Source organism: Rhodococcus sp. 3258 (assembly GCF_031456475.1).
In the GTDB taxonomy this organism is placed as follows: domain Bacteria; phylum Actinomycetota; class Actinomycetes; order Mycobacteriales; family Mycobacteriaceae; genus Rhodococcoides; species Rhodococcoides fascians.
Genome location: NZ_JAVDUT010000001.1, coordinates 287077 through 343416, shown reverse-complemented (window position 1 = coordinate 343416; position 56340 = coordinate 287077). Strand labels below are relative to the sequence as shown.

Here is a 56340-nt window from a genome sequence, read left to right as displayed (position 1 = left end):
CCACAGCTAGGCTCGGAACTCATGGAAACCGTGAAGCCCACCGTCGTTCACGTGGTGGACGACGACGAAGATCTCAGGCAATCACTTGCGTTTCTTCTGCAGAGTGTCGGAATAGAGGCGCTCACCTATCCGACCGCTACCGCATTTCTCGAGGAAATGGATGCGGCCGAGCCCGGAGTGGTCATCGTCGACGTCAGAATGCCGGGCATGAGCGGATTCGAGCTACAGGACGAATTGATCCGACGCGATTATCCGGCTCCGATCATTTTCTGTTCGGCGCACGGGGACATTCCGATGTCGGTACGTGCGCTGCGTGCGGGAGCCGTCGATTTTCTCGAGAAACCGTACGAGCCGCAGCGCATGCTCGAGGTCGTTCAAGAGCAACTTCGGCTGGCGTCCGGTGTGTTCTCCGAGCGTGCGGAGCGCGACCGGGTACACCGGCGCCTCGATGCTCTGACGCCGCGCGAGCGAGAGGTGTTGCGGCTGGTGGTCGAGGGTATGGCCAGTCAACAGATCGCACGCCGCTTGGGTACCAGCGTCAAGACCGTCGATGTGCATCGAGCGCGCATCAAGGCCAAGACGGAGGCCGAAAGTCTCGGCACACTGGTCCGTGACGTCCTGGCATGGCGAGTAACGGTCTGAGGGCTGTGCACGTCCTTGTCCGACGGTGTGGCTAAAGGTTTCCCGCCTACCAGTAAGAACAGGTGGGAAATTAATTTGGGTGCAATACCGAATCGGTCCACCGTCGACAATGCTCAGGAGATCGGCATGCCTCACACAGTAACCACGGAGGAAACGCAGAGAACGTTTCGAGAAGTCACGGGACACTATCCCACGGGCGTCGCGGTGGTGACCGGCACGGATCCGACAGGGGAGCTGCTCGCGTTGGTCGTCGGCACCTTCAGTTCGGTCTCGCTCGACCCCCCACTCGTCTCGTTCATGCCGATGAAGACTTCGCGTACTTTTGCGCGAATGCAGGATTGTTCATCCTTGTGCATCAACATCGTCGGCGGCGATCAGGAACGTGAGGTGATGTCCATCGCGCAGCGCTGGGAGAACAAATTCGCCGGAATCGATTGGTACGCATCACCGAACGGAAGTCCGGTGCTCACTGACGCGATCGGCTGGATGGACACTACGATCTGGAAGACCGTGGACGCGGGCGATCACTGGATCGTGCTGTGCGAGGTTCAGGACATGGCCATCACGAACCCGGTGTCGCCGCTGATCTTTTTCCAGGGTGGCTACGGCAGTTTCGTGTGCACGTCTCTGCTCGCTCGAATGGACCACGAAATTCTTCCGGCCATACACGCTGCCCATGCTGCGCGCGCCGAGGTCGACGCTCTCGCCGCCGAGATCGGCTGCGAAGTGTCGGTCCTGACGGCCGTCAGTGCCGACGAAATGGCGACGGTGCTGTCCGCAACGGCACCCGGCGTCGACCGCGATGCCGCTCTGGCTCAACGTATACCGATCGTGCCACCGATCGGTGACTCCTACGTCTTCGCGTTGCCCGAGGCCGATCAGAACCGCTGGATCGACAAGCTGAAGGGTGCGGACAAGGGGACCCAGGTACATCGTGACCGGCTCGATTTCATTCGTGAACACGGTTACGGGATCTCGTTTCTTCCTGCGGCGGGATCGGACGCGTACACCGAAATGCGGCAGGCCACCAAGCAATACGAGTCCGGCCGCCTGACTCCGCGGCAGGAACGCGAGATCAGAGCGCAGATCGGCCGCACCTCGGTCGACTATCGGCCGCAGGTGCTCGACGACACCGGCACGTACAACGTGGGATCGGTCGTGCTGCCGGTCCGCGATCCGTCCGGTCGACACACACTGACACTTCGGCTCGCGCAGGTTCCGCAGAACGTGCCCGGACGTCTGGTCTCGGACTGGATCCGAAGCGCCAGAGCCGTGGTGGCGGTACTCGAATCGGCTCGGGGCTCGAGTACTGCAGGGTAGCGACGATCGATGGCGTCAGGTAGGGGTCTTCCTTGTAGGCAACCACGGTTGCATCGGAGTCGAGCGCCATGGGTACCCGTGCCTCTAGGCTGGTCCGATGTTTCTCCTCTTCGGTTTCGGCAGCAAGCGCAAACACGTCGGCCCTGGCGCAACGCGAAACTGCCCGCGGTGCCACAACACGACCCAGTGGGCGAGAATGAAGCAGTACCAGCAATTCACGCTGTTCTTCGTCCCGGTTGCCCGGTGGAAACGCGTCGAGTTCGAGGAATGCGGAATCTGCGGGGCCGGGGTGTCGATCTGAACGGGCTCGCGCGCCCGTGACGGTGCGGGCGCGCGAACCATCCGGCAGACCGTCGCTCACGCAGGAGCCAGCACCACCACCGAATTGTGTCCTCCCATTCCCAGTGAGGATTTCATCGTCAGACCTGGCTCGGCTGCGGTGAATCCGTCGAGCAACTGCGGGTGTCCGTCGGAGACCTGTGGGGCCGCAGGAACCAGTCCGCGATTGAATCCCATGACGGCAGAGATGGTTTCGACGGCCGACGCCGCGCCTTGGCAATGCCCGGTGAGCGGCTTCACCGAATACACCTGCGCGTGTGAGCCGAGCACCGTCTCCAGCATCTCCGTTTCCGCGGCATCGCACTGAGCGGTGCCTGGCCCGTGCGCATTGAGGTAGCGCACCTGGCGCGCCGTGGCACCGGCGTCCGTCAGGGCGGCTTCGAAGCAGTCCCGTACCTGTGTCAGGGCCGGGTCGATGGACGTCGCGTGGAACGCGTCGTGAGTCATCGAACCGCCCAGTACCCGCGCGTACGCAGCATCGCTACGGTTGGTGAGTACGAAAGCTGTTGCTGCTTCGCCCATTCCGAACCCACGACTACCTTCCTGGAACGGTCGGCAGCCCTCCTGAGGTTCCACGTCGACCACCCCGACGCCGAGCGCGACGAAATGGTCGATGTTCTCCGGCGTCAGAGACAGGTCGGTGGCGACGAAGACGACGTCGTCGACGAAGCCGGTATCGAGCCACATCTTGGCGGTGAGAAGGCCGGCATTGCCCGACGCGCACATGGCCGAGACGTTCATCGCCGGGCCGTGAAAGCCGTGCTCCTGCATGAGCAGTGATACCGGGGTCGACGGCATCAGCGTCAGGTAGTCGCGCACCCGCCGCACACCGCCGTCCTCCAGATAGAAGTTGCGCCACTCGTCCACTTCGCCCAGGACGACCGCATGCACCAGACCGACCCGCCGACCGGGCCGCCAGCCCCGAGCGAGTGCGTCGTCGATGGCCTCGCGTGCGGCGCCGCGCAGTGCGCGGCCGAAGCGGCTGGTGCCGTCGTCGATCTGCCCGCCGTCGGGCACTTTCGCAAGCCACACCGGGTTGCGGCCCGGGTGTGACCGGTTGTGGTGCAAGGTGGCGGCAGCCTTACCGCTGGCCAGACCGGTCCACAATGCGGCCGTACCCCAGCCGTAGCCGGACACTGCGCCGATCCCACTGATGTCGATGCCGTGAGATGTCATGATCGATTCCCGTTCCTTCTCGAGTTGTACGAGCCGTTTTCGGCTGGTTCCTCGATTTAGCCCCGCAAACAAGCACTGGGTCCAGTCGGAAAACGGACATAAGCATCGAACCGTGCAGAAGATTCCGGCTCGGCCCACAGAAGTGGTTGAATCGAGTGTCGACAGACCGCCTACGAACGCGAGGACCGCAGATGGCCCCAGGGGAGCGCGACGTCGTCGGCGACCCCGAAGCCGATCCCGGGTCGCCCGGTCTCGCAGATCGTTATCGGGTTCTGATCGAACACTCGCCCGACGCGATCGTCGTCCACAGGCGAGGCAACCTTGTCTACGTCAACCCTGCGGGGCTCCGGTATCTGCGCGCCGACAGTCTCGGTGCGGTGGTGGGCCGTCCGATCACCGACTTCATCGCGGCCGCGTCGATCGGGCCGATGCTCGAGCGCATCGCCGCCCTGGACGTGCACGGAACCGCCAGTTCGGCCTCCGAGGCAGACGTACTCGCCCTCGATGGATCGACTCTGACCATGGAGGCGGTCTCGGTCCGCACGGTGTGGAACGGAGAACCTGCATTTCAGGTCATCCTTCGCGACCTCACCGAACACAAGGCCGCACAGAAGGCGCTGCACTATCAAGCCGCGTTGGTCGAGCACGTCAGCGACGCCATCGTGGGGGTGTCCTCCGACGGGGTCGTGTCCAGTTGGAATCCTGCCGCGGAGTCGGTCTACGGACGACGCGCAGCAGATGTGCTCGGCCTCTCCGTATCGAATGCAGTGGGGGTGCCCTGCGACCCGGTGGCCATTCTCGCGGCCGGCGGCCGGCTGTGGGACTCGCATCTGCGCGCGGACGGGACGGCGTTGGCGATGGTGGTCTCCGCGGCCCAGATGCCCGACGGGTGGGTGTTGGTCTGCGCCGACCAGAGTGCCGTCCGCCGGGCCGAGGAGCATTACACCGCCGTGGTGGAATCGCTGGAGGCAGGTGTCGTCGTACTCGACCACGCCGGTCGCATCACGTCGGCGAACCTCGCGGCGAAGACGATCCTCGACATCCAGGTGGGATCGGCGACGACGGGACAGTCCGCTGTGCTGCCGTTCCGGGTGTACGGCACCGATCAGCAACCCATTCGGCGACTCGAACACCCCGTGGCCGTCACGGGCAGAACCGGGAAGCCGAGCCAATCGGTGATCGGAGTCGAACGCCGTCGGGACGGACGACATTTCTGGCTGTCTCTGACCGCGACCATGCTCAACTTCGGCGGCCCGTCACCCTCGATAGTGGCAACGTTCGTCGACGTCACCGATGCCTATCGGACGAGCATGAAGCTCGAACACGCGGCAACCCACGACGACCTCACCGGGCTTCCCAACCGCCCGCTGATTCTGGCGCGGCTCGACCAGGAGCTGTCCCGATCGAGTCGGGAGGATGCCATGGCGGTGTTGTTCATCGATCTCGACAACTTCAAGACCATCAACGACCTGCACGGACATACGGTCGGTGATGCCGTACTCGGTATCGTGGCCGCGCGCTTGACGCGGGCTCTGCCGGACGACGCATTCGTCGGACGCATCGGCGGTGACGAATTCGTGGCGGTGGTGCCGTGCAGTGTGGGGTCGGAGGCGGACGACGTCCGGGCGGAACTCGCAACCCCGATCACGACGGCAGACCGAGAACTGACGGTGACCGCCAGTATCGGCTGTGTGACCGTCGGCAGTGGTGATCCTCGCACTGCCTTGGACATTCTCGACGATGCCGACCACGAGATGTATCAGGCCAAGCCGGTGTCGCAATACTCGGCGCAGTCGTAGCGTTCGGTAACGAACAGGCACGACTGTGCACTGTTGTTACTCGTGGGGCTCGTGTGTCGTCCATACTTCAGCGGTGATCAGGACCCTGCGCAAGCACGCCCTCGCAATTCCCATGACGCTCGTCGCCGCCGTCGGTCTGCTGTTGGGCGCAGCAGGGACGGGTAGCGCTGCGCCTGCGGTCACGTACACCATGGTGGCCTTCAGTAATGACAGTGATCGCAACATGGACGTGTACCAGTCCAGCAACGGAACGGACTTCACCACGGTCGAGACCGCCGCGTACACGCCGCCCTCCGGTGTGGTTCGTGACTCCAGCATCTTTCGAGCCGCCGACGGTATGTACTACGTGACATATACGACGGGCGGCGGCGCGGAAATCGGCTTTGCGCGCAGCGCAAATCGGGTGGATTGGGAATTCTTGCAGAACCTTCCGATCCCGTTCTGCTGCCTGCTGCTGCCCGGGACCGGGGCGGGTACCGGCTCGGCGGGGTCCTCGGAACTCCCGTCTCTGTCCCCGTTCACCACCAAGGCGTGGGCACCGGAGTGGTTCGTCGAGGGCGACCGCGTCAGCATCATCGTGTCGTTGTCTGCCGGCGGAGGGTTCGTGCCGTATCTCATGACGGCGACCGATCCCGGCCTGACGACGTGGAGCTCGCCGGTTCCGTTGGTGGGAATCATCAACGACCACATCGACACCACGGTGGTGAAGGCCGGGTCGACCTACCACGCCTTCACCAAAGGTGAGAGCAACAAGGTCATCGAACACTGGATCGCGCCCGCTCTGGGTGGTCCCTACGTTCGGGATCTCACCTTCCGCGATTTCGGCCCGTTGAAGGAAGGGCCCGCCGTCGTCGAGTTGCCCGACGGTACCTGGCGGTTGTACTACGACGACTACACGAACCAGAAGTACTTCTACTCCGACAGCGCCGACCTGAACGGCTGGTCCGCACCTCAGGAGCTTCCGGCGCTGTCCGGAATCGTTCGCCACATCGGCATCATGAGAGAAGCTGCTTAGCAACAGCTTCTGCGGTCAGCCCGCCGACAATGCTCGGAGGCCGGCCGCGATGAATTCTCCAGTTGCTTCGGCGGCGTTGCGTGCTCCGGCACCGGTATCGGAGCCCGACAGTGCGCGGTGGGTGATGCCCTCACCGATCACACCGAGCTTGAAGTTGGCCAACGCCACGTAGAAGCCCCAGTTGTCCACCTCACGGCCCGATCGAACGGCGTACTGCTGCACCAGATCCGCCGCCGATGGGTAGCGGTCGCTCGTCCAGGCTGCGTCGGCACCGAGAACGGCATCGAACACGGGTTGCCGGTACACGCACATCAGCGCCACATCGGTCAACGGATCGCCGAGTGTGGACATCTCCCAGTCCACCACGGCTGCAACAGAACTTACGTCCTCGGCATCGAGAATCGTGTTGTCGACCCGGAAATCGCCGTGCACGATGGACGCCGCCGATCGGGTGGGCACCGCGGCTTCGAGGGCGCGGTGAAGTCGGTCGACGTCGGGTAGTTCCCGTGTCTTCACCGTCTGCCACTGACGCGCCCACGTGGCTACCTGTCGAGCAACGAAACCGTCGGGGCGACCGAACTTTTCGAGACCCACGGCCGCAGGATCGACGGCATGCAGCTCGGCGAGCACTCGCACCAATTCGGCGGCGTTGTCGGCGACCTGCTCGTCGGTCAGATCGCGCAGATCCTCGCGTGTTCGCACGACGCGCCCGGGAACGAAACGGACCACCGTCATCGGAGCACCGAGTACGGCACCTTCTCGGTCGAAGGCCACGGTCTCGGCCACCGGAACCGCGGTGGACGCGAGCGCGTCGGTCACTGCCCACTCCCTGGCCATGTCGTGCGCCGACGGGGTCAGGCCGCTGGTCGGGGGCCGACGAACCACCCACGTCGAGGTGTCGTCGTACACCTTGTACGTCAGATTGGAGCGACCGCCGCTGATCATCTCGACCGTCAGCTCACCGTCGACATCGATGCCCTCGGCACGCAGGAATCGTTCCAGAGCAACGCGGTTCATGCCCGGTAGGTCGCTCATGACTGCTCCTGTGCGGCGCGCTTCGCTGCCCCGACCGCTCGTTTTGCGATAGCCCAGCGATGCACTTCCGACGGGCCGTCGTAGACCCGGAACGGACGTACTTCGCGCGAAAGCCGTGCCAGTGGCAGGTCGTCCGATACCCCGAGCCCGCCGCACATCTGGATGCTGCGATCCACGATGCGAAAGATGGCCTCGGCTGCGAACGTCTTGGCGATGGAGGTTTCGTTGCTCGCGTGGCCGCCGCGATCCAGCTCGAAGCAGGCCTTGATCAACAGGGCACGGGATGCGGCGATGTCGATCTCGTTGTCGGCGACCATCTTCTGGATCATGCCGAGATCGCCGAGCTTGCCGCCGAACCCTTCGCGCTGGGCCACCTGGGCGACGGCGATGTCGTGCGCCCGTCTCGAGGCTCCGAGCCACCGCATCACGTGGGTCATACGGGCGGGCCCCAATCGCACCTGGGCGTAGGCGAAGCCCTCGTCGACGGCTCCGAGAACGTTCTCGTCGGGCACGAAGACGTTCTCGAAGAACACCTCGCAGTGCCCGCCGATCATGGCTTTGTCCAGGGTGCCGATATGACGGCCGACCGTGATGCCCGGTGTGTCGGCCGGGGCGAGGAACATCGTGGCTCCGCCTCGGTCACCCGGCTTTCCGGATGTACGGGCCATGATGATGAAGAACCCTGCGCCGTCGGCTCCGGTGATGAACCACTTGTGTCCGTTGATCTTCCATCCGCCGTCGGTCCGTTCGGCCGCAGTGGTGAGGGCCGAGGGATCGGAGCCGGCACCCGGTGCCGGCTCGGTCATCGCGAATGCAGATCGTTGATCGCCGCGGGCGAGAGGGGCGAGGAATTGATCCTTCTGTGCCGGCGATGCGATGTGCGCCAGCATGTGGACGTTGCCCTCGTCGGGTGCACCGAGATTGAGTGCGATGGGGCCGAACAGGGAGTAGCCCGCTTCCTCGAACACCGGTGCGCGGTCGCTCATCGACAGACCGTGCCCGCCGTATTCGACGGGTGCGTGCGGTGCGAACACGCCCGCTTCCTTGGCTGCGGACTGCATCTCGACCCGGAGGCCGTCGCCGCCTGCGTCGGCGATATTGCCCAGAAACCGATCCTCGATCGGGAGCACGTATTCGCGAGTGAACGTACGTGTTCGGTCGATCAGCTTCTCGACGTCTGCGTCGAAGGTGAGGTCGATGGCCATTCTGCACTCCCTGGTCGATACCGACCGAACACTCGCTCGGTCTCTTGAAGACTGGCATACACGCAGGTTCCGGTCAAGGAACTCATGTCCTCTGTGCAGTGCCTCTGCCGGTCGCGGCACCGACCGTTCGGCGTGCGATATCGAGGTACACCTCGACCAGTTCGGCCGGCGTCAGCGGGCCATCGGGTCGGTACCAGGTGGCCACTCCGATGCACATCGTGGTGACGGCCCGGCCGGCATCCGCGGGGTGCGGGGTGTCGAAGACCCCGGACTCGACTCCGTCGGTGACGATGGCGTCGAGCAGTCGTTGCTCTTCGTCGCGCTTGGCGATGTAGGCGGCGCGGTTGGCCGGCTCGAGACTGCGAATCTCGGTGGAGCACACGAACGCGGCATCGCGGCGATGGATATGGAACAGCAGCAAGGACTCCACGACCGCGTCGAATCGGTCCTTCGGCGACGAACCGGCCCCGTCCATGGCCGATCGAGTCCGGTGCAACAGTTCGTCCATCGACGCATTCATGATGCCGACCAGGAGGGCCTGCTTCGACGGAAAGTGGTGATACAGACCGGGAACCGACAAGCCGGCACCCGCGGCGATCTGCCGCACCGACGTGCCGTGGTAGCCCTGCTCGACGAAGATGCGCAAGGCCGACGCCAGCGCTGGGGACAGTGCCGCGCCCTCGTATGTTCGCCAGTCGCCGATCGAGGTCATGCGATCACCGTAGAGGGCGCAGCGAACTGGGCCGGGCGTTCGCACCGGGTTGACACCAAAGTTGTGATCCGCAACACTATCGAGACAGCAGACCGAACGAGTGTTCGGTCGGTCCGTTAGGGCCGAAAGTCTGCTCGAGCGGAAGGGCCGTTCATGACCCTCGACAGCGCGACCGGGCCTGCAACTGTTCTCGACGCCTGGCGTAGCCGAGTCGCCGACACCCCGGACCGGCCGGCGCTGGCGTACTTCGACGCCGTGCTCACGGTGCGCGAGGTGGACGAGGCGTCCGATGCACTTGCCGCCGCACTGTTCGATCGGGGAGTGTCACAGGGCGATCGCGTCGGCATCTATCTGCAGAACATTCCGCAGTACGCCTTGACGTTCCTCGCGCTGTGGAAGATCGGGGCGGTCGCGTTGATCCTCAACCCGATGTACCGCAACCGTGAACTTCGCACCTTGATCGACGATGCAGAACCTGTCGCGCTCGTCTGCGACGAACACGATCTCGATTCTGTGGGGGCGACGTTGCGCGGCAGTTCGATTCGACTGCTCGTGAGCACCAGCGGACTGGACCTGCAGACACGCGACGACCCACGAGTCTTTGCGTCGACGTCACGCGTGACACCCCGGCCCGACGACGATCTGATGGGTCTGATCGACCGCTACCGTGGTCGATCTTTCCCCGAATTCGATCCCAGGCCGGACGATCTCGCGCTACTGGCCTACACGTCAGGAACCACGGGTCCGCCGAAAGGCGCGCAGATCTCGCACGCGAACGCCTTCGCGACTGCCCTCGATTTCGGGGAACGGGCCGGTCTCGACGACGGCGACGTCGTGTTTGCCGTCGCACCGCTGTTTCACATCACCGGCGCGATGCTCGACGCGGCGGTGGCCCTGATTCGCGACTGCATGCTCGTGTTCGCGCATCGTTTCGACGCGGCAGTCACTCTCGACGCTGTCGTCGAGCATCGTGTCACCTACACCATCGGTTCGATCACGGTGTTCAACGCGATCTCCGCAACCGAGGGTGCGACGAGGGCCCACTTCGAGTCGGTGAAGGCGTTGTATTCCGGAGGCGCACCGATTCCGCCCGCCACCGTCGCCGCGTTCGAGTCCCAATTCGGTTGCTACATCCACAACGCATACGGGATGACCGAAACCACGGCGGGAGTCATTGCCGTGCCACCCGGCGTGCGCGCGCCGGTGGACGCGGCCAGCGGTTCACTGTCCGTCGGGTTGCCTCTTCCGCGCGTGACGTTACGAACGCTCGATCCTTCGGGCCGGCCGACACCCCCGGGAGTTGCAGGGGAACTGGAGATCTCGGGTCCGCAGGTGGTGTCGGGCTACTGGCGCAATCCGGACGCGTCCGAGTCGACGATGCCAGAGGGACGTCTGCGCACAGGCGACGTGGCGATCATCGACGAACACGGCTGGGTGTATCTCGTCGACCGGCTCAAGGACCAGATCAACGTGTCGGGATACAAAGTGTGGCCCCGAGAGGTCGAAGATGCACTCTACGAACATTCAGCGGTGTTCGAGGCCGCTGTGGTGGGCAGGCCGGATGACTATCAAGGGGAATCGGTGGTGGCGTACGTGTCACTCCGGCGCGACGCCACCACGACGCCGGATCAACTGATGGCCTTCGCGCGTGAACGACTGGCCGCGTATAAGCGTCCGAAATCCATCCACATCATCGACGAACTTCCCAAAACCCAGACCGGGAAGATTCGACGTGCAGCACTCAAACCTGTTCCTGTGAAAAATAATTCGATCGAAAGTGGCACTCCATGACTGTCGGATCATCGCACGACACCCGCTCGGCACCGGATATTTCCTCACGGAAGAAATCGCTGTTCGCCAGCACGATAGGCAACGTACTCGAATGGTACGAGTGGAGTGCCTACGCAGTGTTCGCCCCGTTCATCGCGGCGGCCATGTTCAGCCAGGCCGATCCTGTCTCGGCATTGCTGTCCACGCTTGCGGTGTTCGCCGTCGGATTCCTGATGCGGCCCCTCGGCGGCATCGTGTTCGGACGAATCGCGGACAAGAAGGGCCGTAAGTTCGTCCTTGTCACCACGATGCTGATGATGGCAACCGGCAGCTTGCTGATCGGCATCATGCCCACCTACGGTGCGATCGGGGCCTGGGCCTCGGTACTGCTGTTGCTCGCACGCGTCATGCAGGGTTTCGCGCACGGCGGCGAGTCGGCGACGGCGTATTCCTACGTCGGCGAGATCGCACCACCGAACCGACGTGGCATGTGGGGCAGCGTCGCGTTCGTCGCCATCTTCGGTGGATCGGCTCTCGCATACACAGTGGGTGGCGTCATCACCTCCACCCTGTCGGATTCTGCTGTCGGGCAATGGGGTTGGCGCATCCCCTTCCTCCTCGGCGCGCTCCTCGCTCTGTTCGCTCTCTACCTGCGCAAGAACATGGACGAGAGCGAGGTGTTCGACTCGGAGCAGAACAAGGTCGAACAAGAACCGATCGCGCGTAAGACCGTCGTCAAAGCGATCGTGTTGATGATCGGAATGACGTCGGGAATCACGGCGGCGCACTACACCTGGACCTCCTACGTGTCGACGTTCGCCATCACGCAGCGCGGGATGAACCCGGACACCGCCTACTGGATGCTCGTCGTCGCGCAGTTGATAGCGCTGGTGTCGCTACCGTTCTTCGGTCGCCTTTCGGATTCGATCGGTCGGCGGCCGATGCTGGCGGCATTCGCCGTGCTGATGTTCGTGCTGCAGATCCCGCTGACGATGCTGATCTCGACGCAGTGGTGGTCATTGCTGCTGCCGTCGACGGTGGCCCTGCTCGTCATCGCCGTCCCGGCCTCGATTCTGTCGTCGACGTTGTCGGAGAGCTTTCCCACCCGACTCCGCACGCAGGCAATCGGATTCGCCTACTCGTTCTCGGTGGCGGTGTTCGGTGGAACGGCACCGTATCTCAACCAGCTGTTCCTCGGGTTGGATCTGGGCTGGGTCTTCGGCGTGTACATCATGTTCCTCGCTGCCCTGACCGGAGTCGCTTGCTTCTACATGAAGGAGACCAAAGGCATCCGGCTCGAGGACGTCTGACTCGGACCGGCCGACTCGGTCGAATCGAACGACACGCCGGTAGTGTTGCGCGGTGCTCTACGTTGAGGTCATGAGAACCGCAGACGCCACTCGTCGACGCCTCCTGCTGCTGCTGCTGACCGTCATCGGCTTCGTCGTCCCCAATGCCTACGTCGTCGGCTACTTTCGCGAGCACGGGGTGAGCGCGGGCAGCGCAGCGAAGTTCTTCTCCGAATGGGTGGCGTCCACGCCGACGCGAGCCTTGACCGCCGATCTCGGTATCACCAGTATCGCTTTCGGGATCTGGTCCAGAGGGGATGCGAAAGATCACGGCGTCAAACATTGGTGGCTGGTTCCCGTCGGTACCGGCTCGGTGGGAATTTGCTTCGCGCTTCCGCTGTACCTGTTGCTGCGTGAGTATTCGCAGTGATGTCGCCGATCGAGAAAGAGGACCGCTTCGATGACAGATGACGCCCTTGCCGACTTCGAGCGAACCGAGTTCACCGCAGACGGGCGCACGGCGCCTGTCTATCGAATCGGCACCGGGCCGGCGGTCATCGTGATGTCCGAAATGCCGGGCATCACGCCGAGAGTGGCGGATTTCGCGCGCACCGTCGCCGGGATCGGATGCACCGCGATCGTGCCGCACCTGTTCGGCGTCGACGGTAAAGATCCTTCGACCGCGCCCCTGGGCGTGCTCGGGACGGTGGCAACGATCTCTCGCGCCATCGTGCCGGCGTGTATCAGTCGAGAATTCACCATCCTGGCCACCGGCAAGTCGTCGCGAGTCGTGGTGTGGCTGCGTGCTCTGGCGGCCGAGGAACACGAGCGGTGCGGCGGACCGGGCGTCGGTGCCATCGGAATGTGCTTCACGGGCGGGTTCGCCCTGGCCATGGCCGCCGACGATCGATTGATCGCACCGGTGCTGTCGCAACCGTCACTTCCGTTCGCGGCATCGAAGTCACGCAGTCGTTCCATCGACATCAGTGCCGGCGACCTTTCGAAGGTGAAAAGCCGTTGTGCTGCGGGAGATCTCACTGTTCTCGGTATGCGGTTCCAGGGCGACACGATGTGTCCCCCTGCACGGTTCGAGTTTCTGAGGGAACAACTCGGCGACGCATTCGTCTCCGTGGAATTGCCCGACTCCTCGTTCAATCCGGAAGCCTTCGGACCGCCGCACTCCGTCGTGACGGAAGGACTCATCGACGAGCCGGGTCAGCCGACGCGGCAGGCACTGGACCAGGTACTCGATCTGTTCCGCAGTAAGTTGCTCGCAACGCCGTGAAGCCCCGCGGCGCGAACACGATGCGAAGCCGAAGGTCGAATTCACGACCACGGAATCGTGGCCTGCAGAACCGCCTCCTTCAGCGCGGCGGTCCGTAACGCCGTCACCGTCTGATATTCGGGATCGGCCACCATCTCGCTGAACGCCTTACGTGACGGGTACTGGACCAGGAGTACTGCATCCCAGGCCTGCCCGTCCTCCGCGGCAAGTGCGGTCGAACCGTCGCCCGCGTACAGCACCGTCGCGCCGTAGCGCGGGAGGAAAGTCTCGTCCAGTGCTTTCGCATATTCTGCGTAGGAGTCGCGACCACCCTCGGCGAACCGAAGCAGGTTGAGCATCACCACCGGACCGCCGGGATCTTCTTCGAGGTAGCGCTTCAGGTCTCTTCCGCGGGGATCGACAGCCATAGTTCGAGTATGCGTGAGCCGTCGATCCTGTGGAGTGCACAGCGCCGTTGTCGGTCGAGTCGATCCGCTGTCGGCCCCCACGAGACGGTGGCTCCGCGCTCAGCGGTAGAACTGGGGGAGCGGGAAACCAGTAACTCGATAAAGGGAAGTGTGTCGTCAATGTCCGATGTTGAGAACGTGACCGTATTCGGAACCGGAGTGCTCGGTTCACAGATCATGATGCAGGCTGCCTACCACGGAAAAACCGTTGTGGGATACGACATTTCCGACGAACTTCTGGCCAAGCTGCCGGACCGCTGGGAATGGATGCGCGGATACTACAAGCGTGACCTGAAGACTTTCGACGAGGCGCGCTTCGACAAGGCCATCGAATCCATCACGACCACCACCAGCGTCGCGGAGGCTGTTTCGGACGCCGACCTGGTGATCGAAGCAGTTCCGGAGGATCTCGACCTGAAGAAGAAGGTCTGGTCGGATATCGGCGCTTCCGCCCCGCCGAAAACTATCTTCGTGACCAACTCGTCGTCGCTACTGCCCAGCAGTTTCGCCGAGGCCACCGGGCGGCCGGAAAAGTTTCTCGCATTGCACTTCGCCAACCTCGTGTGGCGATACAACACCGGTGAAGTAATGGCAACTGCTGCAACAGATCCTGTCTACTTCGATGTCGTCTTGAGCTTTGCTTCGGAGATCGGTCTCGTTCCCGTTCCGGTCCGAAAGGAAATTCCTGGATACGTGCTGAACAGTCTTCTGATCCCGCTGCTGCAGGCGGGAGCCAACCTCTACGTCGGCGGGGTTGCCAATCCGGCGGACATCGACAACGTGTGGCGCATAGCCACCGGGGCACCCGCCGGTCCGTTCCAGATATACGACACTGTCGGCTTCAACGTCGCAGCACATATCGCGCGCGCACACGGTGGCGAGGATCAGGTCAAATTTGCCGACATACTGCAAAAGGGTATCGACGCGGGAAAGACCGGTCTCGGGGACGGTGAAGGCTTTTACACGTACGACTCCGACGGCAAGCGACTCGATGCTGTCGAGTCGTGGAACATCAACTGAATCACTCGATCCCGCCTGTCGGTGATCCTGGGATCGACGACCCGGGCTCGAGTAATCGGTCATGGGCGCATGTGCGCACGACCACCGGCGACGCCGAATTCAGCCGAGCCGGGTCAACCGAGTTGGCGTAGTTGTATCGCGGTGTCCAGCGCCAACCGATGCCACGCCGAACGCGGATCCCGTCCGGTCAGTTCCTGAGCCCGGCGCAGTCGATAGCGCAAAGTCTGCGGGTGCACCTGCAGTCGGGCGGCTGCAGCCGTTGCTGTGCCGGTGGAGATGAAGGCCGAAAGACCCAGCAGGATATGCTCGTTCGCTGCCTCGGTCAGCGAGCCGAGCACGCTACGCACCACCTCGCTCGTGTCGGCGGTCGGGCGCGCTGTCAACAGTGCCAACAGCTGACCGTCGCCCTGATCGAGCAGTGCCCGGCCGTCGAACGCGTGATCCGGTGCGGTCTCGAGCGCTTCCGAGGCGAGTCGCCACGAACTGCTGATATCGGTAACGGTCGATCTCTCCACGAGGCATCCGCGCAGCCGCAGATCCCGACACGCGAGGTCGACCTCGGCGCGATGGATCGACGGCGGCAGCAGCGCGATCGCGCGTTGTTCGCGCCGAGTGCACAAGTGTGTCCGTTGATCCGCCGTTGTGGTGCGGTCCGGAGGGGCGAGGCCCATCGCAAGCACCAGAGACTCGACGGTGTCGTCGGACATGGGTCGGCCCGGATCGGTGGACTGCACCACGAGCAGGTTCGGGTGCGTCGGCAGCTTCAGGTCGAGTTCGCGAGTACGGTCCGACACCGCCCCGGGTGAGTTGTGTCTGGCAGCCAGCAAGTCGTCGAGCAACGCGGCGTGCGCCTGCGCACGGTTGGATGTGAGCTGTTCGCGCGCAATGACATACGCACCGATGATCTCCTCGGATATGGCGTCGATCGCGTCGAGCACGCCCAGGCCGAGTTCGGCGATGTCCGGCGGGTCGAGTACTTCCAGATACTCCGTTGTCACGTGCCGAACGAACACGCTCGACGCGACTCGATACGCGCGCAGCACATCGGCCAGCGGCCGCCCGTCTGCCGCGCGTGCGGAACCTATGGCTCGGAATCTCTTGTGGTCGCGGTCGTCGATCGTTCGATCGCCGTGCGCCCACAGGGCCATCAGCCGCCTCAGTGACCAATACGCGATGGCCTCGACATCGGCCAATTGTGCACCCTGCAGTGATCGGTAGACCGGGATCGCGTCGCGAATCGCGTGTACTGCGGATGCGACGACGGGGCCCAGATCCGATTCGATCTTCGCGACCACGGCGACCCGCGCCGGGTACATCGATCTACCTCGCACTCTTTATCAGCACCTGATAAATCCTATACTCATTCGACTCGATTTCCTTGAGTTCCGACGCCGACGACAGCACAGTCGAGGGAGACACCCGGGTCGAGCAGAAGAGTGGGGCAATGGACGCAGACGTGATCGTGGTGGGGGCCGGCTTGGCCGGACTGGTGGCAACCGCCGAACTGGCCGACGCGGGAAAGCGCGTGCTGCTCCTCGACCAGGAACCCGAGCAGAACCTGGGTGGTCAGGCCTTCTGGTCCCTCGGAGGACTGTTCATGGTCGACACGCCCGAACAGCGTCGAATGGGCATCAAGGATTCGGCGGATCTGGCGTGGCAGGACTGGCTCGGCACAGCGACGTTCGATCGCGGCATCGACGACCCTGCAGGGGAAGACTACTGGGGTCATCGGTGGGCCAGGGCATACCTCGATTTCGCGGCAGGTGAGAAGCGGTCGTGGCTCCACGCTCAGGGAATGCGATGGGTCCCCATCGTCGGATGGGCCGAGCGCGGCGGTTACCTGGCCGAGGGGCACGGAAATTCGGTTCCGCGATTCCACCTGACGTGGGGCACCGGGCCGGGTGTCGTCGCGCCGTTCGAGCGTCGCGTACGTGAGGCTGCCGACAAAGGGTTGGTGCGCTTCGGTTTTCGGCATCGGGTCGACGGATTCGTCGTCGACGGGGGAGCGGTGGTCGGAGTTCGCGGTGCGATGCTCGAAGCCAGTGCCGCGGAGCGAGGGGCAGGAAGTACCCGCGTCGAAGTGGGTGAGTTCGAGCTCCGCGCCGGAGCCGTGCTGGTGACGGCAGGAGGAATCGGGGCCAATCACGATCTGGTGCGCGAGAATTGGCCGGCGCGGCTCGGGACGCCGCCGAAGTCGTTGATCTCCGGAGTGCCGGAACACGTCGACGGCCGAATGCTCGGCATCACCGAAAAGGCCGGCGGCCGCCTGGTCAACAAGGACCGCATGTGGCACTACACCGAAGGCATCAAAAACTGGAATCCGATCTGGAAGAACCACGGCATCAGAATCATTCCGGGCCCGTCGTCGATGTGGTTCGATGCCCGCGGGCAACGGTTTCCGGTTCCGAACTTCCCCGGATTCGATACGCTGGGAACGCTGAAAGCGATCCAGGACAGCGGTTTCGAGTACTCGTGGTTCGTATTGACCCAGAAGATCATCGAGAAGGAATTCGCGTTGTCCGGGTCGGAACAGAACCCGGACATCACCGGCAAGAACCTCAAGCTCGTTCTCGGGCGGGTATTGCCCGGTGCCAGCGAACCGGTGGAGGCATTCAAGAAGAACGGCGAGGACTTCGTCGTCGCAGATTCTCTCGAAGAATTGGTCCAGGGCATGAACCGAATCACCGGCGAGGACTTGATCGACGGTGTCGACCTCAGGCGTCAGATCGAGTCGCGAGACCGTGAGGTGGACAATCCTTTCACCAAGGACCTGCAGATCTCTGCCATCCACAATTCCCGGCGCTCGCGCGGTGAACGCATCGCGCGGACCGCTGCACCTCACAAGATTCTCGATCCCAAGTCGGGTCCGCTGATCGCGGTGCGGTTGAACATCATCACTCGAAAGACGTTGGGCGGCATTCAAACCGATCTCGACGGTCGCGTTCTCGACTCGATGGGCACTGCCGTCGAGGGGCTGTGGGCTGCCGGTGAGATCGCCGGATTCGGCGGCGGCGGTGTGCACGGCTACCGGTCCTTGGAAGGAACCTTCCTCGGTGGATGCATCTTCGGCGGACGGCAGGCAGGGCGAGCCCTGGCGGCGCAGGCGTGAGAGTGCCGCGTTCGCTCGGTAGACCCCCACTGCCCGATGCGGCCGAGATCGCCACCACAGCATCGGCGAATCCCCGATCCCCGGTGTCGGTCTCGTTTCTCGGGGTGAGCACAGTGCTGTTCGACGACGGCGAGTCGGCGATCCTGACCGACGGTTTCTTCTCGCGTCCGTCCCTGCCGAAAACCCTTCTGCTGCCGCTACGTTCGGACGGCCCGAGAATCGACAGTGCGTTGCGTAGGGCGGGCATCGGGACGCTCGACGCGGTGGTGTGCGCGCATTCTCATTTCGATCATGCCCTCGACTCCGCAGCGGTGGCACTGCGCACCGGCGCTGCCCTGGTCGGTGGTGCTTCGACGGCACAGATCGGGCGGGGCGCGCGGATGCCCGAGGGTCGCATCACCGTCGTCGCCGACGGTTCCGCGGTCGAACTGGGTCATTTCACTGTCACGTTCGTCGAGTCGGTTCACTCGTATCCGGACCGAGCTCACGGGACGATCGACCGGCCACTGCGGCAGCCTGCTCGGGTGCGAGCGTTCCGGTGCGGTGAGGCGTGGTCGATGGCAGTCGAGCACCGTCCGAGCGGCAGGCGGGCTCTCGTCCACAGCAGCGCCGGGTTCCGAGCGGGCATGCTCGACGGCCTTTCCGCCGAGGTGGTGTACCTGTCCATCGGTCAGCTGGGGCGCCGAACACGCGAGTACATCGACGAGTATTGGCGGGAGACGGTGTTGTCGGTGGGGGCTCGGCGCGTCGTGCTGACGCATTGGGACGACTTCTTCGGGCCCCTCGACAGGCCGTTGCGGCCGCTGCCCTACGCCTTCGACGACATGTGCACCTCGCTCGACGTATTGACCGCCTGTGCACGCAGGGATGGGGTCGACCTGCAGTTGCCGACGCTGTGGCGGCGTGCGGACCCCTGGGCAGACATGGTCTGAGGCACCGAACGGGAGCGACCGAAATGCGCGGCGGTCGTCGAGCAAGATAGGGCAGGGTATCCTCTCCTCTTGTTCGTCCTCCCGCTCAGTACGTCGAGAAAGTTCGGTCACCCCGTGAAAAAAGGTACGAGGCGCGTCGCTGCCCTCTCGTCGCTGGTTCTTGCTGCAGGTCTGATCACCGCATGTGGTGAGTCCGAGGAGGTGTCGCAGACCGCGGCCACGGGCGGCGACGGCAAGACCGTCTACCCGCTCGTACTCGACAACTGTGGCCAGTCGGTGACCGTCGACGCTCCGCCGCAGCGAGTGGTGTCTCTCGATCAGGATTCCACCGAGATCCTGCTGTCGCTCGGTCTGCAGGATCGCATGGTCGGGACAGCGTCGTGGACGGATCCGATCCGCGAGAATCTCGCCGAGGCGAACGCATCCGTACCGCGGTTGGCAGACAACGCGCCGACCTACGAGGTGGTGCTCGACACCGACCCGGATTTCGTGACCGCGTCGTTCGGCCGCCATTACAAGCAGGGCGGTGTCGCAGACCGTAGCCGCTTCGCCGAATCGAACATCGAGACGTATCTCGCACCCACCGACTGTGACAACGGCCTGAGCGTCAACGGTGGCAATCCCCGGACGACCCCGTTGACCATGGACGCGCTATATCAGACCATTCGCGAAACGGCCGAGGTGTTCGACGTCCAGGAACGCGGTGAGAGCTTGATCAGCGAACTACAAGGCCGTCTGGACGCGGCCACATCGGGCAACGACAAGACCGGTGAGAGCATTGCGTTCTGGTTCGCAGACACCAAGAGCCCGTACTTCGCCGGCCGCTCCGGAGCGCCTGCCCTCCTCGCCGATCAGGTCGGTGCCACCAACGTCTACTCCGATCTACAGGACGACTGGGAAGCGGTCGGGTGGGAAACAGTGGTGGACCGCGATCCGTCCGTGCTGGTGCTCGGAGACCTACTCCGCAATCGCTTCCCCGGGGACAAGCTGGAGGACAAGATTGCGTTCCTCGAATCGGACCCGGTCACCAGCACCATGGACGCGGTGAAGAACAAGCGGTACATCTCGCTGCACGGCGCCGAGATGAACCCCTCGATTCGGCTGGTCGACGCCGTCGAGAAGCTGACCGCAGGCCTGAACCAGATCGGGCCTCGGTCCTGAGCACCACCAAGGCCGAGCCGAGCGTCTCGGCGAAACGACAGATCGGCCTGCCCGCCGTCATGATCGGCGGATTTCTCCTTCTGGTCGTCTCCGTGGCGATCGCGATGACGCTCGGGCCGGCGCAGATCTCGCTGGTCAACGTTCGTGACGTCGTGCTCAACCACCTGGGACTGGCGGACATCCCCGTCCGGGTGTCCAAGAACGCGATCGTGTGGGAAGAACGGCTCCCACGCAGCCTCGTGGCAGCTGCATGCGGCAGCGGCCTCGGGATCTGCGGGGTCATCATGCAGTCGCTACTCCGCAATCCGCTCGCCGACCCGTTCGTGCTCGGCATCAGTTCCGGCGCGTCGACGGGAGCGGTGCTGGTCGGGATCCTCGGAGTCGGTGGGGCCGCGCTCGGACTGTCCGGTGGCGCGTTCATCGGGGCACTGGTGGCATTCGGACTGGTGCTGCTGCTCGCTCAACTCTCCGGCGGCAACAACGACCGCGTGATTCTGGCCGGAGTGGCGTCGACCCAGTTGTTCTCGGCATTGACGTCGTTGGTGATCTTCGCGTTCGCCGATTCCGACGAGACCCGCGGCGTCATGTTCTGGCTGCTGGGCTCGCTCGAGGGTGTTCGCTGGGACGACGTGATTCTGTGCGCGGCAGTCGTCGCGGTCGGGACAGCCGTCTGCTTCTACTACGCATTCGTGCTCGACGCGTTCTCGTTCGGCAACGAGGTGGCGTCCTCACTGGGCATCCCGGTACGCAAGGCTCGCATCGCACTTCTGGTCGTGACCGCCCTCATCACGGCCACCTTGGTGAGTGTGGCAGGGGCGATCGGATTCCTCGGGCTCGTGTTGCCGCATGCAGCGCGGTTCCTCGTCGGCTCGAGGCACGGTCGGCTCGTTCCGGTCACGGCATTGATCGGGGCGGTCTTCATGGTCTGGGTGGACGCGGTGTCGCGCGTCGCGTTCGCGCCGACGCCGCTGCCGGTCGGCGTGGGTACCGCACTGGTGGGCGTCCCGGCATTCATCGCCATCCTGTCCAGACGGAAGAAGGCGTCATGACACTCTCGGCAACCGATGTCACGTGGCGTCGCGGCGGTGCGCTGGTCGTCGACGGCGTGTCCCTCGAGCCCGGCCCGGGCGATACCGTCGGGCTGCTCGGGCCCAACGGATCCGGCAAGTCCTCGCTGCTGCATCTGATGAACGGTGCCGTCAGGCCGACGTCGGGCGTGGTGACCCTCGACGGAACCGAGCTGTCCGCGATGCGGCGCAAGGACGTCGCGAAGATCGTGGCAGTGGTGAGTCAGCACGCCGACACCGACTTCGACATCACCGTCGCCGACGTCGTACGGCTCGGCCGCATTCCCCATCGAGGAGCGTTCGGCGGAGACGCAGCTGCAGATGCGGCGGCCGTGGATTCTGCACTGCGGCATACGGGTCTGGCAGGAAAGGCTCATTGTCTGTGGCATCAGCTGTCCGGCGGAGAACGGCAGCGCGCGCAGATCGCGCGCGCCCTGGCTCAGGAGCCGCGGGAACTGCTGCTCGACGAACCGACCAACCATCTCGACATCCATCATCAGCTCGAATTGCTGGCGCTGGTCGCACGGTTACCCATCACGAGCGTCATCGCACTGCACGATCTGAACCTGGCGGCGATGTTCTGCACGCAACTCGTGGTGTTGTCCGAGGGCCGGGTGGTGGCAGCAGGCGCACCCGCCGACGTACTCACCGAGGAGTTGATCGCGCGGGTGTACCGCGTGCGTGCCCATGTGACCCTCGATGGACCGAACAACAGTCCGTCGATCCGATTCGAGCCCGGCCTCGGGGCGCACGTGTAACTCGACCTGCCGATCGAGTCGACTGGTTTCACCATCGACCATCACCGTCAACATCGCCGAAACATTTCTCGCGCACGATGGTCGCGCCGAAACATGGTGCGATGCGACGGAGATGTCGCCGAGCACGACGGAAACTCGATCGAACGGTGAGCGCATGACAGAACGACCGACCGCAACGGACCGGGAAGCCGAACCCGGTGTACGCCGAAAGCCTTGGTATGCATCGCTTTTCGTGCAGTTACTGATCGGCATAGTCGGAGGCATTGCGATCGGGTGGCTCTGGCCGGGCCTGGGTGCAGACCTCAAGCCACTGGCCGACGGCTTCATCAAGCTCATCAAGATGCTGATCGCCCCGATCATCTTCTGCACCGTCGTCATCGGCATCGCCCATGTGGGCGACCTCAAGTCCGTCGGCCGCATCGGCGTCAAGGCCCTGGTCTACTTCGAGCTGATCACGACGTTCGCGCTCGTGTTCGGTCTGGTGGTCGGCAACATCGTCAAGCCGGGCTCCGGGTTCTCCATCGACCCGCAGACCTTGGCCACCGGTGCCGAGGCCGTCGACCAGAAGACCGGCAGCGGCGAGTTGCCGCACACCGTGGACTTCTTGCTGAACATCATTCCGACCTCCGTGGTGTCGGCATTCGCCGAGAACGCGCTACTGCAGGTGCTGTTCTTCGCCGTGCTGTTCGGCTTGGCCTTGGCGAAATTCGGTGAGAAGGGCCCGCCGATCTTGCTCGAACTCGTCGATCACATCAGCCACATCTTCTTCACGATCATCGGTTGGATCATGCGCCTGGCACCCATCGGTGCCTTCGGGGCGATGGCATACATCGTCGGCCAGTACGGCATTTCGTCGCTCGGTAGCTACGGGAAACTGATCGCGTGCTGCTACCTGGCTGCCGTGTTGTTCATTCTCGTTCTCGCGGCCGTCGCGCGGTACTTCGCCGGAGTCAACCTCTGGAAGTTCTTGCGGTACATCAAGGACGAGTTGTTCCTCGCCCTCGGAACGGCGTCGACGGAGGTGGTACTGCCGCGCATCATGGTCAAGCTGACCGAGGCAGGGTGCTCCCGCACGACCACCGGTCTGGTGGTTCCGACGGGATATTCGTTCAACCTCGACGGAGCAACCCTCTATCTGTCGATCTGCATTCTCTTTCTCGCGCAGGCTCTCGGCGTCGACCTGACACTCGGAGAGCAGATCGCTGCGGTGTTGATCCTGATGCTGACCTCCAAAGGCATGGCCGGAGTACCGGGTTCGTCGTTCCTCGCATTGTCGGCGACCGTTGCGGCCATCGGGCACGGGTCCATCCCGGTTGCGGCCGTGGCGTTGCTGCTCGGTGCCGACCGGATCATGGACTCCATGCGAGTATCGGTGAACCTTCTCGGCAACTGCGTCGCGACATTCGTCGTGGCGAACTGGGAGGGCCAACTCGACAAAGACCGAATGCGCAGAGTGCTCGACGGTGAGGAGGTACCGCCGTTGGAGGCGATCGAGGAGTCGAAGGACTACGAACCGGTCGGATCGGAGCCGGAATCGGTATCGATCGGGGGAACCTCGAAGGCGAGCAACGCCACGTCGTCCTGAAGTCCGTCACCGAACGAGGCCAACAATTCGGTCAGATCGTCGACGATCTTTGCCGCGGAGGTCCGGCCTCGTTCGGCGGCGAATGCGTGCAGACTGCCGTCGTCGTCGAAACGAGTTCGGCCCGGGCCGACGATCGCCTCGGTCAGCCCGTCGGTGTAGAACGCCAACACGTCACCGGGCTGCATCGTCACCGTCGCCGAGGCGAAGTGCGGTTCGGTGAGGGCTCCGACCAACTGCCCCCCGGTGGTGTCCACGAATTCGACGACGCCGTCGTGCGCGATACGAAGAGCCGGCGGGTGGCCTCCGCTGGCGAGGTGCACCACGGCACCGTCGGGTCCCGGCGCGACGGTACCGAAGACCACGGTGCAGAAACGCGGATCGTCGCCGTGAAACTCGTGGTGGAGCACCGTGTTGAGGTTCTCGAGTACGGCGATCGGATCCCGATCGAAGACCGCTGCGGCCCGCAGCGTGTATCGAGTCAGGGACGTGACGGCAGCCGCGCCCGCTCCTTTTCCGCTCACGTCGCCGAGGAAGAAACCCCACGTCGCGTTGTCGAGGGGAAACACGTCGTAGAAGTCGCCGCCCACTTCGTCGATGGACGCGGGGTGGTAATGGGCCGCCACCTGCATGCCCGTCGGCGCGGACAGGATCGGCGGCAACAGTGTGCGTTGCAGAGTCGACGCCAGAATCTGTACCTGAGTCTTCTCTGCTTCCGCCAACTTGCGGGCTTCCTCCGACGCGCCCAATGCATCCTGAGATCGGTCGAGAGCTGCTTCGGCGTCGTCCTGAGCTGCCTCGGCATATATCCGCGCATCCATCAGGTGCTGCTCGCGGACTCGGCGCTCGGTCTCGTTGTGCAGCGTCATGGTCACCGTCGTCGCACCGGACACCGCTCGCAAACTGTTGGCGAGCATCGACACCGCCGTCTGCGAGCCCGATGCGGGTGCGCCGGTGAGTTGCGCCGTCACTCCGATGGGCGAGTCGGAGTCGGACGACGTGGCTGCCGCGAGCAGTTCGCGCAAAACCGGTGCGAACTCGGGGCTGAAAAGATCCGTGACTGCGGTGCCGACCAGATCGTCCCGACTCAGTGCCGTGATGCGAGCGGCCGCCGCGTTGGCGTAAAGGATGTCGCCGGACGCAACGTCGATCGAAAAAACCCCGCACGGTGCGGAGTCGAGTAGTTCGGCAGCCGAGGCGGTCATGGCTTCTCCTACCAAGATTACGAGGGGCGGCCGGTTGATTCGGCCGTGACTGGGTTCCGCCACACTGCGGTGACCACGGTGCCCAGACCTGGACGGTGGTCGACGGTGAGGTCGTCGGACACTGCCTCGGCGAGCTGAAGCCCGTGGCTTCGTGTGGTCGTCGGTGCCGGCGGACGCCACGTGCCGGTGTCCGAGACGGTGACGGTCAGTGTCTCGCGTTCGTACGCTGCCGTGATCGTCATCGTCCCCGGTTCGGGCGCGGAGCTGTAGGCGTGTTCGACGACGTTGGCCAGGGCTTCGTAGGCCCCGAGAGCGATGTCGTCCACGAGAGTCCGATGCACTCCCAGGTCGAGCGCCCAACCCTGGAGCCGGCGCCGTGCGGCGCTGGCAGCAGCAGCCTCAGCGGTCGCAGTGTGACTCCACCGACTGGCGGGCTGTGAGTGGGACGTCATCGGCCACCCTCACTGTCGACCGCGCTCGACTGCACGTGCGCCACAGCCTCGGGAACGGTGGTGAAGGTGGCCATCACCCGGTCGATTCCGCTGAGTTGAACCGGGCGAACGACCACCCCGTCGACGGCGACCAGTGCCATCCGTGACGATTCGGGCAGCCGGTCGGACACCCGGACCAACACGGTGATGGCGCTCGACGACAGAAAGCTGACATCGGTCATGTCGACCACCAGTCCGCGTTCCGCGGCGTCGGCCGCAGGGAACGCAGCGGCGGACAAGTGGGGGATGGTATCCAGGTCGAGTTCGCCTCTGACTGTGATGACGGTTGTCGCGTCGTGCACATCCGAAACGATCTCGAACTGTCCTCCGGTCGGGTCGTCAGACATACGGCCGAGGTTACCTGTCATCGTGTCCGATTCACGATCCAGGCGCGTCGACGAACAGGTCGCCTGCACCCAGTACGTCGAGGACCATGCGCACCGAACGGGCCGGTGCGTGGATGACGATCTTGCCCGGGTGGGTGTATGTCGCGTCGACGATGGCATTCGCGACTCCCGAGTAGACGAACGACACCTCGGACAGGTCGATCGTGACCACGGAGGAAACGGCGGCCAGGCGATCGAGGCCGTGTACGAATTCGGCCCGGGTCGACATGTCGAGTTCACCGAAGGCGCGCAGGATGTTGTTCCCGTCGGAACGGACGATGGTGTCGAGTCGGAACTCGGCTTCGTCGTCGCGAACGGCGTTGTCCATGGTGGCAATGCTCATCGACATGTCGAGACCTCTTCCGGAGAAGTGCGCGGCCGGCTGGTGTCTCCGCCTGCTCGCTGGTTTGTTGTGTAGTCAACGATGCCAGTGCGAGATGTCGGACGGTGATGTCGACGATCTCGAGTCGGTAACGAAAGATCTCGTTTCGATAACGCCGTCATCGGGTCAGGAATTCGATCAGTGCACTGGTGACTTTCTTTCGCGCCCATCCGCGCGCCCCTCGCTGGCCGAGTGCGGCCCGAGCGGCGTTGGCCCCGGCCGCACCGTGGACTCCGCCCCCGGGGTGGGCGGACGCGGACCCGAGGAACAATCCTTCCACCGGGGTCTCCGCGCGCCCCAATCCTGGCGTGGGACGAAAGATCAACTGCTGCTGCAGTTGTGCGGTACCACCGTTGACCGCACCGCCGTGCAGGTTGGCATCGGCGCCGTGCAGATCACTCGGTCTCTGCACCACCCGTCCCACCACCGAATCGGCGAATCCCGGGGCGTGCTGTTCCAACACCTGATCGACGCGGTCGGCGACGGTCTCGGCGGCCGAGTCGTCGACGACGCCGCGCGGCAGATGTGTGTAGGCCCAAGCGCTTTCGGTGCCCTCGGGCGATCTGGACCGGTCCGCTGTGGTCATCTGGCCGAACAACATGAACGGGCTCTGCGGGAGAACCCCGGTCGTGAGATCGGCCGCCCAATGGACCAGGCCGTTGTCGTCCGCACCGAGGTGGACGGTGCCTGCGTCGGCCAAAGATGCTGAGCGCCAAGGTATTCGACGGTCGAGAGCGTAGTTGAGCTTGACCACCGGGGTGTCCCACTCGAACGTACGTAAGTCGTCGTGCACGCGACGCGGGACCGCATCGAAGGGCAGCAACGACCCGTACAGCGCGGGGGCCGACACGTCGGCAACGATCGCTCGACGAGCGCGGAACGTCTCGCCACCTGTCGTGTGCACGGCGCGTGCACGACCGCCCCGCACGTCGATGGACTCGACGGGTCGACTGCACGTCAGCACAGCACCCGAGGCCTGGGCCCGGCGAATCAACGCGTCGGTCAATGCCGACGATCCACCTACGGGCGCCGGATACCCGACGTCCTGCGCGAGCATCGTCAGCAGATATCCCATCATTCCGCTCACCGGCGCGTCGGTGGGTACGTCGCCGTGCATCGCATTGCCCAGGAGCAGGCACCGCGCGGCCTCGCTGTGGAACAGCTCGTGGGCCATCACCCGTGCAGGCAACGCAGCGAACCGGACGAAGCGCAGTGTCTCGGAGACGCCGAGAGCGCGCGCCAATCGTGCTGCCGGCAGTACCGGTGGAAACGGCCCGAAGAGCGAACCGAGCAGGGGAGTGCGAACACGTTCCCACTGCTCGAACAGGCGCAGCCACGTGTCACCGTCGCGTACGTCGTGCTCACGCAACAGAGCAGCGGTCGCCTCGACGTCGTGATGGACGACCGGAGCGTCGGTGTCCTCCGGGGATCGCGCGTGGCCGTAGACCGTCGGCGAGTGAGACCACGTCAGTCCGTGACGCTCGAGCTCGAGTGCTGTCATGGCGGGCGAGGACACAGCCAGCGGATAGAACGCGCTGAACAGGTCGCTGGTGAATCCAGGAACCAGTTCGGCACTGCGGACGGCGCCGCCGGGTAGTTCGGCCGCCTCGAGAATCACGACGTCCCACCCCGCGTCGGCCATCGCCGCGGCGGCGACCAATCCGTTGTGACCGCTACCTATGACGACTGCGTCGACCTCTGTGGTGGTCATCGGGTGATGCTCCTGGGCTCGGTCGCGGTCTTGTTGCTCACAACCCTACCGACGTAGTACAGCGCGATTCCGACTGCGAGCAGCAGCCCGGCGCGGAGCCACGTGGCCGCGGACTGCTGAGTGAGCAGCACGGCGCACGTGATCAACGCCAGGACGGGAAGCGCCGTCGGCGTTCGGAAGTGGTCGGTGTCGGATCGGTCTCGACGCAGCACGAGCACGGCAATGTTGGTACTGATGAAGACGAACAACAGAAGCAGCACCACCGTTTCGGCGAGTGCGGCCACGGAGCCGGTGGTGCACAACACCATTGCGACCACAGTTGTCGCGACAATGGCCGCCCACGGAGTCTTGCGGCCGGGCAGCACCTTGGCCAGGGCTACCGGAAGCAATCCGTCGCGGGCCATGCCGAAGGTCAATCTCGACGCCATGATCATCGTCAGCAAGGCGCCGTTGGCGACGGCCACAAGGGCGACCAGACTGAAGACCCACGGTGGGATTCCGGCGTCGGCGGCGTCGACGACCTCGAGCAGCGGACCGGTGGACTGGGCCAGGGTATCCGCCGGAACGACCGTCGAGACTGCGAGACCGACCAGCACGTAGACCACTCCGGCCGTCGTGACGGCTCCGAGCAGAGCTCGGGGATACACCCGCCGCACATCCTCGACCTCCTCGGCGATGTTGGCCGAAGTCTCGAACCCCACGAACGAGTAGAAGGCGAGCAGAGCCGCCCCCAGCACTGCCAGCGTCGGCGTGGTGTCGTCGGTGAATTCGAGCACCCGTGACGGCGCGCCGTCGCCGCGGCTCAGAACGAGCCCGGCCAAGGCGATGATCACGACGAGACCGGACACCTCGATCACCGTCATACCGAGGTTGGCCCGAAGAGATTCGGTGATCCCGCGGGCATTGAGAAGTCCGACGAGAAGTAGGAAGACGACCGCCGCAGGCACGGCGGGCACATCGAGGAACACTGCGAGATAGTCGCCCGAGAAGGCCAGCGCCAGACCTCCCGCGCTCGTCACGCCAGCCGCGAGCATCGAGAATCCGACGAGGAACGACACTATCGGTCGCCCGAAGGCTCGCTGCGCGAACACCGCCGCCCCGCCTGCTCGCGGGTACTTGGTCACCAATTCGGCGTACGACGCCGCAGTGAGCAAGGCCATCAGGAGAGCGAGCAGCATCGGCAGCCAGATCGCTCCGCCGACCTCACCCGCGATTTCCCCGACGAGAGCGTAGATCCCGGCCCCCAGCACGTCACCGAGAATGAAGACGAACAACAACTTGCCCGAGATCGCCCGGCGCAGTGGCGTCGACGACCCGTCGGACTCGGAGCCGTTCGGGTGGACGCTCGGACTGTGGTCGGACGCCATCAGTTCCGGTTCCCGCTTCGGGAGCTGGTGCTGGAGACAGATAAACGACGCAGCGGGGATGTCATGGCAATCGCATGCCCGGTGTGTTCGGTCTTCAACCGTGTTCTCTCGATCGGTTGCAGCACAGACGTTTCGGCGAGCCGGCCGCGCCGGACGCGGCAGGTTCTACGGGTTCGATGCGCGTTCCGCCAACAGAGCGAGACGCCTCAGTGCCTCGGCATTTCGGGGGTGAGACAGCGCATGCTGAACCCGGTTGGGCACGAGCTCGAACGGCGGTGTGCTCGCGTGCTCGATCATTTCGATCGTGCAGCCGGTTGCTGTCGGGTGCAGCCGGACGGTGATGGAGGCGCGTCCGAACGGCATGGCCCGGGCTTCCAGCTGTAATTCGCGGTTCTCGTGGACGGCGACCGAGCGCGTGACGTCGCTGAGCACGATCGGCCAGGCTCCGACCGAATGGTGGATGACACTGCCGGGAGCAGGCCACGCCGCGTCGACCGCTCTGATTCGGGATGCACCGACCACCCACATTGCGTAGGACCAGCCATCGGCAAGAACGTTCCACACGTCCTCGCATCGAGCTGTGGTGTCGCGTTTCGTCGTCACGCTCGGACCTCCGTCGTCATCTCGGTACGCCGCTACGCCGAACGAAAAGCGTTGGTATGCCGCCGTTCTCGGGGCACACGTACGGCGGTTGCGCAGTGGGGGACCGGCCTGGACTCGACTCGGATATCGGTGACGCTACCTGCCACTGAGCCGGGGCACAACGCGGCAGCGGGCCCGGCGCACGCGGCTTCTCGACCACCCGGCGCGGTGTGGGGCGTCGGTTGCCATAATGAGGCGATGTCGACAATCGCTTACGTGATCGCAGGTTCGGAAGCCACCGGCGGGGCCGGTCTGCAAGCAGATCTCAAGACGTTCGAGCGGTTGGGGGTCTACGGGGTCGGCACCATCACGTGCATCGTGTCCTTCGATCCGAAGGCCGAATGGGGCCACCGCTTCGTGCCGATCGACAGTTCGGTGATCGCAGATCAAATCGAAGTGGCCACCGCCGCTCACGATCTCGATGTCGTCAAGATCGGCATGCTAGGAACCCCCGCCACCGTCGCCACGGTCGCGGAATCACTGCGCCTGCAGCCGTGGCGTCATGTGGTGGTCGATCCCGTGCTGATCTGCAAGGGCCAGGAACCCGGTGCGGCTCTCGACACCGACAATGCGCTCCGTCGCGACATTCTTCCGCTGGCCACCGTCATCACACCCAACTTGTTCGAGGCGACGACGTTGTCCGGAATGGACTCCATCGACACCGTCGAGGATCTCGGTGAGGCAGCCAGGAGGATTGCCGACCTCGGCCCGCAGTACGTCGTGGTCAAGGGTGGTGCCGGCCTACCCGGAGACGAAGCCGTCGACGTCGTGTTCGACGGACAGGACCTCACCGTCCTGCGCGCCCCGAAGATCGGCGACGAGAGGGTGTCCGGCGCAGGATGCGTGTTCGCAGCTGCCATCACCGCCGAGCTGGCCAAGGGATCCGGCGTGCTCGACGCAGTGGCCACGGCAAAGGACTTCGCGCATGCCGGCATCGTCGGCCGGTTGTCGAGTCACGCTCCGTTCGCTGCCGTCGCCTGGCAGAACTGAGCCCGCCGGCCCGGATATCGATCACGGGTCTGCCTCGAGTGCTGCGAGGCTTCATGTTTGGACGGGTTCGCCGCGGGGACACTGACGTAATCGACGTGTTCCTGCAGGCCCGGAATGCGTCGCCGGTGAAGCGAACAGCAGTCGAGGAGACACCATGGCCCAACATGACCCCGCCTCCGGTGCCGAAGCGAACGACGACGACCGCACGATGCGCGGGCACGCCGGGGAAGCGATCGTCGACGCGCGCAACTGGCCCGGCTACATCTGTATCGGTCTCGCGCTGGTCAGCCTCGGACTGACCTTGACTGCGGCCGGCTACGGTTTCGAGGGGTGGGCGTGGACGGGCGCGGTCCTCGCGCCCGTTCTGCTCGTCGCAGGCACGGTTCTGGTGTTGCTCGAGCGTCGCCGGGTCAAGGCACAGGAAGGCAAGAGCCTCACCGACCCTGCGGGGCATTGATCGAGCCCGATCTCGGCAGGGGTGGCACGTCGTCGATCGGCGTCGGCGTGGAACTGAACGAGCTGGCACTCTCGATCGGCGCTGCGCCGTCGATGCGTTCCGTGCGAGTGACCGGGGCAAGCGACGACTCGCGAACGGTTCGTCCCGGTGACCTGTACGTGGCGTTGCCCGGCCGCCGAGCTCACGGCCTCGACTTCGAGCTCGAGGCCGAGGCCCGAGGGGCAGTGGCGGCGTTGTCGGACCGGGCCTCGACGGTTCTGCCGACACTCGTCGTGCCGAACCCGCGCCGCCGGGTCGGGGAGGTGTGCGCTCGAATTCATCGGTTCGCGCACCGAGACCTCGATCTGTACGGAGTCACCGGGACCAACGGCAAGACGAGCACCACCCTGCTGCTCGGAGCCGGGCTCGCTGCGGCGGGCGACTCCGTGGCGACCATGACCGGAATCGGTTTGGCGGGCCCGCGCGGCGCGGAAGAATCGGCCAGAACCACACCCGAGGCCGCCACCGTGCATCGGACTCTGCGCCGTTTCCGGGACGAGGGTGCCACAGCGGTTGCCCTCGAGGTGTCCTCTCACGCCGTCACCGAGCACCGCGTCGACGGCCTCCGTTTCGCGGTGATGGGGTTCCTCAATCTCACGCCGGATCACCTGGATTACCACGGAGACATGGACAGTTACTTCGCCGCGAAGGCCGAACTGTTCTCGGCGCACCGATCGACACGCGCTGTGGTCAACGTCGGCGATCCGCACGGCAAAATCCTGGCGGGACGCCTCGATATTCCCTGTTGGACGTGGTCCACGGCCGATCGCGATGCCGATGTTCGCGGCGAGAACGTCGAGTGCACCGACGTCGGAACGTCCCTGACAGCGCGAACCCCGATGGGCGATGTCGAAATCCGCCTACCTCTGCTGGGTCCGCACCAGGCCGAGAACGCTCTGGCCGCACTGACCATGGCGTTGGCGGCCGGCCGCGACATCGCAGCAGTCGCGGCAGGACTCGAACGCCTCGACGCCGTTCCCGGCCGACTCGAACGTGTCGACGTCGGTCAGCCTTTCCTGGCCGTCGTGGACTACATGCACAACACTGCAGGTCAGCGGGCGCTGCTGCCGTTCGTCCGCAGCGTGGTCTCGGGTCGACTGATCGTCGTCGTCGGGGCGACGGGCGAACGTGACCCGGGTAAGCGCTTCCCGCTCGGGCGAACGGCAGCCACGTTGGCAGATGTGGTGATCGTCAGCGATGAAAGTCCGCTGTCGGAGGACCCGGGCACCATCCGAGCCGCAGTGGAAGAGGGCGCTCGGGCTGCACGCTCGGCGGTGGTGGTAGTGGAAGCCGACCGGCGGCGTGCCGTGGAGCATGCTGTGGCCATTGCTCAGCCCGGGGATGCCGTGGTCGTGGCGGGCCGGGGCTGCGATGCCGAACAAGTGTACGGCGACCACATCCTGCGATTCGACGACCGTGAGGTGTTGCGCGACGTCCTCGCCGCCCACGTCGCGCGGAGTTGAACGCGCTACCGCTACTGCGCCGCGGACGTACGTTTCCGAGCGGATCTGTCTGCTCGACGCTGCGCGAACCTGCCGGCGGACTTCAGGGCCTTGGATACGACATTGGCTCTGCCCGTTCGCTTTTCGAGGCTCACGCCGGCAAATGCCAGGAGCCGGGCAGCAATGGGCAAGCCGATCGCGACGACAAGGTAGCGGTAGAGATACTTGCGGGCCAGCAGCGGGATCATGCGGGAAGTCCTGTCGTGGGGGAGGTTGTCAGCGGACGGCCCGTCGAACCTTGAATGCTGCTGTTGCCGTCAGCGCGATGATCGCTCCGACGACGGCTGCACCGAGCATTGCGACGCCCTGCCCGAGATCGAAGTTCCAGCCGAGGAAGTTGATCGTGCTGTGAACGGTGTTCTGCAGCACGAAGATGACCAGTGCTGCAACGAGCACGACCGTGACGAGGAGGGCCAACTTCGAGGCGAATCCGCCGCGGCGCTTGGTAGTTGTGGTGTCCGATGTTGCAATCATGAGGGTTCCGTTCTGTGAAGTGGAAGGTGAGCAGAAACCGAGTGCCGCCGATCGCGGTGACCGGCGGCACTCGATGCGGGGCTGCTGGTTACTTGAAGGTGTCCTTGATGTTCTCGCCGACCTTCTTGACGCCGGCCGAACCCTGATCCTTCTTGCCCTCGGCTTCGAGGTCCTTGTTGTCGGTTGCGTCGCCGACAACTTCCTTCGCCTTGCCGATGGCGTCTTCTGCTGCGTTCTTGGCCTTGTCGATGAAGCTCATGGTGTGCACCTTTCGGGTGGCTGTGATTGTTGGTAACGGATAGATAGTCGGTTTTCGAGGCCGAAAGCAAACGTCGCAGGAAAGTGATCTGCATCACTCGAGCGACCGCGGCGGTCAGGTGAGGGAGACCAGCTCAGTGATGTCGTCGTGCGGGAGTTCGCCGTCGACCACGGCTGTGACGACGGAGCTGTTCAGCGTGATGGCACCCTTGTGGTTGTCCAGGAATGCGGTATCGGCGGCATCGCGGCCTACCGAAATGCGAACCAGAGTGGACCGCGGTGCCAGACACGTGGCGTCGACGACACGCCACTGGCCGCCGACGAACGCCTCGGCGACGGCATGGAAATCCATCGGATCGCATCCGGGCGCGTACACGGCCACGAGGCGGGCAGGAACATTGACAGCGCGGAGCATCGCGACGACCAGATGCGAGTAGTCGCGGCACACTCCCTGGCCTGCTAGCAGCGTGTCGACGGCTCCGTCGATCGGATCACTGCTTCCTGGAACGTAATTCAGGCGTGCGCCCACCCAGGCGGAGATCTTGGCCAGCAGTTCCTCGGAATCGGCGTAGTCGCCGAATTCTGTTGCGGCGAAACCGTAGAACTTGTCTGCTTCGGCGTAGCGGCTGGGCCGAAGGTAGAGCGACATGTCGTAGTCGGTGACGGGGGCCGGGGTGGTGTTGCCCAGGATGGTGGCGTCGTACGAGACCTGTAAGTTGCCGACGTCGGCGGGCATGACGTGAATGCGGTTGCCGTGCGGTCCGCTGACCTCCTTCGCCTCGACGGGATTACCGTCGAGAACGAAGGAGAGCGATTCGGTGACCGTCGTACCGGGGTGCGGTGCGATGGCGATCTGGAATTCGAGAGTGGTGGCGGCGGTGATGTCTACATCGAGGCGCGCGGATACGTCGCGTTTGAGCATGAGGACTCCTGGCAGGTGGGGGCGGGTGAACCTGCTGCCAGTACCCGTATCCGCCGAAACCAATCGCCCCTGGTCACCGAGTGATCAACGCCACCCCAGTGCTGGGGCCACGTCGCGCAGCAGCGTCTCCAGAACGTGTGCGCAGTACTCCACACCCAACTGGTTCGGGACGGTGAGCAGCAGAGTATCCGCGGCGGCGATCGCCTCGTCCGCTGCCAGTTCTTCGATCAGCCGATCGGGCTCACCCGCGTAGGTCTTGCCGAAACGAGCCTTGCCGCCGTCGAGGTAGCCGACTTGGTCGTCACCGCTGCCCTCTCGGCCGAAGTAGGCGCGGTCGAGATCGTTGACGATCGGAAAGATGCTGCGGCTCACGGATGTTCGAGGAGCGAAGTCGTGGCCCGCGTCGCTCCACGTCTTGTGGAAGCGTTCGATCTGTTCGGCTTGCAACTGATGGAAAGGCACCCCGGTGTCTTCGCTGAGAAGTGTGGAGCTCATCAGATTCATACCCTGGCGCGCCGTCCACTCGGCCGTCTCGCGGGTGCCTGCGCCCCACCAGATGCGTTGGCGCAGACCCGGTGCGTGAGGTTCGAGGCGCAGCAGGCCAGGCGGGTTGGGGAACATCGGCCGCGGGTTCGGCTGAGCGAAGCCCGTGCCTTCCAGCAGATCGAGGTAGATGCGGGTGTGTTCGCGAGCCATGTCTGCGTGGTCGGAGCCCTCCGCGGGGGAGTATCCGAAGTGGCGGTACCCCTCGATGACCTGTTCGGGCGATCCCCGGCTCACGCCGAGTTGCAACCGCCCGCCCGAGATGAGGTCGGCAGAGCCGGAATCCTCGGCCATGTAGAAGGGATTCTCGTACCGCATGTCGATGACGCCGGTACCGATTTCGATGGTGCTCGTCCTGGCTCCGACGGCGGCGAGCAGCGGAAACGGCGACGACAGCTGGTTGGCGAAGTGATGGACGCGGTAGTACGCACCATCGGCTCCCAGTTCCTCGGCCGCGACCGCGAGGTCGATCGACTGCAACAGCACATCCGATGCCGATCGGGTCTGCGACTGCGGGGACGGTGACCAGTGTCCGAAGGACAGAAATCCGATCTTCTTCATCGTGTGCTCTTTCGTTGAAGGATCAACTATGTTCGTACGACTCAGCGCACAGCCGGGTCGATTCATTCCCGGTGCCGGAACTACGCCCCGATACCCGCCGTCAACAACTTCGCCAGCTCGAGGTAGGCATCGCCGTCACTCAGACCGGTCAGGCGGAACACCTCGCGCGTCTGGATGCGCACCATGACCGAGGATGCGACGTCACCGACGAAGGCCGCATGGACGTCGCGTACCTCGCCACTCGCCACACCCTCGCTGATCAGCTCCTGGACCCGTCGTGCCGCGATTGCGGTGTTGCGTTCGTACACCGAACGGGCCGATTCGAGCGACGCGAGATCGGTCATGAATTGCTCGGACGCAGATTCCAGAGCGGCACCGACTGCGGTGAGATACGTGGTGATGCGGTTGCGGGTTCCGTCGACCTCGGCGACCGCATTCTCGACCTGGGTGGTCATGGACTTGAAGTAGTGCACGGTTGCGCCGCCCACCAGCTGATCCTTGCTCGACGCCAACGTGTACAAGGTGGATTTGGAGCAGCGGAGGCGAGCCGCGATGGTGTCGAGCGTCAGGTGAGCGAACCCCTCGGCCAGGAACAGGCTGACGAGTTGGTCGAACAATTCCGAACGGCGAGCCGTGGCATGCGAGGTCACGGGTGCGTTCACATCCAGGATGGTACTGCATCGTCTTGTGCAGTACTGTGCATCAGTACTGCGGATCATTCTTCAGTACTGATGCCGAACATCCCGGAGGTTCTAGTGCCCGTCGCTCGTCTGTTGCCCACCGCCGAAGCGCGCGACCTTCTCGCGCTGACCCGCGATGTGGCAGACAAGGTGCTCGACCCGATCGTCGACGAACACGAGCGCAACGAGACCTATCCGACGGGAGTGTTCGCCACTCTCGGCGAAGCCGGACTGTTGAGCCTGCCGTACGCGGAGGAATGGGGCGGCGGAGGCCAACCGTACGAGGTGTACCTCCAAGTACTCGAGGAATTGGCATCACGATGGGCGGCCGTTGCAGTCGCGGTGAGCGTGCACGGTTTGGCCTGCTATCCCGTGATGGCGTTCGGTACCGATCAGCAGAAGGCCGACAAGCTTCCCGACATGCTCGGCGGATCGCAGATCGGTGCCTATTCGCTGTCCGAGGCGCAGGCCGGTTCCGACGCAGCGGCCCTCAGTTGCAAGGCGAGCGCGGCCGACGGTGGGTACACGGTCAACGGGTCCAAAGCATGGATCACCCACGGCGGTGTTGCTGATTTCTACAACCTGTTCGCCCGCACCGGCGAAGGCTCCAAAGGTATCTCGTGTTTCCTCGTTCCCGACGGGACCGAAGGCCTCAGTTTCGGCAAGCCCGAGGAGAAGATGGGGTTGCATGCGATCCCGACCACGTCGGCGCACTACGACAACGTGCACGTTCCCACCGAATGGCGCATCGGAGCGGAAGGCCAAGGACTGCAGATCGCCTTCAGTGCGTTGGATGCCGGAAGGCTCGGAATCGCCGCTGTCGCAGTAGGAATCGCCCAGGCTGCACTCGACGACGCCGTGAAGTACGCGCAGGAACGCACTGCGTTCGGCAAGAAGATCATCGACCATCAGGGTCTTGGGTTCGTGCTGGCGGACATGGCCGCCGCAGTCGACTCCGCACGCGCGACCTATCTCGACGCGGCTCGCCGTCGGGACGCCGGACTTCCGTACTCCCGCAACGCTTCTGTGGCCAAGCTGATCGCTACCGATGCGGCCATGAAGGTGACGACCGACGCCGTGCAGGTGTTCGGCGGGTACGGCTACACCAGAGACTTCCGCGTCGAGCGCTACATGCGCGACGCCAAGATCACGCAGATCTTCGAGGGCACGAACCAGATTCAGCGTCTCGTCATCGCCCGATCACTCGCGACCAACTGACCATCCGCACCTTGCTTTCCACACACACGTAGGGGACATCTGCATGACGACAACCGAACCCGATATCCATACCACTGCGGGTAAATTGGCCGATCTTCGTAAACGTCTGGGGGCTGCGGAGATGCCGTCGGGTGAGGCGGCGGTGGAGCGGGTCCACGCGAAGGGCAAGTTGACCGCGCGCGAGCGGATCACCGCCCTGCTCGACGAGGGCTCGTTCGTCGAACTCGATGCGTTGGCGCGGCACCGATCACAGAATTTCGGGTTGGGTGACAATCGCCCCTTCGGTGACGGTGTCGTCACCGGCTACGGCACCGTCGACGGCCGCGATGTGTGCGTGTTCTCCCAGGACGCGACCGTCTTCGGCGGCAGTTTGGGGGAGATCTACGGCGAGAAGATCGTCAAGGTGATGGACCTGGCGATCAAGACCGGACGGCCGTTGGTGGGCATCAACGAAGGTGCCGGGGCCCGCATCCAGGAAGGGGTGGTCTCCCTCGGGTTGTACGGGGAGATCTTCCACCGCAACGTCCGCGCCTCCGGGGTGATCCCGCAGATCTCGGTGATCATGGGCCCCGCCGCCGGCGGACACGTCTACTCCCCCGCCCTGACCGATTTCGTGGTCATGGTCGATGGCACCAGTCAGATGTTCGTCACCGGCCCCGATGTCATCAAGACCGTCACCGGGGAGAACGTGACGATGGAAGAGCTCGGTGGCGCGCACACCCACATGGAGAAGTCCGGTGTCGCGCACTACGTCGCGTCCGGGGAGCAGGACGCCCTCGACTACGTCCGCGACCTCCTGTCCTACCTCCCGTCGAACAATCGGGCCGATGCCCCGCGGACGGTGGCGTCGGATCCGATCGTCGGGGCGATCGAGGATTCGTTGACGGCGGAGGATCTCGAGCTCGACACGTTGATTCCGGATTCGCCGAACACTCCGTACGACATGCACGAGGTGATCCGCCGGATCCTCGACGACGACGAATTCCTCGAAGTCCAGGAGGGGCGGGCCCGCAACATCATCGTCGGGTTCGGGCGGATCGACGGCCGGTCGGTGGGGATCGTGGCCAATCAGCCCACCCAGTTCGCCGGCACCCTCGATATCGATGCCTCGGAGAAAGCAGCCCGGTTCGTCCGCACCTGTGATTGTTTCAACGTTCCGATCATCACCCTGGTCGATGTGCCGGGGTTCCTGCCCGGGACGGGCCAGGAATACAACGGCATCATCCGGCGGGGCGCGAAGTTGTTGTATGCCTACGGGGAGGCGACGGTCGGGAAGATCACCGTCATCACCCGTAAAGCCTATGGCGGGGCGTACGACGTGATGGGCTCCAAGCACATGGGTGCCGACGTCAATTTGGCGTGGCCGACGGCGCAGATCGCGGTGATGGGGGCCTCGGGTGCGGTCGGGTTCGTCTACCGCAAGCAGTTGCTCGAGGCCGCGAAGAACGGTGAGGACGTCGATGCATTGCGGCTGACGTTGCAGCAGCAGTACGAGGACACATTGGTCAACCCGTACGTCGCTGCCGAGCGCGGGTATCTCGATGCGGTCATCCCGCCCAGTCACACCCGCGGACAAATCGTGACCGCGTTGCGACTGCTCGAACGCAAACAAGTGACCCTGCCCCCGAAGAAACACGGAAACATCCCACTATGAGCGGCGAAGCGAATCATGACGCAGTGAGCGAAGCGAAATCTGCTGCTGCGTCGGATAGTTGGTCGTTTCGCGGAAGTCCGACGGACTCCGAGATCGCTGCTGTCGTTGCGGTTCTGACTGCCGCGCAGTCGTCGGTGGCCGAGGACGTGCCGGCCCCGATCGATCTGTGGGGTCGACCTGAAGATATGCATCGTTACGGACTCGCCAGTGCCCCAGCTCTTTTCGTCAATGCCCGATTCGGCCAGTGAAGGACTTCGCACAGATGACCACCTCTACCTCCCATAAGAAGATTTCCAAGGTTCTTGTTGCCAATCGTGGTGAGATCGCGGTTCGGGTGATCCGGGCGGCCGCTGATGCCGGGCTGGCCAGTGTCGCTGTGTACGCCGAACCCGACGCCGACGCACCGTTCGTCCGCCTGGCCGACGAAGCATTCGCACTCGGCGGACAAACCTCCGCGGAGTCGTACCTGGTGATCGACAAAATCTTGGACGCGGCCGCCAAATCCGGAGCCGACGCCATCCACCCCGGCTACGGATTCCTCTCCGAGAACGCCGACTTCGCCCAAGCCGTCATCGATGCAGGTCTGATCTGGATCGGACCGTCCCCGCAGTCCATCCGCGATCTCGGCGACAAGGTCACCGCCCGCCACATCGCCGCCCGCGCCAAAGCACCCTCGGTCCCCGGCACCTCCGAACCGGTCGAAGATGCCGACGAGATTTTGGCGTTCGTCGACGAACACGGCCTCCCGATCGCCATCAAGGCCGCGTTCGGTGGCGGCGGTCGCGGCATGAAAGTCGCGCGCACCCGCGAGGAAATCCCCGAACTGTTCGACTCCGCCACCCGCGAAGCCGTCGCAGCATTCGGGCGCGGGGAATGCTTCGTCGAACGCTACCTCGACAAACCACGCCACGTCGAAGCCCAGGTCATCGCCGACCAACACGGCAACGTCATCGTCGCCGGCACCCGCGACTGCTCCCTGCAACGCCGCTTCCAGAAACTCGTCGAAGAAGCCCCCGCCCCGTTCCTGACCGACGCCCAACGCAAAGAAATCCACTCCAGCGCCAAAGCCATCTGCCTCGAAGCCGGCTACTACGGCGCCGGGACCGTCGAATACCTCGTCGGCCAAGACGGCCTCGTCAGCTTCCTGGAGGTCAACACCCGCCTGCAGGTCGAGCACCCCGTCACCGAGGAAACCTCCGGCATCGACCTGGTGCTGCAGCAGTTCCGCATCGCCAACGGCGAAGAACTGACCATCACCGAAGATCCCGAACCGCGGGGGCATTCGTTCGAGTTCCGGATCAACGGCGAAGACGCCGGGCGTGGGTTCCTGCCCGCCCCCGGACCGGTCACCACCTTCACCGCCCCCTCCGGACCGGGAGTGCGCGTCGATTCCGGTGTCGAATCCGGCAGCGTGATCGGCGGCCAGTTCGATTCGATGCTCGCCAAACTGATCGTCACCGGAGCCACCCGCGAGGAAGCCCTCGCCCGCTCCCGCCGGGCGTTGGCCGAATTCACCGTCGACGGCTTGGCGACGGTGATCCCGTTCCACGCTGCGGTGGTCTCCGATCCCGCGTTCATCGGCGACGGCGACTCCTTCTCCGTGCACACCCGGTGGATCGAAACCGAATGGGACAACCAGGTTCCCCCGTTCACCGCCGGGCAACCGATCGACGACGACGAGGCCCTGCCCCGGCAGTCCGTCATCGTCGAGGTCGGGGGCCGACGCGTCGAGGTCTCCCTGCCGGGCGAGCTCACCCTCGGCGGTGGCAGCGGCGGAAATGCCGGTGCGGTACGGCGTAAGCCCAAGGCCCGCACCCGTGGCGGTGCCGGAGCCGGCGCAGCCTCCGGTGACTCGGTGACCGCGCCGATGCAGGGCACCGTGGTCAAAGTCGCCGTCGACGAAGGCCAGGAAGTCGCCGCCGGGGACCTCGTCGCTGTCCTGGAAGCGATGAAAATGGAAAACCCCGTCACCGCCCACAAAGCAGGCACCATCACCGGCCTGAGCGTCACCGCAGGCGACGCCATCACACAAGGCACCGTCCTCGCAGAAATCAAGTAGGGGAGTACCTTTCGATGACTGCCCTCGCTGAATCGTTCGACGGCGACACCTCTCCGGCGCATTCCACCGAGTTCGAGATCGTGTCCACGGTATTGCGGATGGCCTCGGCCGCCCGGGTGCGGTTGGCGGAGGCGCTCGATGCCCAGGGACTGAGCTGGGCACGGTACGAGGTACTCGAATTGGTTTGTCGGAGAGGGCCGTTGTCGTACAGCGCGCTCTCACGTGAATTGGTGCGACACCGAACCAGCATCACTGCGACAACTGCCAGTCTCGTCGACGCGGGCCTGTTGGTGCGCAGTGTCAATCCGCGAAATCGACAGCAGTACTTGGTCGACGCCACCGACTCGGGGTATCGCGCGGTGACACGTGCCGAACGTGCGCTCGAACGGGCTCGGTCGCGGATGGCGGTCGATGCAGATTCCGAACAGACACTCGAAGTGCTGCGCGGCATCGAGAAGCAGTGGAACAGGCGGCGCTGACCGACACGTCCTGGTTATGATCCGCCGACGGTGATGCAAGTACCCCTGGGGTGATACCCCCAGGGGTACTTGTATACCCCCTTGGGTATGTGAAATGGTGGGCACGTTCGATTGCTCGGGGTTTCGTCCGCCTCGATCGATACCCCCACCCGTATAGGAGAACCATGTCGCTGCGCGATGCCGAAATCCTTCGCCCACCTGACGACCTGCCCGCGAGAGGGCCGGGACTACTCGGCCGTGCGGGTGCGTCGATGGTGACCCACCGTCGTTGGGTGTTCGGCGTATGGCTCATCGCGCTGATCGGCCTCGGTTCGTTCGCGCCCTCGGTGTTCACCTCTCTGGCGGGAGCCGGGTGGCAGGCGAACGGATCCGAATCCGTACAGGTTCGAGAACTGGCCCAGCAGCATTTCGGTGGCAATTCGTCCGCAGCGGTGCAGGTGGTCGTTCACTCCGACGCAGCATCCATCACGGACCCCGCTGTTCGGGCAGTGATCGACGACGTGACCGAGGTGTTCTCCGGTGACTCCCGATTCGGAGACGTCGTTGCGCCGCAACCGAATATGACGATCAGCCCGGACGGCCGCACCGGCATCGTCATCGCCGGGGCGAACGGCACGACCGACGAGATGGTGAAGGCCGTCGACGATGTGAAGGAGCGGTTGACTGCGCTCTCGACCGACGGAATCGAGGTGTATCCCACCGGTTCGTCGGCCCTGTGGTCGGACTTCAACAAGGCGAACCACGACGCCATGATCCAAGCCGAACTGTTGTCGTGGCCGGTCACCTTGGCGATCATGGTGCTTGCCTTCGGTTCCCTCGTCGCGGCCGGTTTGCCGCTGCTGCTCACCGTCGCGGGGCTCGTTGCCTCCGCTGGTGGTCTGGTTCTGCTCAACGGTGTCACGCCGATCTCGTTGTGGGCCATGAACTTTGCAATGATGTTCGCCCTCGCGCTGGGAATCGACTACGCCCTGTTCATCGTCGCTCGATTCCGCGACGCGCTGCGGAACACCGACCCTCGGGCTGCCGTCGCCGCCACCATGGACACCGCAGGTAAGGCCGTCGTGTTGTCCGGGCTGACGGTGCTGGTGAGTCTGTCCGCAGTGCTGCTGGTCCCCGCGCCGGCGGTGCGCACGATGGCCGTCGGGATCATGTTGGCTGTCGCCTTCGTGTTGCTGGCAACGATGACTCTGCTGCCTGCGGCATTGGGTGCGCTCGGACCCAAGGTCAACGCCGCTTCGTTGCCGTACGCCAAGCGTCAAGTGCATCGATCCCCAAGGTTCGCGGCATGGGGGGAGTTGCTGCACAAGCACCCGTGGCCGTTCGCGGTCGTGTCGGTGGGGATTCTGATTGCGCTCGCCCTGCCGGTGCTCGGGCTGAAGGTGGCAATGCCGTCGATAGCAGTGGTGCCCGAGGATGCCCCCGTGCGGCAGGGTTACGAGCTCGTTCAGGACCGGTTCGGACCGGGCGCACCGGGTTCGCTGCAGATCGTGGTTCCCGAAGTGGATGCTGCCGAGACCGCAACCGTCGCTGCGCGGGTCGACGGGATCTCGATGGTGACGCCGCCGCAGAGTGCGGCTGACGATATCGGGATATGCACTGCTGCAGGCAATTCCGTCGGTGGATCCGTCCGACGAAGCGATGGGCTCCGTTCTCGCCGAGCTGCGATCGACATTGCCCGATTCGGCACTCGTCGGCGGAGCACCGGCAGAGAACCTGGACCTGCAGCAGGCTTTGAACGACTATCTGCCGATAGTCGTCGGGATCATCCTGGTTCTCGGATTCGTGCTGCTGCTGGTGGCGCTTCAGGCTCCGCTCATCGCGTTGCTCGGTACCGCGGTGAGCCTGCTGTCCACCGCGGCGGCGTTCGGCGTCGCCAAGCTGATCTTCCAGGACGGACACGGATCCTCGCTGCTGGGCTTCACGCCGCAGGGATTTCTCGACGGTTGGGGCCCGGTGTTCTTCTTCGCGATGATCTTCGCCATCGCCATGGACTACACGGTGTTCCTCCTGGCTACCGCCAAGGAACATTACGAGCGCTCCGGTGATTCCAAGGTTGCCCAGGTCGACGGGTTGGCCCACTCGGGACGAGTCATCTTTGCCGCAGCAGCGGTGATGGTGGCAGTGTTCTTCACATTCGCACTGTCGGATCCGTTGCCCCCGAAAGAGATGGGCATCATCCTGGGTGTTGCGGTACTGCTCGACGCGTTCCTGGTTCGACTCGTCCTGCTTCCGGTTCTGCTACGGCTGACCGGATACGGCGCGTGGTGGTCGCCGGCATGGCTACGTGCCGTCCTGCCCTCCATCCGCTTTTCACACTGAATCGACAGCTCTCACTGACACCACAATTTTCGAGGAGACATCATGAACATCGCACTGTCCACCACACTGACCGACACCGATTTCGCCGACGCGATCGAGAGCACGAGAAAGGCGTTGTCGGAGCAGGGATTCGGAGTTCTCACCGAAATCGACATGCAGGCCACGTTGAAGGCCAAGCTCGACGAGGACATGGAGCGCTACGTGATCCTGGGCGCGTGCAACCCGGGACTGGCTCACCGCGCAGTGGGGGTGATGAGGCAGATCGGTCTGCTGTTGCCGTGCAATGTGGTCGTGCGTGAGAACCCGGCGGCGGCGCGGTCCGTCGTCGTCGAGGCCATGAACCCGGCCATCATGGTCGAGGTCACCGGTGAGCCGCGGTTGGGTGCGGTCGCCGCCGAGGCCACGGCGAAACTGCAGGCGGCAATCGCGGCCCTCGGCGGTACCGGTACCACGCCGCAATGATGCCCCCGGGGGTACCCTCGAGTTCACTGCTACCACCATCGAAGGAATCGACATGATCGGCGACGAAGACAGCATTGCACTGGTACTCAACCGGCTCAAGCGTGCGCACGGCCAACTTGCGGGTGTCATCGGGATGATCGAGAACGGTCGTGATTGCAAGGACGTCGTCACCCAGCTCGCTGCCGTGTCGCGGGCGCTCGACCGTGCCGGGTTCAAGATCGTGGCAACCGGCCTTCGGGAGTGCATGACGGGGGATGCTGCTGACGGTAGGGAACCGATGACCGAGGCCGAGCTCGAAAAGTTGTTCCTGGCTCTGGCCTGAGCCGCCGGCCGAACTCCGGACGAACGGCATGTGTCGGGTTGCGGTCGATACCGAGTTGCAGTCGACAAGCAGCGGATTCGACTGCATACTTGACTTGGTCCAGAAAACCGGAGGATACTGACGCCGTGATGCCGATCTCACCCTATGCGGAGCAATTACGCACCGCCGATTTGCGCGTGACCCGTCCGCGGGTCACCGTGCTCGAGGTCGTCGAAACCAATCCGCATGCGGACACCGACACGATTCTCGGACTCGTCCGATCGGTGCTCCCCGAGGTATCACGCCAGACGGTGTACGACGTTCTCAATGCCCTGACCGCTGCGCGCCTGGTGCGTCGCATCGAGCCCGCGGGATCTCCCGCACGATACGAATCTCGGGTCGGGGACAACCATCACCACGCTGTGTGCCGCAACTGCGGCGTGATCGCAGACGTGGATTGCGCGGTGGGCGAGACGCCGTGTCTCACCGCATCGGACTCCGTCGGTTTCACGATCGACGAGGCAGAGGTCATCTACTGGGGCTTCTGCGCACAGTGTTCGGCTGCTCGCGAGCAGCCGGCAGTTCCCGTTCAGTTCCCTCCCCGGTCTCGAACACAGCAGAGTTCGTGACCACCGATCACAGCCCGATCGTCACACCTTGGAAGGAAGCACGTGTCTGAAGATCACGTAACACGCGAAAAAGAGATGAACGAGGATCAGCCGCAGGAGAGCGGTGGCAAGTGTCCGGTCATGCACGACGCGATGCCCACGCCTGTCGAAGGCGGCGGCAACCGCGAGTGGTGGCCCAAGGCGCTCAATCTCAAGATCCTCAAGAAGAACCCGGCCGTGGGCGATCCGATGGGTGCGGATTACGACTACGCCGCCGAGTTCAATTCTCTCGATCTCGCCGAGGTCAAGCGTGACATCGAAGCCGTGATGACGAACTCGCAGCCGTGGTGGCCCGCGGACTTCGGGCACTACGGTCCGTTCTTCATCCGCATGGCGTGGCACGCGGCCGGAACTTACCGCAAGCAGGACGGTCGCGGCGGTGCCGGAGCCGGCATGCAGCGATTCGCTCCCCTCAACAGCTGGCCCGACAACGCAAGCCTGGACAAGGCCCGCCGTCTGATCTGGCCGGTCAAGCAGAAGTACGGCCGCAAACTGTCCTGGGCCGACCTCATCGTGCTCACCGGCAACGTCGCCATCGAGTCCATGGGCCTGCCGACCTACGGCTACGCCGGCGGACGCGTCGACGCCTGGGAGCCGGACGAGGACGTCTACTGGGGCCCCGAGCAGACCTGGTTGGGCGACGAGCGCTACCACGGTGACCGCACGAGCCTCGAGAACCCGCTGGCCGCAGTGCAGATGGGCTTGATCTACGTCAATCCCGAAGGCCCCAACGGCAATCCGGATCCCGTGCAGTCCGCACTGGACATCCGCGAGACCTTCGGCCGCATGGCCATGAACGACATCGAGACCGCGGCACTCGCGGTCGGTGGACACACCTTCGGCAAGACCCACGGCGCAGCCGACCCCGATGCCCACATCGGACCGGAGCCCGAGGGCGCGCCCATCGAGCAGATGGGCCTGGGCTGGAAGAACAGCTTCGGCACCGGCTCGGGCGCCGACGCGATCACCAGCGGACTCGAGGTCATCTGGACCCCGACGCCGACCCAGTGGGACAACTCGTTCCTCGAAACCCTCTACGGCTTCGAGTGGGAGCTCTACAAGAGCCCGGGCGGCGCACACCAGTGGCGTCCGAAGAACGGAGAAGGCGCGGATCTCGTTCCCGACCCGGCGGATCCGTCCAAGCGTCGGCACCCGTCGATGCTGACCTCCGACATCGCGATGCGCGTCGATCCGATCTACGAGCAGATCACCCGTCGTTGGCTCGATCATCCCGAGGAGCTCGCAGAAGAGTTCCAGAAGGCGTGGTTCAAGCTCACCCACCGCGACATGGGACCGGTCTCGCGTTACCTCGGCCCCGAGGTTCCGGCGGAGCCCCTGCTCTGGCAGGACCCGATCCCGGCCGTCGATCACGAGCTGATCGGTGACGCGCAGATCGCCGAGCTCAAGCAGACCATCCTCGGTTCCGAACTCAGCCAGGATCAGCTGATCTCGGCTGCGTGGGCGGCGGCATCGTCGTTCCGCGTCAGCGACAAGCGCGGCGGTGCCAACGGTGGCCGTCTGCGCCTGCAGCCGCAGGCCGGCTGGGAGGTCAACGAGCCCGACGAGATCGCACAGGTCATCCGCGTTCTCGAAGGCATTCAGCAGTCGTTCTCCGGAACGGTATCGTTCGCGGACCTCGTCGTCCTCGGCGGTGTCGCAGCCGTCGAGCAGGCCGCCAAGAACGCAGGCGTCGACATCACCGTCCCGTTCACCCCGGGCCGGATGGATGCGACGCAGGAGAAGACGGACGTCGACTCGTTCTCCGATCTCGAGCCCAAGGTGGACGGCTTCCGCAACTTCCTGGGCAAGGGCCAGAAGCTGCCCGCCGAGTTCAACCTGGTCGATCGGGCCAACCTGCTCTCGCTCAGTGCACCGGAGATGACCGTGCTGGTCGGCGGTCTGCGTGTACTCGGCGCGAACTACAAGGGGTCGACGCACGGCGTCCTCACCGACAAGGTCGGCACGCTCACCAACGACTTCTTCGTCAACCTCCTCGACATGGGCACCGAATGGGTTCCCACCGCGGAGGACGGCATCTACGAGGCCAAGGACGCCGCTACCGGCGAGAAGAAGTGGACCGGAACACGTAACGATCTGGTCTTCGGCTCGAACTCCGAATTGCGCGCTCTCGCAGAGGTTTACGCTTGCGATGACGCCAAGGAGAAGTTCGTGCGAGACTTCGTCGCGGCCTGGGACAAGGTCATGATGCTCGATCGCTTCGAGCTCGCCTAGTACTCACCGGCGCTGATGCGCCACCCGAACTCGAAGTTGTGGATGGAATACGAGCTGGATCCATCCACAGCTTCGAGTTCGTCGTTACCGGGCTGTTATCTTTCGATGCCGATTCGTGACTTTGCACCTGGATTTGTCGCAATGTCCGATTGTCATGCTGGTTGCATGACACAACAGGACGTATCCGCAGGCTCTGCGGACAACAACAGAGACGAAACACGTCAGAGTGCATCCGGTTTCGGGTCGTTCCTCGAGATGTTCCAGGACGCGTCGACCGACAAGTCGGACACCGAGCGCGGAATCCGATAGGACTCAGCGAGCACCGATGGTGTTGGTGACGGAGCCGATTCGTTCGATATCGAGTTCGACGCGGTCGCCCGGAGCGATCCACCGGTCGAGTTCGAGCCCACAACCGCGAGGCAGAGTGCCCGACGTCAGGAGCTCGCCGGGGTAAATGCTCTCGCCGCGACTCGCAAACGCCAGAGATTCACCCATGGAATAGCGCATCCCGGCAGTGCTGGTGGTCGACCAGAGTTCGCCGTTGACCCGGACGGTCGCGGCCAGCGAATCTATTTGCGCCGCAACCTCATCGGGGGTGACGATGTCTGCGCCCATCGAACTGGCGAAGGTCTTGGTCTTGACCACCGGTCCGAACGGAGTCCGGCGCTGCTCCTCCCACTGCGTGTCCCGCGCGCTGATGTCGTCGAAGACGACGTAACCGCCTATCGAAGCCTCGGCCTCCCGCTCGGATGCATCTCGGATCGGTCGGGTGACGACGGCACCGAATTCGAGCTCGAAATCGAGAACTCGGCTGTACGACGGCCACTCGACATCGGCCCCGTCGGCGACGACGGTCAGGTGGTTACCGGTGTAGTAGATCGGATGGTCGTCGAACCCCGGACCGGGACGCAGGGCCGGGAATGTTCGACGCGTCAGCATCTCGAATCCACGGATGAACGGGACGGCACGCGGTAGATTTCGCCGAACGAGGTTGTGTGCGGCCAGGTCCCAGTGCTCGTCCCAGCCCAGGAAGCAGCGCAGTGACGCGGGAACGACCGGAAGGGTCGGTGCCGGTCGGTCCATCGTCGCGACGCCCTCGTCGGCCGCCCGCCGCGCCACCGTCGTTGCGGCTTCACGTGCGGGTTCACCTGCATCGAGGAACCAAAGCATGGACCCGGTGAGCGGGTGCAGGATCTCGGGGGCACCCAGAGTCGAGACCGCAGCCTCGAGATCGATCCACGTGGTCGTGTCGGGCACGTGGACGGCAAGGCGGTCGGCGGAATCGGTGGAGGTCAAGCGTCGCAATCGCACGGGCGCGTCCGATCTGTGCGGAGCGATGCTCCACAACGGTTGAGGAACCCGGAGTGTAAACGGTGCCACGGTCGGCGTGTCAAGACCCGACGGTTAGCGTGGGGTGATGAGATCACCGGTGCCCGAGTATCTTCAGTCCGTCCTGACGGAGTGCCGACACCTCGACGATGGGGAAATGTCGAGCGGCAACCCGGAATTGGCGGCGGCCGATCCCGACACGTTCGCGGTTGCGCTCGCCACCGTCGGTGGGTCGCACTACGGGGCGGGCGATACCGACACCGAATTCTCCATCCAGTCGATCGCCAAAGCGGTGGCCTATGCGCTGGCCATCGAGGACAACGGGCTCGCAGCGGTGCTCGAGGCCGTCGACGTCGAACCGTCGGGTGATTCGTTCAACGAGATCTCGTTGGAGGCGCGGACCGGTCGACCTCGCAACCCTCTGATCAATGCCGGTGCGCTGGCGGTACATTCGATGATCGCGGGCAGTGACGGCGAAGAACGAGCGGGGCGGCTCATCGAGCTACTCGGAGCCATGGCCGGCCGTGAACTCCACATCGATCGGTCGGTGTACGAGGCCGAACTGGAATCCGACGATCGAAATACCGCGATCGCGCACCTGCTGAAGTCGGTCGGCCACCTCGGTGCGGAACCCGCGGTCGTCGTCGACGGGTATGCGCGCCAGTGCGCGGTGACGGTGACGTGCAACGATCTGGCCGTGATCGCCTCGGTGATGGCGAACGGCGGAACCGATCCGGCCACCGGCCGACAGGTCGTCGACCCCGCGGTCAACCGTCACGTTCTCGCTGTCATGGCAACCTGTGGGATGTACGACGGCAGCGGCAGTTGGATTGCGACAGTGGGCATTCCGGCCAAGAGTGGAGTCGCGGGAGCCATCATGGGCGTGCTCCCCGGTCAGGTGGGTGTTGCCGTGATCTCGCCCCGGTTGAACGAGCACGGAAACAGCGTCCGCGGGGTTGCGGTGTTCGAGAGGCTGTCACGCGACCTCGGTCTGCACATGATGCACGTCCCTCCCAGCGGCGAATCCGCCATTCGCACGCTGAGCGAATCCGACGGCGTCACCACCGTCGAACTGCAGGGCGAGCTGAGGTTCGCCGGTGCGGAATCCGTTGTCGCCCGTCTTGCGGCCGGCGTCCCGGACTGCGAGGAGATAGTCGTCGATTTCACCGAAGTGCGCGCCGTCGACGGCGCTGCACAGCGCCTCCTTCGAGAGGCTGTGAGCGGACTGGAAGACGACGGCTACCGCGTCGTCGTCGAGGATCCCGACGGGCTGATGAACGCCTCCCGCGACAGCTGACACACCTCGAACCAGACGGTCGGTGTCACAGTCTCCCGGCGAGAATCATGTGCCAGTAGGACTGCGGTAGGCCGTATCGGTCGAACGCCCACGCGGACCGTCTGGGTTTCAGGGGATCGAGAAACGAGGGTAGCGACGAGGCCAGTGCACCGGTGCGGTCGAACTCGGCAGCAATCAGAGTGTGTGCTTCGACAGCGATGGGTGCGACGGTGTACCCGTCGTAACTCGACATCGCTCCGCCGCTCCTGGATGCGACGAGATTGTCGACGAGAACCGAAATCTGTTTGCGTAGAGCGCCACCCGACGAGTCGGTGTCGATCGCTGCACCGTCGCCTGCAGCCCACACCTCGGGGTGGCGTCGGTGCCGCATCGTGCGGGAGTCGATGTCGACGACACCGTGCGGCTGCTCTCCTGCCAGACCGGACTCCTGTACCCACAATGGTCCGCGGTACGGCGGGACCAGGTGCAGCATGTCGTAGTCGATACGCTCGTCGACCCCGGCGTGATCGGTGACGGTGATGCGCTTGCTCTCCGGCTCGAGCGCCGTGACCGCCGTATCCATCACGACGCGCACACCCAGGTCTCGGAGGTGGCCGGCGAGCCGGGGGTCCAGGTCAGGGACACCGATCAGACTCTCACGATCGACGACCAACGTGATGTCGACGGTCGGTAGTCGTCCTGTGCGCTTCCAGTGGGCGGCCGCGAGAAACAGCGGCTTGACGGTGGTCCCGGTACACCCGACGGGCGGGCGCGGCACGGTGAACACGGCATGACTGTGTGCAGGCAGGTCACGGACCAGCCGCCATGTGCGCTCGGCCCGGTCGAGGTAGTTGCTGGCGACATCGGGAAAACGAAGTGCCGCATGCACACCCGGCAGAGCGGCTTCGTCGGCGATCAGGCCTTGCCCCAGCACGAGATCGCGGTAGCCGTACTCCATTCCCGACGCGCAGCGAACCGATCGTTCTGCCGGATCCACCGACACGACCGAATCTTCGAGCCACACACAGCCCTCGGGGGTCACCGAGCGTTGGGTCCGTTCGGCCTCGGTCAGCGGTGCCTGACCGGCACCGACGTACGACAACAGGGGCTTGTACGTGTGCACCTGCTTGGGCTCGATCACGGCGACGTCGGATACGCCCTTCTTCAGCAGTCGTGCGGCCGCGCTGATACCGGCATTGCCTCCACCGATGATCAGCACGTCGTACATGGTGCGGCTCACCGTGAATCGGCCGCCTGCGCTGTGACTTCGGTGCGGGCATCGGTTTCGGTGCGGGCTTCGGCGAGCGTGCGGTAGACGAACACGCGGTCCGAGACGCCGCTCGGGTCTGCGCCGTCGGGAAGCACGACGGAGAGTTTCTGCTGCCAGCGACCCTGGCGAATAGCGGTGGCGTCGAGCACGGAGCGAACTCCCGCCGCGACGAACGTGACGCGAGACAGATCGAGAATCAGAGCCCGGCCGCGCTCGGCGGCTTCCCCCAACGTCTCGGCCAGCACCGGAACGTCCACGTCGGTGATGGTGCCGGCAATGCGCACCTCGATGTCGTCGCCTGCGCTCTCGTCGACCGACACCGTCATCTCGGCCTCCGGGAGCGAGGAACGGGTACTCGAGGCACGGTCGTCGGCGGTGGAGAGCGATGGAACCACACCGGCGAGCGGAGTTCGAATGGACGGAACGACGATCATGGACAACTCCTCTGGAGCCGAACTCCTGAACCCGTGCAGGGGGAGTGCGGCAGTCGACTGCCGAGACTGCGGGCTGCTCCTCAACCACACACGTCCTAGCACTACCCCGAAGTGCGTGTCGGTAAGCCTGTTCCGAACAACCGGTTTGCGGGGCTTGGACGCGGGAATACGAATCCGACAATCCACGCTGGGAGGAATGTCCATGACGACAGCCGAATTCGATTCCGTCCGTTCGCTGGCACGAGTGCACGCCGATCCCGGAGTGTACGAGCCTCAGGAGGATTCACTTCTGCTGTGCGACGTCGCCGCAGATTCGGGGCTCGTGCCCGGAGCCCGTGTACTCGACATGTGTACCGGTAGCGGCGCAGTGGCCATCACCGCAGCACTGCTCGGTGCCCGCGAGGTGGTGGCCCTCGACATCTCTCCGCGTGCGGTTGCCTGTGCGCAGCGCAATGCCCGGTCGGTCGGAGTCGATGTGGATGTGCGGCTGGGGTCGTTCTCGGAGGCGACCGAGCTGGAGCCGTTCGACATTCTGCTGTGCAACCCTCCGTACGTTCCGTCGGAGACCGCGCCCACCGGCATGGGTTTGCACCGCGCCTGGGATGCGGGTGAGGACGGGCGAGTGGTGCTCGACCCTCTGTGCACGCGAGGCGCGGAACTGCTGGCACCCGGCGGTGTGCTGCTGGTGGTCCACTCGGAATTCTCGGGTCCGCAGCGAACACGGGAGATGCTGAATACTCACGGTTTCGGTGCATCGGAGGCGGCGTGCCGCACAATCGACTTCGGGCCCGTCATGACGGCTCGTGCCGAGTGGCTCGAGGCCAAGGGCGTGCTCGAATCAGGCCGCAGAACGGAAGAATTGGTGGTGTTGCGTGGCGACAAGCGATGAGTCGACGGGTGGTGACGCTGCACCTGCGCGCACTCGGGTGAGACTGGTCCGGGGCGGACCGATGCTGATCGACGGGCCGGTCGAGATCGAACTCGACGACGGCTCCGTCGTCACATCGGATCGTTTCGTCGTCGCGCTGTGCACATGCAAGCGAAGCAAGACGTACCCACTGTGCGACACGAGCCATCGCGCGAAGCGACGAGCGAGTCAGTCCAGCGACGACTGACCGGCGGACCACCGCTGCATCACGTGGTCCGCGAGCGCGTTCTCGACGAAATCCAGTGCGCGCATGCCGAAGACGATGTCGGCTTCGATGTGCGGTTCCTGTCCGATCAGGTTCTCCACCACGTCGTGGCGCAGGACCTGCTCGTGGACGGCGTCGGCCTCGACGTGCTCCGCGTAGAACGCGATGCATGCAGCCGGCGCTGACAGCCTGCGAAGGCCCTGCACGAACCGCTGTGAACCCGGCGAGGACGTGATCTCCGTGGCGGCGAAATGGCCCACGGTGGCACCTCGGCGGCTACGGTGCAATCCGAACAACGACATGAGGTTGACCCACGCGAGTGTCTGGGCGGGGACGCGATCCACGTACCCGAGGTAGGACGCATCGAGGTCTGCTGCCGTCATGGATTCGGCCCACAGATGCTGGTGGACACGCTCACCCCTACCACCGCCGTACTCGTCGAATTCGACGGCGACATACGAGGCCTTGACCTGGCCGACCAGCCTCGGGATCGCCCACGCATGGGGATCCGCTTCCTTGAGGTGGTAGATGGACCGATGTACGAAGTACTCGCGCATCTGCTCCCACGATCCTTCGTCCCGCAGGAACCACGACGGGCCGGTACCGGACGACGCCTCGACCGACAGTCGCTTCATTTCGGCGACGACGTCGTCGCCGGGTTCGACATTCGAGCGTACGTAGTTCAGAAACGCGGATTCGAGTGCTGCTCTGAACTGCAGCAGTGCCGGATCCCACTCCAGTTCGTCGTCCACGCCCTCGAACCCGCGGTAGTGCAGTTCGTAGCTGATGAGCAACGCCAGTTGCATGTCACGCGACGTCGGATCGGCATCCGACGCGCTGGGCAGTGCGGCACCGCCGCCGGTGGAGAGATACCGGATCACGGCGTCCGAGAGTGGACCACACGGCACCGGCAACCGAGGCGACACGAGGGTGGGGGCGATGGAAGGGGTCACAACACTCATTGTTCACGCCTACCCGCTGCCGGTCACGGTCAATCGTGTGGGTCCGATGCGTTTGCACGCATACGAAGCAGGTAATCCGCTTCGTGCGATTCCGAGTTTCGGGGTCGAGTAACAGAGAGGAGCCTCCATGCGCGCAGTGACATGGCAGGGCAAGAGGAACGTCAGCGTCGATTCGGTGCCCGATCCCCGCATCGAAGCGCCGACGGACGCAATTGTGAAGATCACGACCACCAATATCTGCGGATCGGACCTACACCTGTACGAGACACTCGGTGCCTTCATGGACCAGGGCGATATTCTGGGTCACGAGCCCATGGGCATCGTGGAGGAAGTCGGTTCGGAGACAGGCGATCTCGCCGTCGGAGACCGTGTGGTCATCCCGTTCCAGATTTCGTGTGGACATTGCTACATGTGCAATTCGAGTCTGTACACCCAGTGCGAGACCACCCAGGTTCGTGAGCAGGGCATGGGTGCCGCGTTGTTCGGCTTCTCCAAGCTGTACGGCCAAGTGCCCGGTGGGCAAGCGGAGTACCTCCGTGTTCCGCAGGCGCAGTTCACGCACATCAAGGTCCCCGAGGCCGGACCCGATTCGCGATTCGTCTACCTCTCCGACGTATTGCCTACCGCGTGGCAATCGGTGGAGTACGCGTCGATACCTGCAGGCGGGTCGGTGACGGTGCTCGGACTCGGTCCCATCGGAGACATGGCCGCCCGCATCGCCCAGCACAAGGGTGCTCGGGTCATTGCTGTCGACCTCGTACCCGAGCGCCTGGCGCGAGCTGCGGCACGGGGAATCGAAACGGTGAATCTGGCCGAACACAGCGGGGGCGTCGGCGACGTCATTCGTGACATGACCGACGGCCGAGGAACGGACGCGGTGATCGATGCCGTCGGAATGGAGGCGCACGGCTCACCGGTCGGCAAGCTGGCCCAGCAGATCGTCGGAATGCTGCCCGACGCCGTGGCCGCGCCGATGATGCAGAAGGCCGGCGTGGACCGGCTGGGTGCGCTGTACTCGGCAATCGACATCGTTCGACGCGGCGGAACCATCTCGATCATCGGTGTGTACGGAGGTATGGCCGATCCGCTACCGTTGATGACCTTGTTCGACAAGCAGATTCAGCTGCGGATGGGCCAGGCGAACGTCAAGCGATGGGTCGACGACATCATGCCGCTCCTCGGCGACGACGATCCGTTGGGCGTCGATTCGTTCGCCACTCACGAGCTTTCGCTCGAAGAAGCGCCGCATGCGTACGACATCTTCCAGAAGAAGCAGGACGGTGCGATCAAGGTTCTGTTGAAGCCCTGAACCTTTCGAATACAGCGATGCGGCCCGGAACTTCACGGGCCGCATCGGTATTCGCAGAAGGAACGGTCGATCGTCGTCAGTCGACGGAGATGACGTCCTTGGCGATTGCTGCCAGGCGAGTCTGTCCTGCAGACACGACTCCGTGGCGGTTCTTGTGTGCCTCTTCGTACGCCACGACAGTGCGTACATCGGCGGGTGTGGTCAGTTCCTTGATGGCGGCCACCGCGTCCGAGACGTTGAGGTCGTCGTAGTCGGCTACGGGAAGCTCGTCGGCACCGAGAGTTCCACCGGCGGACCGAGCGGTGTGAATGGCGTCGGCGACAGTGTCGACACCTTCGCTACGGGTGACATCCTCGGCGGCTTCGAGTGCTGCATCGCGGCTGGCGGTCAACGTTCTGACGGCGACGTCGCCTGCGTGTGCACCGCGGCCCAGCAGAGCGCTCAGTCGGTCCGGGGTGGCGCGAGCGGCGTCCAGTGCGCGGTCGAGACCGCGGGCCGACCAGTTGGCCGGTGCGTTGACGATCTTGACTGCGGTGCCGGCAGCTGCCTGGAGAGGCGTCCGGCGCAGTGCGGCGGGTCCACCCAGGGCGTCTTCGGCGAGGACGGTCTCGAGCCATTCGACCGTGGCGGCGTGCGCGGTTGCCAAGCGGCCGGCCAGTGCCACGACGGACGGTTCCTCGGCTGCTGTCGCCAAAGCCTTGATGTACTTCGCTCGACCCAGCAGTTGCTGCTCGAGGGCGAGATCGCCCAGCAGTGCCTCGTCGAACGGCTGCGCCTGCTCGGCGACTGCCTTCACCGCTGCGAACGTGCGCCCGATGAACGGTGCCACTACCTCGGGCAGGCCACCGAGGTTGCGCAGTGCTTCCTCGATAGCGGCGGCGCGGTCACGTCCGTTGGCGGCGTTCTGCGTCAGTTCCCGACGAACCGCTTCGGTGCGCGCCTGCACGACGCGGGTTTCCGCGA

At 64.4% G+C, this 56340-nt stretch carries 57 protein-coding genes and 1 pseudogene (1 of these 58 only partly in view); 34 read left to right on the top strand and 24 right to left on the bottom strand.

Annotated elements, in window-relative coordinates:
- The first annotated feature begins 21 nt into the window (after positions 1-21).
- The 3 genes from J2X62_RS01525 to J2X62_RS01515 all read left to right on the top strand — a co-directional run bounded on the left by J2X62_RS01525 (position 22) and on the right by J2X62_RS01515 (position 2263).
- Positions 22-642 (top strand): response regulator transcription factor, encoded by a 621-nt coding sequence (locus J2X62_RS01525; RefSeq protein WP_032385764.1) that lies wholly within the window; start codon positions 22-24, stop codon positions 640-642.
- 126 nt (positions 643-768) lie between these two features.
- Positions 769-1962, top strand: a complete 1194-nt coding sequence (locus J2X62_RS01520; protein WP_310176651.1) for a flavin reductase family protein — start codon at positions 769-771, stop codon at positions 1960-1962.
- A 97-nt stretch (positions 1963-2059) separates the two neighbouring features.
- On the top strand, positions 2060-2263 hold the full coding sequence (locus J2X62_RS01515; RefSeq protein WP_027496168.1) for a zinc-ribbon domain-containing protein: 204 nt from the start codon (positions 2060-2062) through the stop codon (positions 2261-2263).
- 56 nt (positions 2264-2319) lie between these two features.
- Here J2X62_RS01515 and J2X62_RS01510 read toward each other — a convergent pair whose 3' ends face one another.
- Positions 2320-3477, bottom strand: a complete 1158-nt coding sequence (locus J2X62_RS01510; protein ID WP_310176646.1) for a beta-ketoacyl synthase N-terminal-like domain-containing protein — start codon at positions 3475-3477, stop codon at positions 2320-2322.
- Positions 3478-3668: 191 nt separating this feature from the next.
- On the opposite strand from J2X62_RS01510, the gene J2X62_RS01505 reads away from it, so the two are divergent.
- Together J2X62_RS01505 and J2X62_RS01500 are read left to right on the top strand one after the other, a co-directional pair.
- A complete protein-coding gene (locus tag J2X62_RS01505) occupies positions 3669-5276 on the top strand; it encodes a diguanylate cyclase domain-containing protein (RefSeq protein ID WP_057473892.1) in 1608 nt (535 codons plus the stop codon).
- Between the two features lie 112 nt (positions 5277-5388).
- A complete protein-coding gene (locus tag J2X62_RS01500; protein WP_032364802.1) occupies positions 5389-6291 on the top strand; it encodes an arabinofuranosidase in 903 nt (300 codons plus the stop codon).
- Positions 6292-6306: 15 nt separating this feature from the next.
- On the opposite strand, the gene J2X62_RS01495 is transcribed toward J2X62_RS01500, so the two are convergent.
- The 3 genes from J2X62_RS01495 to J2X62_RS01485 all read right to left on the bottom strand — a co-directional run bounded on the left by J2X62_RS01495 (position 6307) and on the right by J2X62_RS01485 (position 9243).
- The gene (locus tag J2X62_RS01495) at positions 6307-7326 is read right to left on the bottom strand and encodes a phosphotransferase family protein (RefSeq protein WP_310176640.1); all 1020 of its coding nucleotides are present in this window, start codon (positions 7324-7326) and stop codon (positions 6307-6309) included.
- Positions 7323-8531, bottom strand: coding sequence for an acyl-CoA dehydrogenase family protein (locus J2X62_RS01490; RefSeq protein WP_027496173.1), 1209 nt, complete (start codon positions 8529-8531; stop codon positions 7323-7325). The genes J2X62_RS01495 and J2X62_RS01490 overlap by 4 nt, the downstream gene beginning before the upstream one ends.
- A gap of 82 nt (positions 8532-8613) precedes the next feature.
- Positions 8614-9243, bottom strand: a complete 630-nt coding sequence (locus J2X62_RS01485) for a TetR/AcrR family transcriptional regulator (protein WP_032364803.1) — start codon at positions 9241-9243, stop codon at positions 8614-8616.
- A 153-nt stretch (positions 9244-9396) separates the two neighbouring features.
- Between J2X62_RS01485 and J2X62_RS01480 the strand changes: the two genes are divergently transcribed.
- The 4 genes from J2X62_RS01480 (at position 9397) to J2X62_RS01465 (ending at position 13587) form a co-directional block, all read left to right on the top strand.
- A complete protein-coding gene (locus tag J2X62_RS01480; RefSeq protein WP_310176635.1) occupies positions 9397-11034 on the top strand; it encodes an AMP-binding protein in 1638 nt (545 codons plus the stop codon).
- Positions 11031-12323, top strand: coding sequence for an MFS transporter (locus J2X62_RS01475; protein ID WP_027496175.1), 1293 nt, complete (start codon positions 11031-11033; stop codon positions 12321-12323). Before J2X62_RS01480 ends, J2X62_RS01475 begins: the two co-directional genes overlap by 4 nt.
- 70 nt (positions 12324-12393) lie before the next feature.
- A complete protein-coding gene (locus tag J2X62_RS01470) occupies positions 12394-12732 on the top strand; it encodes a DUF2834 domain-containing protein (RefSeq protein ID WP_155293698.1) in 339 nt (112 codons plus the stop codon).
- A gap of 30 nt (positions 12733-12762) precedes the next feature.
- Positions 12763-13587, top strand: coding sequence for a dienelactone hydrolase family protein (locus tag J2X62_RS01465; RefSeq protein ID WP_032364700.1), 825 nt, complete (start codon positions 12763-12765; stop codon positions 13585-13587).
- A 41-nt stretch (positions 13588-13628) separates the two neighbouring features.
- On the opposite strand, the gene J2X62_RS01460 is transcribed toward J2X62_RS01465, so the two are convergent.
- Positions 13629-13994, bottom strand: coding sequence for a DUF1330 domain-containing protein (locus tag J2X62_RS01460; RefSeq protein WP_027496177.1), 366 nt, complete (start codon positions 13992-13994; stop codon positions 13629-13631).
- 159 nt (positions 13995-14153) lie between these two features.
- Between J2X62_RS01460 and J2X62_RS01455 the strand changes: the two genes are divergently transcribed.
- Positions 14154-15053: a 3-hydroxyacyl-CoA dehydrogenase gene (locus J2X62_RS01455; protein WP_080966328.1), complete on the top strand. Its 900-nt coding sequence runs from the start codon at positions 14154-14156 to the stop codon at positions 15051-15053.
- A gap of 113 nt (positions 15054-15166) precedes the next feature.
- On the opposite strand, the gene J2X62_RS01450 is transcribed toward J2X62_RS01455, so the two are convergent.
- Entirely contained in the window at positions 15167-16369 is a 1203-nt protein-coding gene (locus J2X62_RS01450) for a helix-turn-helix domain-containing protein (RefSeq protein ID WP_143536321.1), read from the bottom strand.
- 128 nt (positions 16370-16497) lie between these two features.
- On the opposite strand from J2X62_RS01450, the gene J2X62_RS01445 reads away from it, so the two are divergent.
- The 6 genes from J2X62_RS01445 (at position 16498) to dctA (ending at position 23665) form a co-directional block, all read left to right on the top strand.
- The gene (locus tag J2X62_RS01445; RefSeq protein WP_032393403.1) at positions 16498-18162 is read left to right on the top strand and encodes an FAD-binding dehydrogenase; all 1665 of its coding nucleotides are present in this window, start codon (positions 16498-16500) and stop codon (positions 18160-18162) included.
- Between the two features lie 2 nt (positions 18163-18164).
- Positions 18165-19094 (top strand): MBL fold metallo-hydrolase, encoded by a 930-nt coding sequence (locus tag J2X62_RS01440; protein ID WP_371832704.1) that lies wholly within the window; start codon positions 18165-18167, stop codon positions 19092-19094.
- A gap of 114 nt (positions 19095-19208) precedes the next feature.
- A complete protein-coding gene (locus J2X62_RS01435; protein WP_027496182.1) occupies positions 19209-20255 on the top strand; it encodes an ABC transporter substrate-binding protein in 1047 nt (348 codons plus the stop codon).
- A 59-nt stretch (positions 20256-20314) separates the two neighbouring features.
- Positions 20315-21304: an iron ABC transporter permease gene (locus J2X62_RS01430; protein WP_027496183.1), complete on the top strand. Its 990-nt coding sequence runs from the start codon at positions 20315-20317 to the stop codon at positions 21302-21304.
- Positions 21301-22080, top strand: a complete 780-nt coding sequence (locus tag J2X62_RS01425; protein ID WP_027496184.1) for an ABC transporter ATP-binding protein — start codon at positions 21301-21303, stop codon at positions 22078-22080. Before J2X62_RS01430 ends, J2X62_RS01425 begins: the two co-directional genes overlap by 4 nt.
- 154 nt (positions 22081-22234) lie before the next feature.
- Positions 22235-23665 (top strand): C4-dicarboxylate transporter DctA, encoded by a 1431-nt coding sequence (gene dctA / locus J2X62_RS01420; RefSeq protein ID WP_310176606.1) that lies wholly within the window; start codon positions 22235-22237, stop codon positions 23663-23665.
- On the opposite strand, the gene J2X62_RS01415 is transcribed toward dctA, so the two are convergent.
- From J2X62_RS01415 to J2X62_RS01385, 7 genes are all read right to left on the bottom strand, one after another.
- A complete protein-coding gene (locus J2X62_RS01415) occupies positions 23587-24867 on the bottom strand; it encodes a PP2C family protein-serine/threonine phosphatase (RefSeq protein ID WP_072692246.1) in 1281 nt (426 codons plus the stop codon). The genes dctA and J2X62_RS01415 overlap by 79 nt on opposite strands.
- 17 nt (positions 24868-24884) lie before the next feature.
- Positions 24885-25319 carry an ATP-binding protein gene (locus J2X62_RS01410; protein ID WP_032368860.1) on the bottom strand — a complete coding sequence of 145 codons (435 nt, stop codon included), beginning with the start codon at positions 25317-25319 and terminating at the stop codon, positions 24885-24887.
- Positions 25316-25705, bottom strand: coding sequence for an STAS domain-containing protein (locus tag J2X62_RS01405; RefSeq protein WP_027496186.1), 390 nt, complete (start codon positions 25703-25705; stop codon positions 25316-25318). Before J2X62_RS01405 ends, J2X62_RS01410 begins: the two co-directional genes overlap by 4 nt.
- A 31-nt stretch (positions 25706-25736) precedes the next feature.
- Positions 25737-26087 carry an STAS domain-containing protein gene (locus tag J2X62_RS01400; RefSeq protein ID WP_141214482.1) on the bottom strand — a complete coding sequence of 117 codons (351 nt, stop codon included), beginning with the start codon at positions 26085-26087 and terminating at the stop codon, positions 25737-25739.
- Between the two features lie 157 nt (positions 26088-26244).
- On the bottom strand, positions 26245-27837 hold the full coding sequence (locus J2X62_RS01395) for an NAD(P)/FAD-dependent oxidoreductase (RefSeq protein WP_310176589.1): 1593 nt from the start codon (positions 27835-27837) through the stop codon (positions 26245-26247).
- Positions 27834-29204, bottom strand: a complete 1371-nt coding sequence (locus tag J2X62_RS01390) for an APC family permease (RefSeq protein WP_222062893.1) — start codon at positions 29202-29204, stop codon at positions 27834-27836. The genes J2X62_RS01395 and J2X62_RS01390 overlap by 4 nt, the downstream gene beginning before the upstream one ends.
- A gap of 165 nt (positions 29205-29369) precedes the next feature.
- A complete protein-coding gene (locus J2X62_RS01385) occupies positions 29370-29807 on the bottom strand; it encodes an SRPBCC family protein (RefSeq protein WP_310176580.1) in 438 nt (145 codons plus the stop codon).
- 237 nt (positions 29808-30044) lie between these two features.
- On the opposite strand from J2X62_RS01385, the gene thiD reads away from it, so the two are divergent.
- The 3 genes from thiD (at position 30045) to J2X62_RS01370 (ending at position 32795) form a co-directional block, all read left to right on the top strand.
- Positions 30045-30836 (top strand): bifunctional hydroxymethylpyrimidine kinase/phosphomethylpyrimidine kinase, encoded by a 792-nt coding sequence (gene thiD / locus J2X62_RS01380; protein WP_094650327.1) that lies wholly within the window; start codon positions 30045-30047, stop codon positions 30834-30836.
- Between the two features lie 154 nt (positions 30837-30990).
- Positions 30991-31293 carry a hypothetical protein gene (locus J2X62_RS01375; RefSeq protein ID WP_310176576.1) on the top strand — a complete coding sequence of 101 codons (303 nt, stop codon included), beginning with the start codon at positions 30991-30993 and terminating at the stop codon, positions 31291-31293.
- Complete coding sequence (locus J2X62_RS01370) at positions 31290-32795, top strand: UDP-N-acetylmuramoyl-L-alanyl-D-glutamate--2,6-diaminopimelate ligase (protein ID WP_310176574.1); 1506 nt, start codon at positions 31290-31292, stop codon at positions 32793-32795. The genes J2X62_RS01375 and J2X62_RS01370 overlap by 4 nt, the downstream gene beginning before the upstream one ends.
- An 11-nt stretch (positions 32796-32806) precedes the next feature.
- Here the strand turns inward: J2X62_RS01370 and J2X62_RS01365 are convergent, their stop codons facing one another.
- From J2X62_RS01365 to J2X62_RS01340, 6 genes are all read right to left on the bottom strand, one after another.
- Positions 32807-33022 carry a hypothetical protein gene (locus tag J2X62_RS01365; RefSeq protein ID WP_094650323.1) on the bottom strand — a complete coding sequence of 72 codons (216 nt, stop codon included), beginning with the start codon at positions 33020-33022 and terminating at the stop codon, positions 32807-32809.
- A 28-nt stretch (positions 33023-33050) separates the two neighbouring features.
- Entirely contained in the window at positions 33051-33308 is a 258-nt protein-coding gene (locus tag J2X62_RS01360; RefSeq protein ID WP_176456997.1) for a lipopolysaccharide assembly protein LapA domain-containing protein, read from the bottom strand.
- Between the two features lie 88 nt (positions 33309-33396).
- Positions 33397-33567 carry a CsbD family protein gene (locus J2X62_RS01355; protein ID WP_008718579.1) on the bottom strand — a complete coding sequence of 57 codons (171 nt, stop codon included), beginning with the start codon at positions 33565-33567 and terminating at the stop codon, positions 33397-33399.
- Positions 33568-33681: 114 nt separating this feature from the next.
- Positions 33682-34488 carry a transglutaminase family protein gene (locus J2X62_RS01350; RefSeq protein ID WP_027496193.1) on the bottom strand — a complete coding sequence of 269 codons (807 nt, stop codon included), beginning with the start codon at positions 34486-34488 and terminating at the stop codon, positions 33682-33684.
- Between the two features lie 84 nt (positions 34489-34572).
- Entirely contained in the window at positions 34573-35592 is a 1020-nt protein-coding gene (locus J2X62_RS01345) for an LLM class flavin-dependent oxidoreductase (protein ID WP_310176489.1), read from the bottom strand.
- A gap of 80 nt (positions 35593-35672) precedes the next feature.
- Positions 35673-36254: a TetR/AcrR family transcriptional regulator gene (locus J2X62_RS01340; RefSeq protein WP_230074079.1), complete on the bottom strand. Its 582-nt coding sequence runs from the start codon at positions 36252-36254 to the stop codon at positions 35673-35675.
- 93 nt (positions 36255-36347) lie between these two features.
- On the opposite strand from J2X62_RS01340, the gene J2X62_RS01335 reads away from it, so the two are divergent.
- The 11 genes and pseudogenes from J2X62_RS01335 to J2X62_RS01285 all read left to right on the top strand — a co-directional run bounded on the left by J2X62_RS01335 (position 36348) and on the right by J2X62_RS01285 (position 47973).
- On the top strand, positions 36348-37490 hold the full coding sequence (locus J2X62_RS01335) for an acyl-CoA dehydrogenase family protein (RefSeq protein ID WP_032383940.1): 1143 nt from the start codon (positions 36348-36350) through the stop codon (positions 37488-37490).
- Positions 37491-37533: 43 nt separating this feature from the next.
- Positions 37534-39144, top strand: coding sequence for an acyl-CoA carboxylase subunit beta (locus J2X62_RS01330; RefSeq protein WP_045842009.1), 1611 nt, complete (start codon positions 37534-37536; stop codon positions 39142-39144).
- 23 nt (positions 39145-39167) lie between these two features.
- Positions 39168-39392: an acyl-CoA carboxylase epsilon subunit gene (locus J2X62_RS01325; protein WP_228139177.1), complete on the top strand. Its 225-nt coding sequence runs from the start codon at positions 39168-39170 to the stop codon at positions 39390-39392.
- A 14-nt stretch (positions 39393-39406) separates the two neighbouring features.
- Entirely contained in the window at positions 39407-41203 is a 1797-nt protein-coding gene (locus tag J2X62_RS01320) for an acetyl/propionyl/methylcrotonyl-CoA carboxylase subunit alpha (protein WP_094718665.1), read from the top strand.
- A gap of 14 nt (positions 41204-41217) precedes the next feature.
- Positions 41218-41682: a MarR family winged helix-turn-helix transcriptional regulator gene (locus J2X62_RS01315; protein ID WP_051365075.1), complete on the top strand. Its 465-nt coding sequence runs from the start codon at positions 41218-41220 to the stop codon at positions 41680-41682.
- A 164-nt stretch (positions 41683-41846) separates the two neighbouring features.
- Positions 41847-44001, top strand: a pseudogene (locus J2X62_RS01310) (MMPL family transporter).
- A gap of 42 nt (positions 44002-44043) precedes the next feature.
- The gene (locus J2X62_RS01305; protein WP_032391145.1) at positions 44044-44463 is read left to right on the top strand and encodes a DUF302 domain-containing protein; all 420 of its coding nucleotides are present in this window, start codon (positions 44044-44046) and stop codon (positions 44461-44463) included.
- A 52-nt stretch (positions 44464-44515) separates the two neighbouring features.
- Entirely contained in the window at positions 44516-44785 is a 270-nt protein-coding gene (locus J2X62_RS01300; RefSeq protein WP_032366273.1) for a metal-sensitive transcriptional regulator, read from the top strand.
- Positions 44786-44913: 128 nt separating this feature from the next.
- Positions 44914-45393, top strand: a complete 480-nt coding sequence (locus J2X62_RS01295) for a Fur family transcriptional regulator (protein WP_032366272.1) — start codon at positions 44914-44916, stop codon at positions 45391-45393.
- Between the two features lie 75 nt (positions 45394-45468).
- Positions 45469-47664, top strand: coding sequence for a catalase/peroxidase HPI (gene katG / locus J2X62_RS01290; RefSeq protein ID WP_072692110.1), 2196 nt, complete (start codon positions 45469-45471; stop codon positions 47662-47664).
- Positions 47665-47829: 165 nt separating this feature from the next.
- Positions 47830-47973, top strand: a complete 144-nt coding sequence (locus tag J2X62_RS01285; RefSeq protein WP_155288482.1) for a hypothetical protein — start codon at positions 47830-47832, stop codon at positions 47971-47973.
- Positions 47974-47976: 3 nt separating this feature from the next.
- Here the strand turns inward: J2X62_RS01285 and J2X62_RS01280 are convergent, their stop codons facing one another.
- A complete protein-coding gene (locus J2X62_RS01280; RefSeq protein ID WP_310176459.1) occupies positions 47977-48975 on the bottom strand; it encodes a fumarylacetoacetate hydrolase family protein in 999 nt (332 codons plus the stop codon).
- A 106-nt stretch (positions 48976-49081) separates the two neighbouring features.
- On the opposite strand from J2X62_RS01280, the gene glsA reads away from it, so the two are divergent.
- Complete coding sequence (gene glsA / locus J2X62_RS01275) at positions 49082-50290, top strand: glutaminase A (RefSeq protein WP_032391143.1); 1209 nt, start codon at positions 49082-49084, stop codon at positions 50288-50290.
- A gap of 25 nt (positions 50291-50315) precedes the next feature.
- Here glsA and J2X62_RS01270 read toward each other — a convergent pair whose 3' ends face one another.
- Both J2X62_RS01270 and J2X62_RS01265 read right to left on the bottom strand, forming a co-directional pair.
- Complete coding sequence (locus tag J2X62_RS01270) at positions 50316-51497, bottom strand: NAD(P)/FAD-dependent oxidoreductase (protein WP_057474290.1); 1182 nt, start codon at positions 51495-51497, stop codon at positions 50316-50318.
- Positions 51498-51505: 8 nt separating this feature from the next.
- Positions 51506-51973: a hypothetical protein gene (locus tag J2X62_RS01265; protein ID WP_032390143.1), complete on the bottom strand. Its 468-nt coding sequence runs from the start codon at positions 51971-51973 to the stop codon at positions 51506-51508.
- Positions 51974-52175: 202 nt separating this feature from the next.
- Between J2X62_RS01265 and J2X62_RS01260 the strand changes: the two genes are divergently transcribed.
- Both J2X62_RS01260 and J2X62_RS01255 read left to right on the top strand, forming a co-directional pair.
- Positions 52176-52862: a HemK2/MTQ2 family protein methyltransferase gene (locus J2X62_RS01260; protein WP_310176453.1), complete on the top strand. Its 687-nt coding sequence runs from the start codon at positions 52176-52178 to the stop codon at positions 52860-52862.
- 61 nt (positions 52863-52923) lie between these two features.
- Positions 52924-53088 carry a CDGSH iron-sulfur domain-containing protein gene (locus J2X62_RS01255; RefSeq protein ID WP_063216898.1) on the top strand — a complete coding sequence of 55 codons (165 nt, stop codon included), beginning with the start codon at positions 52924-52926 and terminating at the stop codon, positions 53086-53088.
- Here J2X62_RS01255 and J2X62_RS01250 read toward each other — a convergent pair.
- Positions 53070-54068, bottom strand: coding sequence for an iron-containing redox enzyme family protein (locus J2X62_RS01250; protein ID WP_052053235.1), 999 nt, complete (start codon positions 54066-54068; stop codon positions 53070-53072). The genes J2X62_RS01255 and J2X62_RS01250 overlap by 19 nt on opposite strands.
- Before the next feature lie 127 nt (positions 54069-54195).
- On the opposite strand from J2X62_RS01250, the gene J2X62_RS01245 reads away from it, so the two are divergent.
- Positions 54196-55377 carry a zinc-dependent alcohol dehydrogenase gene (locus tag J2X62_RS01245; protein WP_032366266.1) on the top strand — a complete coding sequence of 394 codons (1182 nt, stop codon included), beginning with the start codon at positions 54196-54198 and terminating at the stop codon, positions 55375-55377.
- 76 nt (positions 55378-55453) lie between these two features.
- Here J2X62_RS01245 and J2X62_RS01240 read toward each other — a convergent pair whose 3' ends face one another.
- Positions 55454-56340, bottom strand: the 3' portion of a protein-coding gene (locus J2X62_RS01240; protein ID WP_032371105.1) for a hypothetical protein. The gene runs 67 nt beyond the window's last position; only the last 887 of its 954 coding nucleotides appear in the window; its start codon lies off the right edge, out of view; its stop codon occupies positions 55454-55456.

Excerpts from the sequence above, each read along its gene's own strand:
- J2X62_RS01525 (WP_032385764.1), top strand. The coding sequence starts at position 22 with ATGGAAACCGTGAAGCCCACCGTCGTTCACGTGGTGGACGACGACGAA.
- J2X62_RS01520 (WP_310176651.1), top strand. The coding sequence starts at position 769 with ATGCCTCACACAGTAACCACGGAGGAAACGCAGAGAACGTTTCGAGAA.
- J2X62_RS01515 (WP_027496168.1), top strand. The coding sequence starts at position 2,060 with ATGTTTCTCCTCTTCGGTTTCGGCAGCAAGCGCAAACACGTCGGCCCT.
- J2X62_RS01510 (WP_310176646.1), bottom strand. The coding sequence starts at position 3,477 with ATGACATCTCACGGCATCGACATCAGTGGGATCGGCGCAGTGTCCGGC.
- J2X62_RS01505 (WP_057473892.1), top strand. The coding sequence starts at position 3,669 with ATGGCCCCAGGGGAGCGCGACGTCGTCGGCGACCCCGAAGCCGATCCC.
- J2X62_RS01500 (WP_032364802.1), top strand. The coding sequence starts at position 5,389 with ATGACGCTCGTCGCCGCCGTCGGTCTGCTGTTGGGCGCAGCAGGGACG.
- J2X62_RS01495 (WP_310176640.1), bottom strand. The coding sequence starts at position 7,326 with ATGAGCGACCTACCGGGCATGAACCGCGTTGCTCTGGAACGATTCCTG.
- J2X62_RS01490 (WP_027496173.1), bottom strand. The coding sequence starts at position 8,531 with ATGGCCATCGACCTCACCTTCGACGCAGACGTCGAGAAGCTGATCGAC.
- J2X62_RS01485 (WP_032364803.1), bottom strand. The coding sequence starts at position 9,243 with ATGACCTCGATCGGCGACTGGCGAACATACGAGGGCGCGGCACTGTCC.
- J2X62_RS01480 (WP_310176635.1), top strand. The coding sequence starts at position 9,397 with ATGACCCTCGACAGCGCGACCGGGCCTGCAACTGTTCTCGACGCCTGG.
- J2X62_RS01475 (WP_027496175.1), top strand. The coding sequence starts at position 11,031 with ATGACTGTCGGATCATCGCACGACACCCGCTCGGCACCGGATATTTCC.
- J2X62_RS01470 (WP_155293698.1), top strand. The coding sequence starts at position 12,394 with ATGAGAACCGCAGACGCCACTCGTCGACGCCTCCTGCTGCTGCTGCTG.
- J2X62_RS01465 (WP_032364700.1), top strand. The coding sequence starts at position 12,763 with ATGACAGATGACGCCCTTGCCGACTTCGAGCGAACCGAGTTCACCGCA.
- J2X62_RS01460 (WP_027496177.1), bottom strand. The coding sequence starts at position 13,994 with ATGGCTGTCGATCCCCGCGGAAGAGACCTGAAGCGCTACCTCGAAGAA.
- J2X62_RS01455 (WP_080966328.1), top strand. The coding sequence starts at position 14,154 with ATGTCCGATGTTGAGAACGTGACCGTATTCGGAACCGGAGTGCTCGGT.
- J2X62_RS01450 (WP_143536321.1), bottom strand. The coding sequence starts at position 16,369 with ATGTACCCGGCGCGGGTCGCCGTGGTCGCGAAGATCGAATCGGATCTG.
- J2X62_RS01445 (WP_032393403.1), top strand. The coding sequence starts at position 16,498 with ATGGACGCAGACGTGATCGTGGTGGGGGCCGGCTTGGCCGGACTGGTG.
- J2X62_RS01430 (WP_027496183.1), top strand. The coding sequence starts at position 20,315 with ATGATCGGCGGATTTCTCCTTCTGGTCGTCTCCGTGGCGATCGCGATG.
- J2X62_RS01425 (WP_027496184.1), top strand. The coding sequence starts at position 21,301 with ATGACACTCTCGGCAACCGATGTCACGTGGCGTCGCGGCGGTGCGCTG.
- dctA (WP_310176606.1), top strand. The coding sequence starts at position 22,235 with ATGACAGAACGACCGACCGCAACGGACCGGGAAGCCGAACCCGGTGTA.
- J2X62_RS01415 (WP_072692246.1), bottom strand. The coding sequence starts at position 24,867 with ATGACCGCCTCGGCTGCCGAACTACTCGACTCCGCACCGTGCGGGGTT.
- J2X62_RS01410 (WP_032368860.1), bottom strand. The coding sequence starts at position 25,319 with ATGACGTCCCACTCACAGCCCGCCAGTCGGTGGAGTCACACTGCGACC.
- J2X62_RS01405 (WP_027496186.1), bottom strand. The coding sequence starts at position 25,705 with ATGTCTGACGACCCGACCGGAGGACAGTTCGAGATCGTTTCGGATGTG.
- J2X62_RS01400 (WP_141214482.1), bottom strand. The coding sequence starts at position 26,087 with ATGAGCATTGCCACCATGGACAACGCCGTTCGCGACGACGAAGCCGAG.
- J2X62_RS01395 (WP_310176589.1), bottom strand. The coding sequence starts at position 27,837 with ATGACCACCACAGAGGTCGACGCAGTCGTCATAGGTAGCGGTCACAAC.
- J2X62_RS01390 (WP_222062893.1), bottom strand. The coding sequence starts at position 29,204 with ATGGCGTCCGACCACAGTCCGAGCGTCCACCCGAACGGCTCCGAGTCC.
- thiD (WP_094650327.1), top strand. The coding sequence starts at position 30,045 with ATGTCGACAATCGCTTACGTGATCGCAGGTTCGGAAGCCACCGGCGGG.
- J2X62_RS01375 (WP_310176576.1), top strand. The coding sequence starts at position 30,991 with ATGGCCCAACATGACCCCGCCTCCGGTGCCGAAGCGAACGACGACGAC.
- J2X62_RS01365 (WP_094650323.1), bottom strand. The coding sequence starts at position 33,022 with ATGATCCCGCTGCTGGCCCGCAAGTATCTCTACCGCTACCTTGTCGTC.
- J2X62_RS01360 (WP_176456997.1), bottom strand. The coding sequence starts at position 33,308 with ATGATTGCAACATCGGACACCACAACTACCAAGCGCCGCGGCGGATTC.
- J2X62_RS01355 (WP_008718579.1), bottom strand. The coding sequence starts at position 33,567 with ATGAGCTTCATCGACAAGGCCAAGAACGCAGCAGAAGACGCCATCGGC.
- J2X62_RS01350 (WP_027496193.1), bottom strand. The coding sequence starts at position 34,488 with ATGCTCAAACGCGACGTATCCGCGCGCCTCGATGTAGACATCACCGCC.
- J2X62_RS01345 (WP_310176489.1), bottom strand. The coding sequence starts at position 35,592 with ATGAAGAAGATCGGATTTCTGTCCTTCGGACACTGGTCACCGTCCCCG.
- J2X62_RS01330 (WP_045842009.1), top strand. The coding sequence starts at position 37,534 with ATGACGACAACCGAACCCGATATCCATACCACTGCGGGTAAATTGGCC.
- J2X62_RS01320 (WP_094718665.1), top strand. The coding sequence starts at position 39,407 with ATGACCACCTCTACCTCCCATAAGAAGATTTCCAAGGTTCTTGTTGCC.
- J2X62_RS01315 (WP_051365075.1), top strand. The coding sequence starts at position 41,218 with ATGACTGCCCTCGCTGAATCGTTCGACGGCGACACCTCTCCGGCGCAT.
- J2X62_RS01305 (WP_032391145.1), top strand. The coding sequence starts at position 44,044 with ATGAACATCGCACTGTCCACCACACTGACCGACACCGATTTCGCCGAC.
- J2X62_RS01300 (WP_032366273.1), top strand. The coding sequence starts at position 44,516 with ATGATCGGCGACGAAGACAGCATTGCACTGGTACTCAACCGGCTCAAG.
- J2X62_RS01295 (WP_032366272.1), top strand. The coding sequence starts at position 44,914 with ATGCCGATCTCACCCTATGCGGAGCAATTACGCACCGCCGATTTGCGC.
- katG (WP_072692110.1), top strand. The coding sequence starts at position 45,469 with ATGAACGAGGATCAGCCGCAGGAGAGCGGTGGCAAGTGTCCGGTCATG.
- J2X62_RS01285 (WP_155288482.1), top strand. The coding sequence starts at position 47,830 with ATGACACAACAGGACGTATCCGCAGGCTCTGCGGACAACAACAGAGAC.
- glsA (WP_032391143.1), top strand. The coding sequence starts at position 49,082 with ATGAGATCACCGGTGCCCGAGTATCTTCAGTCCGTCCTGACGGAGTGC.
- J2X62_RS01270 (WP_057474290.1), bottom strand. The coding sequence starts at position 51,497 with ATGTACGACGTGCTGATCATCGGTGGAGGCAATGCCGGTATCAGCGCG.
- J2X62_RS01265 (WP_032390143.1), bottom strand. The coding sequence starts at position 51,973 with ATGATCGTCGTTCCGTCCATTCGAACTCCGCTCGCCGGTGTGGTTCCA.
- J2X62_RS01260 (WP_310176453.1), top strand. The coding sequence starts at position 52,176 with ATGACGACAGCCGAATTCGATTCCGTCCGTTCGCTGGCACGAGTGCAC.
- J2X62_RS01255 (WP_063216898.1), top strand. The coding sequence starts at position 52,924 with ATGCTGATCGACGGGCCGGTCGAGATCGAACTCGACGACGGCTCCGTC.
- J2X62_RS01250 (WP_052053235.1), bottom strand. The coding sequence starts at position 54,068 with ATGAGTGTTGTGACCCCTTCCATCGCCCCCACCCTCGTGTCGCCTCGG.
- J2X62_RS01245 (WP_032366266.1), top strand. The coding sequence starts at position 54,196 with ATGCGCGCAGTGACATGGCAGGGCAAGAGGAACGTCAGCGTCGATTCG.